Here is a 56090-nt window from a genome sequence, read left to right on the forward strand (position 1 = left end):
GTGCAGCATGGCGTGGACTTCGGCGGCGACCGCCTCTTCGCCGTCATGGGTCGAGGTCGCCGCCCAGGTCGGGCGACCGCCGATCTGGCGTTTCAGCGCCGCCAACGCCCGCTCGTCGGCCGGCGGCGGCGCGGTGTCGACCTTGAGATTGCCGGATACGGTGACCGGCCGGGCGCCGAGCGACAGGAAGCGCTCGCCATCGAGATCCGACTGGGCGACGACATGGGCAAGATTTTCGAACAATGCTTCGGCAATGTTGGCGCGCTTCTTCCAGGACTTGAAGGAGCGGTCGGACAGCCTGCCGTTGACCAGAACCTGCGGCACGCGGCGGGCGCCGAGTTCCAGGATGGTCATCGGCCAGATCTCCGATTCGGCGATGATCGCCAGGTCCGGCTGCCAATGGTCGAGGAAGCGGCTGACCGCCGGCTTGAGGTCGAGCGGCACATATTGGTGGATGATGCGGTCGCCCAGCCGTTCTTCGGCGACCTGCGCCGAGGTGACCGTGCCCGTCGTCAGCACGATGTTGACGCCGTAATCGAGAATGCTCTCGACCAGCGGCACGACGGCGATGGTCTCGCCGACGCTGGCTGCATGGATCCAGATCACCGGGCCTTCGGGACGCTCGCGTCCGGCGACGCCGTAGCGTTCACGCCGGCGAATGCGGTCCTCCTTGCCTCTGGAAGTTCGCCAGGCGACGTAAGGTCCGACCAGCGGGTAAGCGGCGGCCCCGGCGAAGCGGTAGGCCGTCAGGAAGGCGCGGGCCCAGCGCATACTCATTTCGGACCGTCCACAAGGCGATAGGCCTCGGCGGTCGCGGCATTGAGCGAGGCTGTGACCTCCTGGCGCTTGCGTTCCATTTCCGCGGCGTCGGCGTTGGCTGGCACGAAGACAGGCGTGCCGACGACAATCGAGGAGCGGCCGAAGGGCAAGTTGATCGTCGTCTTGTCCCAGCTGCCCTCGATCACCTTGCGGCGGCTGGTGGCTATCGCGGCAGGCAGGATCGGCCGGCCGGACAGCCGCGCCAGAAGGACGACGCCGAGCCCCGCATCGCGCGGCGTGCCGTGGGGAATATCAGCAATCATGGCGACATTCTTGCCGGTGGCGAGCGACTTTTTGAGGGCGATGAGCGCCTTGGCCCCGCCCTTATCGAGATGCCTTGCGCTTTCGCGCCCGCCAGAGCCGCGCACCGCCTCGATGCCGAATTTCTCGACCATCAGCGCGTTGAGCTCGGCATCGGCGCTGCGCGATACCATGGCAACCAGCGGCCGTCCCTTGGGATAGTAGGCCGGGGTCAGCAGGTGCTGGCCGTGCCAGAGCGCGATGATGCCAGGCTCGAGCTGCGCATAGGCACCGCCGGAAAACTTGGCCGATCCGTCAACCATGCGGTTGGTCAAGCGGACAAGGCGGACGAAATACGCAAACAGCGCGGCAAGCGCATTCTTGACGAATCGCGACTGCGCCAGCGGTTCGCGGATCTTGCGCCAGAACGTCTTCGGCTTGCGACGTCTGACCGCCGACCGCGGGGCTGATCGCTTGACCGCTTCATGGTTCATCGATGTCAACCGACAGCCTTGTTTTCGGGGTCGAGCAGGCGGTGCAGGTGAACGACGAAATAGCGCATATGGGCATTGTCGACGCTAGCTTGCGCCTTGGCCTTCCAGACGGCGTGCGCCGATTGATAGTCCGGATAGATGCCGACAATATCGAGCGCGTCGAGATCGCGGAATTCGGTGCCGCCCAGCTTCTTGAGTTCGCCGCCGAACACCAGGTGCAAAAGCTGTTTCTTTCCGTCTTCAGCGGCCATGTCGATCCTTCACATATCGTGAGTTTGGGACAGGTCTAGACCAAAGCCGCCGACTTTGGAACTACTGATAGTGGTCAATCGTCCAGCCCGGCGATGACGCCGGCGAGCACGGCGAGGAGTTCGCCGCTGCCGGCGGCGAGCGGTCCGTGACGGATCACTTCGCCGGCATAGAGCGGCGCGCGGCCATGCCGATCGAGCAAGGCGCCGCCTGCCTCGCGCAGGATGAGATCGGCCGCGGCGATGTCCCAGTCATGCGCGTTGGCCTTGACGAAGGTGGCATCGAGCTGGCCGCCGGCGATCATCGCCAGCCGGTAGGCGAGCGAAGGAATATAGAGCACGCGCTTCAGCCGTTTGTGCCATTTCGCCGGCATCAGGTCGATCATCGCCTTCGGTCCGGCGATTTCGGCCGTTTCCGACGGCGGACGCACGCTGATGCGCCTGCCATTCAGGAACGCGCCCTCGCCGGGCAGCGCCCAATAGATTTCGCCCTTCGCCGGGCAGTCGAGCACGCCGGCAAGCGTTCGGCCGTTCTCGACCACAGCGACGCTGACGCACCATGTGGGCAGCCCTTCGAGGAAGCCGCGCGTGCCGTCGATCGGATCGACGACAAAGGTGCGGCGCGCGACGAGCCTTACCGGGTCGTCGACGGTTTCCTCCGACAGCCAGCCATAATCCGGCCGGGCCGCCAGCAAGGTCTCGCGCAGATATTTGTCGGCGGCGTGATCGGCTTCGCTGACCGGCGAGGTGCCGCCCTTCATCCACACCTGCGGATTGTTGTTGAAGTACTGCATGGCGATGAGCCCCGCCGCGCGGGCGGCATCGCGCAGCAGCTGCAGGTCTTCAGTAGCGCCGGCCGAGACGGCCGGGTCAAGCTCCGGCAAGGGTCATTCCTTCGATCAAAAGCGTGGGCGCGGCAGTGCCGAAATTGCGGTCGAGATCGCTTGCCGGAACCATGTTGAGGAACATCGTCTTCAGATTGGAGGCGATGGTCACCTCGGCGACGGGATAGGCCAGCTCGCCATTTTCGATCCAGAAGCCGGAAGCGCCGCGGCTATATTCGCCCGTCACCATGTCGACGCCCTGGCCGAACACTTCGGTGACGTAGAAGCCGGTCTTGAGCGACTTGATCAGCTCTTCCGGCGTATTTTCCCCGGGCTCGATGGCGAGATTGGTCGACGACGGCGAGACCGACGAGCCGCTGCGCGAGCCGCGCCCATTGGTGACGAGGCCGAGTTCCCGAGCCGCCGAAGTCGACAGGAACCAGTGGTTGAGCACGCCCTTGTCGACCATGAACAGTTTTTCGCCCTCGACGCCTTCGCCGTCGAACGGGCGCGAGGCCTGTCCACGGCGCCGGAGCGGCTCGTCGGTGACGGTGATTGCGGCCGAAGCCACCTTCTTGCCCATCATGTCGCGGAGAAAGCTGGTCTTGCGCGCGACCGCGGCGCCATTGATGGCACCGGCAAGGTGGCCGGCAATGCCGCGCGCCACACGCGGATCGAACACCACGTCGACCGGCCCGGTCGCCGCCTTGCGCGCGCCAATGCGGCGTACAGCGCGCTCACCGGCCTTGCGGCCTATGTCTTCCGGCGCGTCGAGATCGGAAAAATGCTGGCGCGAGGAGAATTCGTAGTCGCGCTCCATGCCGGTGCCCTCGCCGGCGATCACGCTGGTCGAGCGTGAAAAACGCGAGGCGAGGTAATGGCCGACGAAGCCGTGCGAGGTAGCGAGCACCAGGCCGCCGAGCCCGGCACTGGCGCCACTGCCGGCCGAATTGGTGACGCCCTTGACGGCAAGCGCCGCCGCTTCGGCGGCAAGCGCTGCTTCCTTCAATTGATCGGCCGACACCTCGGTGGCGTCGAACAGATCGAGGTCGCGCGGCGTCTTGACCAGCAAGGCCGGGTCAGCGAGGCCTTGATAGGGATCTTCGGGCGACACCTTGGCCATGGCGACGGCACGCTCGGCCAGCATATTGGGGTCGGATGCCGCCGTTGCCGAAACGCTCGCCACGCGTTTGCCGACGAAGACGCGCAGCGAGACGTCCTCGCTCTCGGACGCCTCTGTGCCTTCGACCTTGCCAAGCCGCACCGACACGCCGGTCGAGCGGCCGCGTACCGCAACGGCATCGGCGGCATCGGCGCCGGCCCGTTTGGCAGCCTCGACCAGGGCCGCGACGCGATCGGTCAGTTTCGCTGCGTCGAGCGTATCGGTCATGCGCATGATCCTGTTATTTTCGGCCCGCAATAGGGCAGCCGCTGCTGCACCATCTATTGTCCCGATGCGCCTTCTGCAATGGGAGAAGCGGACAAACCGGGTGCATCAAGCGCCCAAACAGGACCGCAGCCCGCAGGCGGATGAACGGCGAGCGAGATCGACAATCCCTCAGGAAGCGGCCACCGGCGTCCAGATCACGTCGTCGATCCTGAGCGCGCCGGTGGCGAGCATCACCAGCCGGTCGAAGCCGAGCGCGGCGCCGCTCGCCTGCGGCATGATGGCGAGCGCGGCGAGGAAGTCCTCGTCGATCGGGTAGCGTTCACCATAGACGCGCTGCTTCTCATCCATTTCGGCGGCAAAGCGCAGGCGCTGCTCGGCCGGATCGGTCAATTCGCCAAAGGCGTTGGCGAGTTCGACGCCGCAGCAATAGAGCTCGAAGCGCTCGGCGGTGCGCGGATCGTCGGCGCTCGGCCGGGCCAATGCCGCCTCCGAGATCGGATATCCGAAAAGAATGGTGTTGCGCCCCTGCCCCAGCGCCGGCTCGATTTTTTCGACCATCACCCGGCTGAACAGGTCGGCCCAATTGTCGTCGGGCGCGGTCCGCAATCCGGCCTGGACCAGGGCGGCATGCAACTCCGCGCGGTCGGTGCTGCCATCGGCTGCGACCGTCGCCAGCAGATCGATGCCGGCATGGCGCATGAAAGCTTCGGCGACGCTCAACCGTTCCGGCTCGGCGAACGGATCGGCTTCACGGCCGCGGAAGCTAAAACGCTTCGCTCCGGCCCGTTCGGCCGCCAGCGCTACGAGCTCGGCGCAATCGCGCATCAGGCTCTCATAGGTCTCGCCGACGCGGTACCATTCGAGCATGGTGAACTCAGGATGGTGCAAGGGGCCGCGCTCGCGGTTGCGCCAGACAGCCCCGAGGCTGAAGATGCGCTCCTCGCCGGCGGCAAGCAGCTTCTTGCAGGCGAATTCCGGCGACGTGTGGAGGTAGAGCGGCTGGCGCTGCCCGTCCGGCCCGATCGCCTCGGTGGCAAAGGCCGACAGGTGCGCTTCATTGCCGGGCGAGACCTGCAAGGCCGATGTCTCCACCTCGACGAAGTCGCGGCGGGCGAACCAGTCGCGCATCCCGGCGGCAATGGCATTGCGCAGGATCAGCCGCGACCGGCGGTCGGCGTGGACATGCGGCGTCCACCACGGCGAGGCGGCGGTCATCGGCTTCAGGGGAATTGCACAGAGGGCTGGCGATTGCGGCCAAGATGCGCTAGGCCGCACGCAACGGCCTCTCCAGCCGATTTGCGCCAACAAATTTTATCAGGATGGAAACCCGTGAAGGTCATCGCCAGCTCCTTACGCAAAGGCAACGTCGTCGAAAAGGACGGCAAGCTTTATGTGATCCTCTTTGCCGAAAACATTCATCCTGGCAAGGGTACGCCGGTCACCCAGCTCGACATGCGGCGTATCTCCGACGGGGTAAAGGTTTCCGAGCGTTACCGCACCACCGAGCAGGTCGAGCGCGCCTATGTCGAGGAGCGCGAGCACACGTTCCTCTACCGTGACGGCGAAGGCTTTCACTTCATGAACCCGGAGACTTACGACCAGGTCGCGGTGCCGGAAAGCGTGGTCGGCGACATGGCGCCTTATCTGGTGGAAGGCATGCCGGTGCAGATCTCGCAATACAACAGCATCGCCATCTCGCTGGTACTGCCGCAGCGCGCCACTTTCGAGGTGGTCGAGACCGAGCCGGTGACCAAGGGCCAGACGGCGTCCTCGTCCTACAAGCCGGCAACGCTGTCTAACGGCGTGCGTACCCTGGTGCCGCCACACATCAGCGCCGGCACCCGCGTGGTGGTGATGACGGCCGATGGCGCCTATGTCGAGCGCGCGAAGGATTGAGGCGCGAAGCCTGACACGCCTCGCCGAAAGCGTCGCGGCGGCCGGTCATCGTCTACCGCTTTGTGCCAGGGGCTTTCGAGCATTGGGACGCTGCACGCAGACTGAAGCGTCAACGCCCCTGCCGGTTCTTTCCTATTGTACGACGTCAGCGGGCAATCTCTGAGCCTCGAGCAACGCCGACCGTCCCTTTCGCCAAGTGCCAGGTGGAATGCCGACGAACTTTTTGAAGGCGCGATTGAAGGCGGCTTCCGACTCGTAGCCGACCTCGGCACCCGCTTGCGCGATGCTCATTTCGGGCCGTTCGAGCAGACGTCCCGCCAGTTGCAGACGCCAGCGAGCAAGATAGTGCATCGGCGAGACCTCGACATAGTGGGTAAAGCGGCTCGCAAACGCCGTGCGCGAGAGCCCCACTTCGCGGGCGAGCCGGTCCAATGTCCATTCCTCCCTTGGGCGAGCGTGGATGAGCCGAAGCGCCTCGCCGACATGTGGATCCCGTAGGCCTGACAGCCAGCCGCGCGAATCGTCGGGGAGGGTCTCGAGATGGCGGCGGATGATCTCGACAAACATCAGCTCGCTCAGCTTGGCGAGTATCGTTTCACAGCCCGCCCGCCCACTGCCACCTTCGGCCAGCGCCAGCCGAAAAAGGTCGATAACCCAACTGCTTCCATCGGCGGGCTTGCGGGCACACAGGATGGCCGGCAATGCGGCCAGGAGAGGATTGAAGGGACGTGCATCGCAGCCAAGATACCCGCAAATGAACCGGGTCCGCTCGTCTCCGCCGCCACCATGGATCACCGCGAACGGCAGGCTCTCGTCTATCGGCCGATAATACATCGCCATATTGGGTTCGCCCCGCGCCCCCGGCGAGGAGCTCAACACGTTCGGAACACCACCGGGGAAGACAACGACATCACCGGCGTTGACGAGCACCGGCGGCACCGAATCGTCTCCCAGCGCGGCCCAGCACGAGCCCGACATCACGGCATGAAAGGAAATGATGTGCTCTGCCTCCGGCATGACGGCGGCGGCAATGTCGGCCGTGCCCGGCGACTCGCCAACCCAGGGAGAGCTGGCGTCGACGTCGAAATAGATCGCACCGGTGAGGCGAACGGCTCGGAGCACATCGGAAAGGACATCCATGCACTACACCTCCGGAAACGATCGGCTACTCCCTTTGACAACGAGTTTTTCCGCCAGGCATCTCGAACTATCCGGCAATATGGCCGCCCGGGCAACTATCCATCCGGTCTAATCCTACTCTGAACGATCGGGCAACAGAAATGGACGATGTGACATTTGCGGGAACAGCGGACGGGATTAGCGTTTCATCGACCGGCCGACAGGTCCAATAACAGGGAGGAATGTCATGAACGATGAAGAAATCACCAAATTCGCAGCAAGCCTGCGAGGCGAAGTCATCCGCGCCGGCGACGCCCGCTATGACGAGGCCCGCAAGCTCTACAACGGCATGATCGACAAGCGGCCGCTGATCATCGCCCGCTGTGTCGACGTCGCCGACGTAATCACAGCGGTGAATTTCGGCCGCGACAACAATTTGCTGGTTGCGGTACGTGGCGGCGGCCATAACGGACCAGGATTGGGGAGCTGCGACGACGGTCTGGTGATCGACCTGTCGGCGATGAACGGCGTGCGCGTCGATCCGGATGCCCGCACGGCGCGGGTAGGCCCGGGCTGTACTCAGGGCGACCTCGATCATGCCACCCATGCCTTTGGCCTGGCCGTACCGGCGGGCATCATCTCAACCACCGGGGTCGCCGGACTGACGCTGAGCGGCGGCCATGGCTATCTGACGCGCAAATATGGCCTGACCATCGATAATCTGATCGAGGCCGATGTCGTGCTTGCCGATGGAAGCTTCGTCACCGCCAGCAAGGAGCGGAACCCCAACCTGTTCTGGGCGCTTCGCGGCGGCGGCGGCAATTTCGGCATCGTCACCAGCTTTGTGTTCAAGCTCCACCAGGTCAGCATGGTCTTTGCGGGGCCGATCGCATGGGATCAGCGCCACGCCCGCACCATCATGCAGCATTATCGCGAGTTCCTGCCAAACGCGCCCGAAGAACTCGGGATCTTTCTCGGGCTCAAGACCGTCCTCTCGAGCGCACCCTTCCCGGAAGAGTTTTGGGGAAAGCGGATGTGTCTGCTGATGTGCTGCTACAACGGCCCGGAGGAAAAGGGCAGAGAGGCGCTGGCCCCGCTGCTCGATGCGCTGCCCGCGCCCTGGTTCAACTGGATGGGAACGATGCCCTATCCCGCGGTGCAGAGCATGTTCGATGGGCTCTACCCGAAGGGAATGCAGTGGTACTGGCGGGGCGATTTCGTCAAGACGCTGTCCGACGAGGCGATCGACGCCCATCTCAAGCAGGCGGCGAAGACGCCGAGCGAGCTATCGCTCATGCACCTCTACCCGATCGATGGTGCGGTCCATCGCGTCGGCAAAGACGAGACACCCTGGAATTACCGTGATGCGACCTGGTCGATGGTCATCGCCGGGATCGATCCGGACCCACAGAAAGCGGGGCCGGTGACGCGCTGGACCAAGGCCTACTGGGAGGCCGTGCATCCGTTCGATCTGGGTGGCGCCTACCTGAACTTCATGATGGATGACGAGGGCGATGCAAGGCTCAAGGCGGCTTATGGCGACAACTATGAGCGCCTGGCTACGCTGAAGAAGAAATACGACCCAAACAACCTCTTCCGGGTGAACCAAAACATTCGACCGGCTGCTTGACGGCGGCCCTCGTCAGGCCGGCAAGCGTACCGGCCGGCCCAGCTAAGGCTCGGCCGGTACGATAGCTTGCCGGTCAGGACGCTCGCTGGCCGGCAAGCGGGATACTCGGCCGCGCTCGCCGACCGTGTTCCATGAGCGATGTCCGGCATGCGTCAAAAGCGGTCTGCCCGCACCCTTAGGGTGACCCGCAGCCCGCTTCAACCGGCAAGTCCGGGAGTAGGCCTCGCGGTCAACGCGTTATGCCTCAACGACTGTTTCTCGCCAGGCCGATCGCGCCAGCAGCCACCGATAGTTTACGCCTCGATGTGGACGTCCGACCTCACGACGACACCCTCCAGTGCTCATCGAGAACCGGTATTCCCTCCAGAATTAGATAAATTAGCAGTTTCTTAAGTGCCTTTGGAACTTTGTAGCTTGCGTTCCATTTTCAACCGCATGCGAGAGTCTGTGGTCCACGACCCTGGAATGACGGTGAACAGGTCACCGCCTCGCTACTCGCTGGTCCTGCCCATATACAATGAAGAACAGGTGCTGCCTCGGCTGATCGAGCGGATCAGTTGCCTGATCGGCCGGTTGGACGGAGAAACGGAGGCCATCTTCGTCGATGACGGAAGCCTCGATGGAAGTGTCGAATACCTGAGAAAGGTGGTTGCCGCCGAGCCGCGCTTTCGGCTGATCGAATTTTCCCGCAATTTCGGCCACCAGATGGCCATTACCGCCGGTATGGATGCCGCTGCGGGCGATGCCGTCATCGTCATGGATGCCGACTTGCAGGACCCGCCGGAGGTCGTTCTCGATCTGGTGGCAAAGTGGAAGGAAGGCTTCGAGATCGTCTATGCCCGCCGAGTCAAGCGCGACGGCGAATCCTGGTTCAAGCGCTTTACGGCAAGTCTTTTCTATCGCCTGCTGGAGAAAATGACGTCGGTCGATATTCCGCGCGACGTCGGCGACTTTCGCCTGGTCGGCCGCAAGGCGCTGGAAACCTTCAAGCATATGCCCGAACATGACCGCTTCGTCAGGGGCATGTTCGGCTGGATGGGCTTCAAGCAGACGGCAGTGCCATTTGAGCGCCACGCGCGAACCCTGGGCCAGACCAAATACCCATTCTGGAAGATGATGCACCTTGCGGTTCACGGCATCGTCAGTTTCTCCGAGAAGCCGTTGCGCCTGGCGCTCTGGGGCGGATTGGCCATTTCCGCGCTTGCGGTGGTCTTTGGTGCCTACGCCATGTTTGCCTGGTTTTTTGAAGCCGGCATCATTGCCGGGTGGACATCCACGGTGGTGATCGTGTCGCTCCTGTGCGGCATTAATCTCTTCATGACCGGCGTGGTCGGGCTCTACGTTGGCAGCATCCACGCCGAGGTGAAACGCCGCCCGCTGTACGTGATCGATCGGCTCACCGGTTTCGACGAGGCGATGCGTGCCGTCTCTGGTGAGCGCGGCCGATCGTTTCACAAGCCCAGGAGTGGAGTCCCCGCCAATGGGCGAACTCTTCGACAACTATAATTCCAACTACGGCGAGGCGGTCGAAGGGTCCATCCGGTTTTCCGGACTCAGGCACGACTTCTTCCTTGTCGCCAAGGCGGACCTGCTGCGGCGACTGGTGGTCGAGCGAAAGCTTCGGCAGGGTGGGTCGGCTGTAAGGGCGCTGGATGTCGGCTGCGGCGTCGGTTCGCTCCACCGCTATCTCGACGGCGCTTTCGACAGCCTCGATGGCTGCGACGTCTCGCAAGACTCGATTTTGCGCGCCAGCCAACACAATCCGCGTGTGGCCTACAGGACCTGCAGCACGCAGGGGCTGCCTTATGAGGACGGCACGTTCGACCTGGCTTTCGCCAGTTGTGTCGTCCATCACGTTCCGCCCTCCTCCTGGCTCGATTTCTTGCTGGAAATGCGGCGCGTCGTGCGGCCAGGCGGCATCGCCTGCATCATCGAGCACAATCCCTATAATCCGATGACGCGTCTTGCGGTGTTCCGGTGTCCGTTCGATCACGACGCAGTCCTGCTCAACGCCGCCAAAGCAAGGTCCCTTTTTCAGGAAACAGGCTTCAGGGACATCCGCTCCGAGCATTTTCTGCTGCTGCCCTCGGCAAGGCCCTTGGCCAAAAAGGTCGAGCGCCTGCTTTCTGCCCTGCCGCTTGGAGCCCAGTACGTGTGCAGCGCTTATGTCTGAGCGCCGTTCGACCGGCGACGCCGGGCTGAGGCTGCTGGCGCGCTTCGGGTCGGTCGGCATCGCTGCAACGATCCTATATGCAGTGATGGCCACCGCTTTGGTCGAATGGCAACGGTTCGGCCTCTCGCCGGTCGGTGCCTCGCTCGCAGCTTATACCGCTGCCGCCCTGTTTTCTTATCTCGCGCATAAGTTCGTGACCTTCGCGTCGAGCGGATCGCATCGATCGGAGGCTCCGCGTTTTCTCTTGCTGACGGCAACCGGCTTCGCGGTGGCTTACGCGGCGCCGGCGCTTTTGACGGCGAAACTCAGTCTGCCGCCGATCATTGCCATCCTGGTTACATGCTTGCTTGTTCCAGCGGTCAATCTCCTCATGCTCGACCGCTGGGTTTTTGCGCAGCGAAGACGCGGCCAGCAGCGCGATCGCCCGCCCTAATCCGCGTCAATGGGATCGAGCCGGAGCGACAACAATTTGATGGAGCGCTTATAGATGTTGCTGGCGGCAGGAGTTTGCGGAATGCCGTCGAGGTAGTCGAAGGCGATGTCGAGTGTCTTGGCCTCGGCGAGAGCCGCCGGTGGGATGACGAACGAGACGGTGCGTGGCTCTTTGCCGGACAGCGTCACCGCATGCACCCGAACGCCGTTCACTGAGATCACAACCCTTTGCGTGATCTGTGGCGGACGAATGACGGCGGCCATTTGCAGCGTGGCAGTCAGGCCGTCGCGAAGCGGCGGTATGTCCAGGCGAAGCCGCGAGGTCTCGCCCAGCGAATGGGTGCCGTCGGCTACCGGCCCCGACCAGCCACAGACCATCATGCCGGTTGCCTTTTTGGCTCCGTCGGACCGGAACGACACCGTCTGGCCAAGTGTGTAGCTGCCGACCGCATCGCGATTGAGGCAGGTCGTCGTCCGGTCGATGTAATAGGCGCGATAGTCGGCATTGACGTCTGGATTGAGAGCAAGCGCAAGGATGATGATTTCCGCCCCGGCCAGAACCGCCGCCAGCGTGTAGCCGCCAAGCGAGGCCGCGCGCCGATGCGGGCCCGGAGTGCTAGACCAGGGCAAGATAGCCCCCGATCCACGCGACGGTCATGAAATAGCAGGCGCCCAGGAAGAGACCCAGAGCGGCAAGAAAAGTCAGCTTCGACGCCGACAACAACGTGGTCAGCAACATTGTCAGAGGCGCAAGCCCAACGACGTATCTGACCATCGAGGCCAGGTTCGTGATCAGCGGCGAGATGATGCAGCAGGCGCAGAACAGCGCGGCGCCATATTGCCTGCGAACCGCCAGAACCGCCGATAATGCCAGTCCTATGAGTGCGGCGAGCGCGCTCCATTGCGGCGCCGTAGGCAGCCATCCAGTCGTCGGAACGGCCGAGAGTCCATCCCATATGAAGGCGAGCGGATTGCCCGCCACCCGTCCAAACGCGCGCTGGACGTGCAGGAAGGCAAAGCCGTCCCCGACCGTCAGATAGAGGAACAGGATGTAGGCGAACAAGCCGGCAGGCGAGATGAGAATTGCAACGAGCAGATCCGGTCGGCCAAGCACCCAACGTGGGAACGAAAGCGCCGATCCGCCCTTTGCGCGGTAATCCCTGAACATCTGAATGACGGTCGCAAATACAACAAGCACTCCGACGAGCCTGGTTGCCGACAGCAGAGCCGATGACAGCCCCGCGGTCAGATAGCTGGAGCGTTTGAGTGCCAGAAAAACGCACGACGTCAGGAGCACGAAAAGAGGTTCGGTCAGGAAGGTCGTGAAGTGAAAGGAGAACGGGCCGCTGAGCAGAAAGGCGCAATACAGCACATAAGCGCGCATGTTCTTCTCGAGCAACGGCCACGCCACCAGACAGGCCGCGTAGCTGCATGCAAGCGATGCGATCGATGCGAGCAGTATCGTCGAAAAAGGGAAAACAGACCGGATGGCCGCCACCAGCATCGGATAGAGCGGGAAGAAGCCCCACCGTCCGACATTGCTCTGGCCTGGAATGGGAAAGCGCTCATAGCCATGTTCGGAAATGCCGACATACCACGCGCAATCCCAGCGGCAGAGCGCCTGGGCATAGGCCGCGAAGCCGGGTTCTGCCGAAACCGAAGCAAATGCGGCATAGCGGATGGCCAGTCCACTGACGGCGAATAGCAACGGCACCGCCACGACGGCGACCGCAATATAGCGACCGCCGGGACGCGCGACAGCTTCGAGCGCCAAAATCTGCCTCCACCCGTTCAAGTGGCTGGCGCCACTCAAAGCTAGATGACGCGCGCCCGGGCGAATTCAAGGCATGCATTTGGCGGCTCAAATTGGTGATACCGGCGATCCGGCGTCCCTGAGCCAGACCAGCATCTCGCCGCATCACGTTGAAATGGGTTCAGTCGACGCGTTTAATCCGTCGCGTAGGTATTTGTGCAGTCAAGCTGTTGGACACAATAGTTCGAATCCCGATACCGCGCTGGTGTACTCGGCCCTTGAGAATCCTTCAGCCTTCGGCAACATGGCGGCAAGGCTGAGAGCATGAGGATGAGCAAGGTCATTTCCGCCGCATCACGGCGTTCGCCGCGCAAGACACCGATGGCGCTGACCGAGGCGCTGGTCGCCCGCACCTTGCGTGCGGTCGAGGATGCCGGGCCGACGCCGGGCATGGTCTACATGACCGATGCCGATTACGCGCGCATTCGCGACGAGGTGCTGGCCGGCGCGCCGGGCGGGCCGGTGAAGCTGTTCGCCTATGGCTCGCTGCTGTGGAAGCCGGCCGGCGAGGTCAGGGGTGGCGAACGGGCCGTGGCGACGGGCTGGCACCGTTCGTTCTGTTTTACGGTGCAGCGCTTCAGGGGCACGATCGAGCAGCCCGGCCTGATGATGGCGCTCGACCGCGGCGGCCAATGCCAGGGCATGGTGTTCGAGATCGCCGAGCCGGTGGCGGCCAATCTCGAAACGCTGCTGCGCCGCGAGATGACCATCCTGCCGGCCGTCAACGTGCCGCGCTGGCTGCAGGTCAGGACAGGCGACGGCATGTGCCAAGCGCTTGGTTTCGTTGTCGATCCCGCCAATCCACGCTACGCGGGCAAGCTCGAAAAGCGAGCGATAGCGGCGACCCTGGCCACGGCCGTCGGCCATTGGGGTTCGGGCGCCGAATATCTGTTCGAGACCATTCGCCATCTCGACACCTGCGGCATCCGCGACCGCAATCTCTGGCAGTTGCAGGAACTTGTGGCCGAGGAGATCGGTCGGGCGCTGCGATCGGGCTTCATTCGTCCCTGAGCCAGACCAGCATCTCGTCGGGCTCCCAGGCGAAATCGATGTTGTGCAGGTCGACGAGATGTCCCGCGCGCTCGCCGATGGCAGTATCGAGCATCGCGTGTCCTTCCTTCGGTTCTATGCCAGTGTGTTCGCCCATGCGCCGACAAAGGGCGGCAGCATGATGCACGTCTGCTGCTCGACAGCCTCGTTGCGCAGCCGCTCGGCGAGGGTATCGACTTCCACCTCGGCGGCGGTTGCGGTACCGACTGCCTCGGCCATCGGCAACAGGCTGCGCAACGTGCCGGCAATGTAGTCGTAGATCGGCGAGTCGGGTCCGCTGCCGGCGAGGCCGGCGGAGTTCATCCGCGGCGCCGGCAGCCCTGCGCCGGCGAACACCATGGGCAGCCTGCCACCCATGTCGACCTCGAAACCCGCGCGCTCGATCGTGTCGATGATCCAGCCGCGGCATTTGCCGAACAGCGGCGCCTCTGGAAAACTGCGGGTGAGCGGCATCGCCATTTCCTGGACGGCGACGATGCCGCCAGGCCGCAGGAAACCGGCAAGCCTGCGCAGGGTTGCGGCCGGGTCGGGCAGATACATCAGGACAAGCCTGCCGATCACCGCATCGAAGCTCCCCTCGGGCGAGAATGTATCAAGCTCGGCCGTCGTGAAACGTGTCCAGTAACACTGGCCGGATTCAGTGGCGCGCCGCTCGGCAATGTCCACAGCCTCTGCCGAGCGATCGACACCAAGCACGCTTCCCGCCGGTCCGACCAGCCTTCCGGCCAGCAAGGAGACATCGCCTACGCCGCAGCCAATGTCGAGCACGCGCATGCCGGGTCCTATGCCCGCACTGCGCAGGACATGCTCGGTAAGGTCGTGAATGAGCGCTCCCTGCAGCTCCAGGCGCTTGAATTCGCTTTGCGTGTAACCCAACGCATAGGGACGCGGATCCATGGGGCTCTGATCACGGTCGGTCTTCGGCGCATGTTCGGCAAGCAGATTGTACATGTTTGACTCCATGATCGATTTATCCGGGATTTGTGACCGCTGGGCAGCCTGATGACCGCCCAGGGCCCGACCGTCACGATCGGAGATCGGTGCTACAACGTGATTTCCGGAATCGGGAATTGCGTTACGACTGAAACAGGCGCCCGTGCCTGGCATACCACGCAAGCGGAGAACCACCCTGCGCCCGGCATTCGGACGCCACTATGATTTCGGCGCCCGCGGAACGAACACGATATGCGGCGTCTTCGGCGGACGACCGGGCGGCACATAGTCCGGAACCGGCGTATCGTCTGCCGGGAGCGAAAGCACATATCGGTGGATGGCGCGCAGGTCGGGCTCGCTCATGGCACGCAGGTTGAACCATGGCATGGGCGGGCGCGTCTCGATCGTGCGCGCGAACTGTACCCAGTCGTCCTCGTCCATGGTCCGCAAAAATTGGCGAAGATTGGTCGGGTAAGTCGTACCCCAGGGCCCGTTGAAGCCGAGCGAGTCGCCGATCAGCCATCGATCCTGCGGAACGTTGCCGGCCTTCTCCAGGTACCCTGGCGTGTGGCAGTCGTTGCAGCCGCCGATTTTCACCAGGTATCGACCGTGCTCGATCGAAGCGGTCGCGGACGCCGCGCCGACCTCACCCTGGTTGAGCGTTGCGGCGGTGAATGCTGCGGCCAGGCCAAGGGCGGCAATTGCGATGAGAGCTCTTCGTGTCATCAGCTTCTCCGCTGCTATTTGATGCCGACGATCATCGAGTGAGGCCCGGCGAGATGCTCGCAGCGGACCTCCGCAAAGCCCGCCTCCCGCATCCAGCCCATGCCGTCGGCGCGCGTGTAGTCGAACCCGCCATTGGTGTTGACCAGCATGTTGAGGCTCATCAGCAGACCCGCAGCGTTGTCCCGTCGCTCGTCATCGATGATCTGGTCGTAGACGATGAGCACGCCTTGCTTCGGCAGCGCGGAATGGGCCTTTGCCAGCAGCGCGCGCTTCACCTCCAGGTTCCAGTCGTGCAGGATATGACCCATCACCAGCACGTCGGCAGAAGGCAGCGGCTCGGCAAGGAAGTCGCCGGGATAAAACCGAAGCCGGTCTGCAAGTGCGTGCCGCTCCACATAGGCCTCGAACACCGGCCGCATCGGCGGCAGGTCGAAACCGCCGCCGGTGAGATGCGGATGGGCGCGGCCGACCTCGACCGGAAGCCTGCCTTCGGCTGTGCCGATATCGATGAAGGTACAATAGTCCGCCCAGGGAAAATGCCGGGCGAGCGCCTCCGCCACCTGGAGGCTGCCGCCGGTCATCGCCTGCGCAAACATCTTTACCTTGTCCGGGTCCGAAAACAGCATGTCGAACAGATCTTCGCCGTCCTGGGTGCCGTTTTGCGGTTTGCCCGTCCTGAGCGCGTCGGTGAGCGAGCCCCAGTTCGCGTAAAGCAGCTGACCGGCCCTGGCGAGCATCCCGCCAACATAGGTCGACTTGTTGCGGTCAAGGTAGCGGTCAGTCACGGGCGTGTTGCAGTAGACGTTGCCCTCGCGCTCAAGCATGCGCAGCGCAACCAGCGCGTCGAAGAAATCCTGCGCTCCCCGCTGATGCAGTCCGAGCCGGTTTCTCAGCGTTTCCCCTTCGAGGGGTCCGGCCGCCAACTCCGTGAAAAGGTCGAGTTCGACGGCGCTCAGCAACGTCTTCGATGCCCAGAAGCCGAGGCCGAGTTGCATAAGGCTTTCGGGCGACAGTTCTGCGACGTCCTTCGCCTGTTTCGTTACCTCGGTGATGTTTGCGTCCATAAGATTTCTCCTTCCTCAAGAGACCATGACCTTTCCAAAAAACCGGTTCCCGGTTTTTCGGGATCATGGTCTGGGCGCGGGAGGATCATCGACTGGCCCGGCTACGGGTCGATTTCAGCCAGGTGGGATTTTGGTTACGGTTGTAACGAAGAAATCCGGCCGGCCGTGATCAGCCTGAATGCAGATGGCGGGCAAGGCATTGTGCGACGGCGGCCGACAGCAGCGGCTTCTTGATGACTTCGCTTATGCCGACCGCCGTCAGTTGGCGCGACCGCAGCTGACGGCAGTAACCGGTCATCAGCACGACCGGAAGGTCGGGCCGGATCTTGTGCAACCGGCCGGAGAATTCGATCCCTGTCATGTCGGGCATGACCTCGTCCGTCAGCACCAGGTCGAAGCGTTCCGGATCGGTGCGGAATGCGCTGAGAGCCGCGGGGCTGCGGTCGAACCCGACCGGCTCGTAGCCGAGCGCGGCGAGCATTTCCTCCGCAAGTTGCATCAGCGGCGTGTCGTCGTCGACGACGAGGATCGTCTCGCCGTTGCCATGCTTGACCGGCACCTCGGCGGCGTCGCTCTCGTCCTCGTTCTGGGTTGCTTCGGCGGCCTCGATCTGCGGAAAATAGATCTCGAAGGTCGTGCCTTCGCCGGGCTTGCTGTTCACGTCGACCGCGCCTCTGTGCGCTATGACGATGCCGTGCACCGTCGACAGGCCGAGCCCGGTGCCTTGCCCTGCCGGCTTGGTCGTGAAGAACGGCTCGAAGATGCGCTCGAGCGTCGCCTGATCCATGCCGCTGCCGGTGTCCCTGACGGCAAGGCGGAGATAGCGGCCGGCAGGCAGGTTGCCGTGCGACAGCATCCGCGCCTCGACGAATTCCGTCGTATCGAGACCGATTTCCAATGCGCCGCGGTTGTTCATCGCCTGCGCCGCGTTGGTGCCGAGGTTCATCACCACCTGCTGAAGCTCGGTCGGATCGCCCATCATCGCCGCATCCGCGGCTGCAAGACGCGTCTGCACCGAAAGCGTGGCGGGGAACGAGGCGCGCAGCAGGTCGACCGCTTCGGCAACCATGGCTTCCGCCCGCAGCGCGTGATGCTGCCGCTCGTGACGACGGCCGAAGGCGAGGATCTGCTCGGTGACGTCCTGCGCCCGCCTGCCGGCCTGCATGATCTGCTGGACGTAGCGCCGCGCGCGCGACTCCTTCAGCAGCACCGCCAGCGCCATCTCGCTGTAGCCGAGGACGGCACCGAGGATGTTGTTGAACTCGTGCGCTATGCCGCCGGCGAGCGTCCCGATCGCTTCCAGCCGTTGCGACTGATTGAGCCGCGCCTGCAGTGCCTCACGCTCGCGTTCGTTGTGCTCGCGCACGATGGCATTGGCGAAAATCTCGGCCGCGGTGCGCAGCAGTGCAATGTCGTCGTCGGCCCAATGCTTTTCGTGCGTGACGGTATCGAGAGCCAGAAAACCCAACCGCTCGCCGGCATGCCACATCGGTATGCACAGCCACGATCGAAACTGGTGCGCCTGCAGGGATGCCTTCTCCCGGCCCTCGGGAAGCTCGCCGACGCGGGGAACGTCGATGCAGCCCTGCCGCTCGTGGTCGGCCAGCGTCCAGCGTGAAGCCAGCTCGATCATGTCCTTCGACAGGCGGGCCGGCCTGCTCCCGCCCGGACGGCGATAGAAGTAGCCGCCGGAAGGACCGGCGATGTGGCTGACGAAAATCTGGGCGCCGTCGAGCCCGGCATGTTCGACCAGGCGCGCGAGGCCCTTGCTGATGCCGGCGCGGATGCGGTCACGCGGCAGATTGATGAACTGCGTGGAGATCGAGGCGATCAGGCCCTCGAATTCCAGCCGCTCGCGCAGGATCCGCGCGTTGCGGCGCAGGCGGGCGAACAGGTAGGCGACATAGCCGACGAGGCCCAACGCGGCGACATAAAGCAGCGTCTGGAACAGTTCGGCCCGCGCCGCGGCCCGCCCATGCGCACCGAGATAGACGTCCTGCAGCGCGCGAGCCCGCTCGCTCGTCGGCGCGGTCTGCAGGCGGGCGACGAGATCGTCGACCGCCGGAAGCCTGGTGACGATAAGCCGGCCGTGGGAGACGAGCGAGAGCACATCTCTTGCAGGCACGGCATCGACGGAGGGCCTTGCCAGCCGGTCGAGTGCGGCGGTTACTGCTTTTGCCGCATCCGGCTGGGGATCGCTGATAAACCGCGACATTGCGACCATCAGGGCTCCTATCTCGACCGCTCGAAGGCCGTCACCCTCGCTCGTGAGACGACCGCTCATATAGTTGAAAAAGTTCAGCGAGTTCTGCAGCAGCGCGTTATCGGACTTGAACCTCTCGACGAGCGCTTCCTCGTCGCGGATCGCGGCGATGACTTCGGCGATCCGCTTGTCGATGTCCGCCCGTGTTTCGCCGCTTGCTGCGTCGCGGGCAGCCGGCAGCGTCTGCGTCGCCTCATCCAGGTTCTCGATCGACCGCACAAGCGGATCGTAGCTGCGCAGCAGTCCCGCGCGTGCCCTTAAAACATCGCGTTGGAGTGCGGCGTTATAGAGGATGACGGTCCTGAGCGCATCGAGCGTGCGTTCGTGACGGGCCGCATCGGGAGCCGTGCCCTGCACCAGGAGGTAGGTCAGGGCGATGAGCAGGCAGGCAACGATCGGCGCCAGGATGCGTAGCGACTTCATTGCTGCAGACGATCGGCTGCGCTGGTCAACGGCCGGCCGCGATACTCGCCCGTCAGTGTCCCGAGGAATTCGACGATGAGATCGGCATCGCGCTGGTCGAGCTCCCGGCCGAGTTGGTTGCGCGCCATGATCTTCACCGCGTCTGCGAGCGATGCGGTGCGGCCATCGTGAAAATACGGCGCTGTCACCGCGACGTTGCGCAGGCTGGGAACACGGAACACATGGCGGTCGCTCTCGGCGCCGGTAACGGCGAAGCGGCCGAGATCCGCCTTGGTCAGGGTCTTCTGGCGAGCGAAGGGATCCTGGAAGATGCCGAATTTCTGAAACAGATTGCCGCCTACGTTGGCGCCCTGGTGGCAGGCGACGCAGCCATAGGCTTTGAACAGTTGATAGCCGTGCTCTTCGTCGGTCGTGATGGCGTCGCGTTCGCCCTTGAGATAGCGGTCGAAACGGGCATCGGGCGTGATCAGCGACCGTTGAAAGACAACAAGCGCATCGAGCACGCTTGTCCGGTCGGGAATGGCGCCGTAGACCCTCGCGAACCGCTGCGAATACTCGGCATTCGAGCGCAGCTTGGTCAGCAATTCCTCCCAGCTCGTATTCATCAGCCTGTCATCGAGCAGGGCTGCCTCGTTCTGCTCCTCGAAAGTGCGGAAATTGCCGCGCCAGTTCAGCCGAAAATCGAGCGCCGCGTTGAAGACGGTCGGCGTGTTGAAATCGAGCGGCTTGCCATCCGCCGCCACGGAACGGGCCAGACCGTCGTCGCCGCTGAAATCGAGCCTGTGACAGGAACTGCAAGCGACGACATCGCCATGCGACAGGCGGGCATCGTTGAAGCAGGCTCTCGCCAAGCGCGATCTTCGCCCGGTCGGAGGGGCCGCTGGCCGTGATCGGTGCAATCGGCTCGCCCATCGGCGGGCCCGGCTGATTGCTCTGGGCCAACGCAAAAGGTGCCGCCATTGCCAGGCAAAGCGGAACAAAAAGCCCCGCCCGAACCTTACCAATCTGCTGATGTGCCATCGAGCGAGCCTGTGGCAGGGTGTGCGATCACGTAGATCATCGGCGTTCACCAATAAATCGCCGAAAATCGACGTTTAATAAAGCAACGGCTCGGTCATGAGTTCCATGCTTGCGGACGGTGCGAGATGTCAGCCGAACAAAACATTCGCCACGAACAGCAGTCGAAAGGCAGTATCGAGCAGGCAGCGGCGCCGAAGCATATCCTTGTCGTCGACGACGACCCCGAAATTCGTGATATGCTCACCAATTACCTGGAGAGCCAAAACTTCAGGGTTAGCGCGGTCGCCGACAGCCGGGCCATGTCGCGCGTCCTCAATGAAAAGCCCGTAGACCTGACGATCCTCGACATGCGGCTTGCCGATGAGGACGGGTTCGACATCATGCGGCAACTCGGCAGTCCGCCGGAAGCGCCCATCATCATCATCACCGGCCACAGGTGCGACGAGGTGGATCGCGTCGTCGGCCTGGAACTCGGCGCCGACGACTACATCACCAAGCCCTTCGGCCTCAGGGAGCTGCTGGCGCGCATTCGCGCCGTGCTGCGGCGATCGCGGTCGACGCAGCCGCAGCCGCGCAGTAAGAAACCCATACGCTATCGTTTTGCCGGCTGGGAGCTCGACATGCGGATGCGGCGCCTGAGGTCGGCGGCGGGCGAGACGACGCCGCTGACCGCCGGCGAGTTCAACCTGCTGACGGCGTTCCTGAAATCGCCGCAACAGATCCTGAGCCGCGAGCAGCTTCTCGCTGCCAGCCGCGTGCACGACGAAGAGGTGTTCGACCGCAGCATCGACGTGCAGATATTGCGGCTGCGCCGCAAGCTCGAGGTCAATCCGAGCGAGCCGAAGCTCATTGTTACGGAGCGTGGCGCCGGCTACATATTCGCGACTGCGGTCGAGGTACTTTGAGCCGCTGCCGCGCCCAGCCTACCCCGCGCTTCTGAGCCAGACCAGCATCTCGCCGGGGTTGCGGTTGTCCCAGGCGAAATACGGCACGGCGGTGATTTTCGCGTCCTCGACCGCCGGCGGTTCGGTGCGGTAGAGCCCCTCTTCCCATTTTTCGAAAGCCTCCTTTTTGGCAATCGCCGAAAGTGTCACGACGCCGCCCAGAAGGTTCGGCTGCTGATGCGCCTTGATGTCTGCCGTTCGCGGCAAGGCGATGCGGTGCAACTGGCTGGAATTGTCGGTCTCCTCGACGCAATAGATCAGCGGTCCGCGCGCCAGCGCGACGCGGCCGATATCCTGTCGCACCTGCGGGTTGGCGTAGAGGCGGTCGACGGCCATTTCGAGGTCGAGCTCGACGCGGTCGCCCTTGCGCCATTCGCGGCGGATCGCGGCATAGCCGTCGCTGCTGATGGCAGCCAGATCGACATCGGCGCCGTTGACCTTGAGCGCTGCCTTGCGGCACCAGGCCGGCAAGCGCAGGTGCAAAGTGAACTCGGTCGGAGCTTCCGGTTCGACAGAGATCGAGACCGCGCCGTCCCATGGATAGTTACTGCTCTGGGTGAGCTCTATTTGCCGGCCCGCGATATCGAAACGAGCCGTGCCGTTTCCATAGAGATGGACGGCGAGTGCGTCGTCCGACAGGCCGTAGAAATAGCTGCCGATCGAGGCGACCATGCGCCCGACATTGGGCGGGCAGCACGGGCAGCGGTGCCATTTCCAGCGGTGGTGGGCGCCGCGGCTTTCGAGCGGATTTTCGTAGAAGAACAGCGAGCCGTCGAGCGACAGGCCGGAGATCGAGCCGTTGTAGAGCGCCCGCTCCATGATGTCGGCGTAGCGCGCATTGGGACCCATGCCGAGCATGCGGCTTGCCCAGAACACCAGGCCGACCGAAGCACAGGTCTCGGCATAGGCGGTGTCGTTGGGCAGGTCGTAGTCGGCGGTGAAACCCTCATTGTGCGACGACGGCCCGAGGCCGCCGGTGACGTAGAGGTTCTTGGTCATGAGGTCGTCCCACAGCCGGTCGAGCGCCACCCGCAGCGTGTCGTCGCCATATTCGGTGGCGATGTCGGCCATGCCCGAATAGAGATACATCGCCCGCACCGCATGGCCGACGACCTTGTCCTGCTCGCGCACCGGTTTGTGCGACTGGTTGTATTCGTAAGTCTTGAAATGATAGGCCTTGGGGTCGGCGCCGCGGGCGCGCGCCTCCTCGTCGAAATAATGCGGCTCAAGGCCGCGCTGGTCGATGAAGTATCTGGCTAGCTCCATGTATTTGCGCTCGCCCGTCACCCGCGCCAGCTTGACCAGCGCCAGCTCGATCTCCTCATGGCCGCAATAGCCCTTCTTCTTGCCGGGCTCGGGACCGAACGTCTCGGCGATATGATCGACGTAGCGGCACATGATGTCGAGCAGCTTGCGTTTCCCCGTGGCCTGGTAGTAGGCGACGGCGCCTTCGATCAGGTGGCCGGCGCAATAGAGCTCGTGGCAATCGCGCAGATTGGTCCAGCGCAGGCCGGGCTGGATGCGCTGGTACCAGCTCGACAGATAGCCGTCGGGCTGCTGCAGCTTTCCATACATGTCGATGACGGCATCGATCTTCTTCTCGAGCTCGTCGTTGCGGCGGCGATAGAGCGAATAGGCGGCGGTCTCGATGGTCTTGCCCCAATCGGAGTCCCAGAACATCTGCGTCGTCACCGTCGATCCGGTGAACTCGTTGCCGGCGGTGGCCGCCTCGTCCGGTGAAGGTGAGTGGAACGGGATGACGACGCCGGGCGACGGCCGGTCCGGGTCGATCTGCTCGAGCATGCGCGCCTCGACGCAGCGGTCATAGAGGATGCCGGCGGTCTTCGAGGCGACGGCATCGACGCGGTCGCCCCAGAAGCCGCGCACATCGACCTGCGGCACCGGCAGCGGGCGGAAGGCGAGTTTCGGCTTGGCGCCCTGACTGGCGGAATGCGATGCGGTCATCAATTTACTCCGGTTCGGTTCGGTTGGTCACTTCACGGCCCCTGCCATCAGGCCGCGGATGTAGAAGCGCTGCAGCAGCAGGAAGAGCACCAGGCACGGCACCATCATGACGGTGACGCCGGCCTGCACGGCGCCCCAGTCGATGGCGCCGAAGCGGCCGGACTGCAGCGCGGTCATCATGATCGGCAGCGTGAATTTCGACTGGTCTGTCATCAGCACCAGCGCCGCCAGAAACTCGTTCCAGGCGCCAAGGAAGGCGAACAGCGCGATGGTGACGATGCCCGGCCAGACCAGCGGCAGCATCACCCTGAGCAGCATGGTGACATTGTTGGCGCCGTCCATGCGCGCGGCCTCCTCGATCTCGCGCGGCACCGCGTCGAAGGCGTTGCGCATCATGAAGATCGAGAACGGCAACTGCAGCGTGACGTAGACGCAGACCAGCCCGGTCAGCGTGTTGTGCAGGCCGATCTTGGTCAGCACCAGGAAGATCGGCGTCAGGATCGACTGGAACGGGATCATGATTGTCGACAGGATGACGACGAACAGCAGGTTCTTCAGCGGAAAGCGGAAGCGCGAGAAACCGTAGCCGGCGAGCACGCTGACGATCACTGACAGCACCACCGTCATCACCGAGACGTAGATGCTGTTTTGCGCCGGCAGCCACAGGCCATCGCCGAAGGTGTTGAGCGTGGCGTAGTTCTCGAGCGAGATGCCGCTGGTCGGCCACGGCGGCAGCGGCGGCTGGCGCGCCTCCTGCGCCGGCTTGAAGGCCGAAAGCACCGTCCAGGCGATCGGCGCCAGGAACAGTATGGATGCGATGATGCCGGTCGAGTGCTCGGCGATCTGCATGCCGATGCGGCGTTTGCGGGTGCGAGCCTGCGCCATCAGTCGACCCCCTCGGGATTGCGCAGCAACCGCAGCTGGATCAAGCTGAGCGCCACCAGGATGACCAGCAGGACCATCGACAGTGCCGCGCCATAGCCGAGCTTGAACGACACGAAGGACTGGTTGAAGATCCAGTAGACGGCGGTCAGCGTCTTATTGCGCGGGCCGCCGCGCAGGATGATGTAGAACTGGTCGAAGGCGAGGATCGAGCCGGCAACCGACAGGATCAGCGCCAGCGCCAGCGTGCGGCGCATCAAGGGCAAGGTAATCGCCCGGAACCGCGCGAATGGCCCTGCCCCGTCGATCATCGCCGCCTCCTGCAGATCCGGCGGGATCGATTGCAGGCCGGTCATCAGGATGATCATGGTGAAGCCCGCCACCTTCCATACCACCATGGCGATGATCGACCAGAAGGCCGGCTGGAAGGTCGCCAGCAGGTTGAATTTCTTCTCGGTCAGGCCAAGCTCGAAGGCGGCCGGGCTGAACAGGCCGGAATCGACATTGAGCAGCCACGACCACAAAAGGCTCGCCGAGGCGAAGCCGATGACCGCCGGCATGAAGAAGGACGTGCGGTAGAAGCCGGTCAGCTGCCGCGGCCTTTCGATGAACAGCGCCAGCGGAAAGGCGACGGCGAAGATCGCGATCGTGACCACCACCGTGTAGTAGCCGGTGAACTTCAGCGCGTTCCAGAAACGGGTGTCGCGCAGGATCGCCCAGTAATTGTCGAGGCCGATAAAGCTATGCGCGCCCATCAGCGGCCAGTTGTGCAGCGACATCCAGGCGGTCATGCAAAGCGGCACGATGAAGAAGACGACGACCAGGGCGACGGCCGGCGCGACATAGAGCAGGCCGATCCACTGCCGGCGGCCGGCGCCGACCAGTTTGTATGCGCGCGCTGGCGCGGCGGTGGTTGCTGTGATGGTGGTCATCGCTGGCCTTCTCCTTCTCCCCTTGTGGGAGAAGGTGGATCGGCGCGAAGCGCCGAGACGGATGAGGGGTGTTGGAAGGAATGCCGTCCGAGCCAAGCTGGAGCACCCCTCATCCGTCGCCTTCGGCGACACCTTCTCCCACAAGGGGAGAAGGGGGAGCCAACGTTGCGACGGCGTACTGTGATGGTGCTCATGCCTGTTGTTCCATTGGCGGGACGTCCCCTCCCCCTTGAGGGGAGGGTCCGGTCGAAGGCCGGGGGTGGGGTCCTCCGCGAAGCGCGCCGACATCAAAAGAGCGTCGAGCACTGCCGCGATGACCCCACCCGGACCTTTGGTCCGACCTCCCCTCGAGGGGGAGGTTAAGGGGCTGCGGGGGTGGGGTCCTCTGCGACGTGCGCCGACAGAAACGTCGAGCACTGCCGCGATGACCCCACCCGGACCTGCGGTCCGACCTCCCCTCGAGGGGGAGGTGGAGCCGGCGCCTTACTTCTGCGGCGCCGAATCGATGATCGACTGCATCGTTTCCTGCGCGTTGGCGATGGCGCCGTCGACGTCTTCGCCGAAGAAGACCTCGTTCATCATCTGGTTCCACGGACCGTTGGCCGAGTTGATCAGGTCGTTGAACACCACCGAATAGGGCGTGCGGCCCTTGGCCATGGCTTCAGCGGCAACCTTGTAGCGCGGGTCGAGGTCTTTCAGCGCCTCATTGGCGATGTCGCCGCGCACCGGCAGGCTGCCGTATTTCGCCAGGATGGTCTGGCCTTCGAGCGAATAGGCGAAATCGAGGAACTCCTTCACCACCGCGACCTTGGTGGTGCCCTTGGTGACGACGAAATTATCGCCGCCGGCAAACGACGACCAGCCACCATCCTTGCCGGGCAGGAAGGTGATGCCGTAGTCGATGTCGGGATATTGCGTGTTCAACGCGCCGATGGCGAAGGCGCCGGACGGCGAGATGCCGATATTGCCGGTGGCGAAGGCGGCAAAGAAGTTGGAGCCGGTGTCGGTCTGCGCGCCTGAAGGCACCAGGTCCTTTTTGACCATCGAACGGTAGAGGTCGATGGCGCCGCGCATCTGCGGCGTATCCAGCGTCGCCTTGGAGCCGTCCTCCGTCAGGATGTCACCGCCCGAGGCCCAGATCAGCGGCGTGAAGGTGAAGATGTTGCAGCCGCCGCAATTGCCGGAGAAGTAGAAGCCCTTGATGTCGCCGCCGAGCGCATTGACCTTTTCGGCGTCGGCTTCGATCTCGGCCCAGTTGGTCGGGCCCTTTTCCGGGTCGAGGCCGGCCTGCTTGAACAGCTTCTTGTTCCAGATCAGCACCGAGGAATCCGCCGAGAACGGCAGCCCGTAGATGCGGCCCTTATAGGTGCCGGTCTTGACATGCGCCGGCGACAGGCTGGCGAAATAGGGCAGCGATTTCGCCCAGTCGGTGATGTCTTCGAGCTGGCCGGCGGCGGCGAAGGACGGCGTGTAGATCAGGTCGAGCGACAGCGCATCGGGCGCCGTGCCGCCAGCGGCGGCAGCGCCGTATTTCGGGATGATTTCGGCGTTGGGGATGATGTCGAGCTTGATCTGGTTCTGATGCCCCTTGTTGAAGGCATCGACGATGCGCGGCATGAAGTTCGAGCCGTCGGCGCGAACCCAGATGTTGGCGGTGTCGGCGGCGGCCGGGCCGACTGTTGCCAGCGTGCCCAAAATGCTCGCGGCGATGGCGAGCCCGGTAATGGTGGTTCTCATGCTTCTCCTCCACATGGTTTTAATTTAGCGTCTTAATTTAGCCGCGCCCCAAGCGGGTGACTATCGACACGGCCCGTTTCGTTCAGCCGTCCGGCGGACGGCCGCATGACTGACGCACCACCAGCCGGCACGGCAGTTTTCTGATGCCCGGCTCGGCGGGTTCGCCGCCGACGAGCGAAAGCAGGGCAAGGCCGGCCTCGCGCCCGAGCGCGGCCAGGTTCATGTCGACGGAGGTCAGCGGCGGGCGGGTTGCCTCGGCGACGATCTGCCAGTTGTCGAAGCCGATGACGCCGACCTCGTCCGGCACGCCGATACCGCGCTCGCGCAAGGCGTCGATGACGCCGCGCGCGATCTGGTCGTTGCCGCAAAACACCGCATCGGGCTTTTCGCGCGTACCGTCGAAACCCTCGCCGTCGAACAGCTTCTTGACCGCCTCGTGGCCCCAGGCCTCCGACCACGGGCCGAGCAGCGGCTCCATGACCGGCAGGCCGTTCTCGGCCAGCACCGCGCGATAAGCCTCGGCGCGGGCATGCACCACGGCAAAGCTCGCCGGCCCGCTGACATGGGCGATGCGCCGCCGCCCGAGCCGGCAAAAATGCTCGACCGCCAGCCGCGCACCGCCGGCATCGTCGGAGACGAACGCGATGGCGCCGGGATCGGGCTCGGTGAATGCGAAGATCGCCGGAATGCCGAGATTGGCGAGGTCGACCGGCAGGTGGCGGTCGATGCGCTTGCCGGTGGCGATGATGCCGTCGACGCGCTTGTCGAGCATGGCATCGACATGCAGCTGGGCAAGGCGCGGGTCGTCCTCGACATTGCACAGGAACACCGAGACGCCGGCATCGACCAGCGCATCGGAAACGCCGGCCATCAGCGGCAGCGAAAAGCGGCCATAGGTGTCGTTGGTCAAAAGCCCGACGGTAAAGGAGCGCCGCCTGAGCAGGCTCTGCGCCAGGCTGTTCGGGCGAAAGCCAAGCCGCTGCGCCGTCTCGCGAATACGGGTCCGCGTCTCGGCCGTCATCCGCCCCTGCCCGTTCAGCGCCTTTGAGGCCGTGGCCACGCTGACGCCGGCGAGCGCCGCCACCTCACGCAGGGTGACGGGCTGCTTGGCAGAAACAGGCGTTGGCTGCGCGTCGGACGCCATGATTTGGATATCGATCCTCCCATTTGAGAAAAGCTTTTCTCTTACCGGCCTGCGAGGCGCTGAATGGTGAAGTCAGCGGATGCCGGCAGAGTTGGGAAAAGGTTTTCTCAAAAGGAAGATTAGGGGAAGGATGCAAGGATGGCAAGAGGGAATGGCCTGGTTACAGGCATGTTCGGCAGTCAACTACGACTCGCTGCCCTGGGTCCAGGATCTGCCATGGCGGCCCGAAGGAAAGAGGGCGAGCAGCTTTGGCGTGCATTGCCGTTCAGCGGGCACCGCGATGGAATAATCGCGGTGCCGCAGTCTACCCGCAGAGCTAGCAGTTCTCAGTCTGTGGATCGCACGCCTTGTTTTTCTGTTTCTGTGGCTTGGGCTTGACCGCCTGCTCGGGCTCGGCCTGCTGCTGCTCGGCCGCTGGCTGCTCCTTGGCCTTCCGCTTCTCAGGCTTGGCAGCCTGCTCCGGCTCAGCCTGCTGCTGCTCGGCAGCGGGCTGCTTCTTGGCCTTCCGCTTCTCAGGCTTGGCCGTCTGTTCGGGCTCGGCCTGCTGCTGCTCGGCGGCGGGCTGCTTCTTGATCTTCGGTTTCTTAGGCTTGGCCGTCTGTTCGGGCTCGGCCTGCTGCTGCTCGGCGGCGGGCTGCTTCTTGGTCTTCGGCTTCTCAGGCTTGGCCGTCTGTTCGGGCTCAGCCTGCTGCTGCTCGGCGGCGGGTTGCTCCTTGGCCTTCGACTTCTCAGGCTTGGCCGCCTTGCCGGGCTCGGCCTGCTGCTGCTCGGTGGCCGGCTGCTCCTTGGCCTTCGGCTTCTCAGGCTTGGCGGCTTCTTCGGGCTTGGCCTGCTCGGTCGTTGCAGCGCCTTCGGTCGGCTTCGATTTCCGGCCAGCCTGAACCTGCTTCACCTCCTCGATGTCCTTGAGCTTAGCTGGTTTGGCCTTAGGGTCGGCTTTCACCTCGCCCTCAAAGACAGCGACCGTATCGTTTTCCAGTTTGCCGGACTGCTCGGGCGCCTCGGTCTTGCTGACCTTGACGGCAGTCACCTTCTGGTTCGTCTCCTTTTCGATCACATCGACATCAATGACTTTGTTGATCACCACGTTGTTCTGGATCGTCACGTCGCCGGCCGGTTCGGCCGCCTCGACAATGCGCACAAACTCCGGCTCATCACGAATAACGACTACAGAAATGTCCGCGGCAAGGAATTCGCGGGTGGGGACCACAACCCAGTAATAATCCGGCGTCGTGTCGAAGGTCACCTCGATTGAAATCAAATCCGGATCGCGGCGGGGCGGCAGCGGCGCCCAAATGATGTGCTCTCTGTCACGACGCCAACTCACCCATGCTGGCGCCCAGCGAGTGCCCGGAACCCAGTACCAGCCGATATCGTCGGCATAGCCCCACCGGCCGTAATGGTACGTCGCCCAGCCGAATGGCTCGTCGGACACCCAGAGCCAGCCATACTGCTCGGTATAGACCCAGTGTCCAAGCGTATACGGACGCCAATCGTCAGGCACATCAACCGGCACGAAAACGGTCGCTCCGTGATACGAGACCCAATCACCATAGGAAGACAGGTCTTCGTAGAACGTGCTGATCGAAACGGTGGTGGCAGCCCTTGCCTCGGACACAAGCGACAATGGCGCAATTGAGTTGGGAATCTCGACGACCGTGAGCAGGCAGGCGGTTACACCGCCGAGCATCAGTCGCACCGCATGTTGGGCAAGGACGCGTTTCATCGTAATCTTCCTCCGAAACAGATCGCCCTTCATCGTACAAACCCGCCGGCTGCCGGATTGTTCCACTTTGCTGACGTTACCGATCCCCTCCCGCAACGGCTTGGCATCGCACGATGATGTCAGAGATCAGAGTTGCTTCATTAGGGCGGTGACCGTCACAAATGCGCGCCGAAGGCGCGGCGATAAGTGGTTGGTCAGCGGGCCCGACAGTAAAGGAGCCGCCGCAACAGGCTCTGCGCCAAGCTGTTCGGGCTAATGGCTTCGATGCAGAACGCGCAGTGGCCTATCAGATGCAACGACGCGATGTCGAAGAAGCGGCATGGCTCATTTTCCTGATGACGCAATAGCTCGCGCCCTGAAACATAATGTCCTAGCGTTGGCGCTTGGGAATAGGGAATGCTTGGATTTGCTGGATGATGCCCTGCCCGAAGCGGTTCCGCAGCGTCGTGATAAACTCAGGTTCGACGCTATTCACGAAACCTAGCATGCCCTTCAAGTTTGCTAGCTCATCTCCGTCCAGCCTACCCTTGCTAGCTCTGTACACGGCGGTATGAAGCTCGCGTTTTCGCGTGTGCCCTACTGACACGGCTCCGTCATTTGTCAACGTGAGCCCCGTCACGCGCCGCCCGTATTTCGTTGTCACGCGGGTTGTCTTGCCCTCATTGATGACAAGCTTCGGCAGCTCAATCAGCTTGATCACCTTTCGGACGGCCTTCTCGACATTGACGAGATACCCGGTTCGTGGAGCGGAGAAGGTGAGGTCGTCGGCGTAACGGGTGTATGTCACCTTATCTTTCGCAACCTCGTGGCTAATAGCCTCGTCGAATTCCCACAGCAGGGCATTGGAGACAGTCGGCGAGGAGGGAGCCCCAATAGCCAATCGCAAGACCGAGCTTCCCTTTAGCCTTTGGAAAATCAGCTGCGAGGTCAGGTGGATATCTGTGAATGAGGTAAGGGCGCCCGTCAGCTCGCAATAGCGGGACCAGTCAGCGGCCTTAATCGACGGGAAAAAGTCAGCGAAATCCATCTTCAGGATTGGTCGATGTCCAGCATGGCGCTGCGCGTTCTCCTTTATGGATATACCTTCACGATAGGCAGTCGCCGCGTCATGAATTGGAAGCTTGCTGACAAGCACATCGACCAACGCCCTCTGCAATATCTTCACTTCCTTGGCGGGCTGGGAGATAATTCGAAAACCTCCAGAGCGCTTCGGTATTTGATAGGTCTTATACCTAACAGGGGCGGTGCGCATGATGCGCTCCACCAGGTTGGTATCCATACCAGTCTCAACGGCTAATATGTCGACGATGCCACTCATCCCAGAGCGCTTTTTAAAGCAGCTTGGATGCTGCTAAACCTAACGGGTTCCTTACTCTTCCAATACTCGATTACCCTTGCGCGCCAACGATCCCGATCTTTCTCCTCCGGCGGCAAATCTTTTCGAAGCCGGTAAGTGACCGCCTCTTCCATGTCAGGCAACGCGCAGTAGTACTCATTAATTCCGCGCTTATCTCTGACGATCCAGCCGGCATTGATCGCACAGCTTAGGTATTCAGCAATCTTATAAAATGGAACCGTCAAATCCATAACGTATAGGAGGGTATCAATCTCCTCTTCGGTCAGCGCCCCGTAATGTTGTATTAAGCCGACTACCAGTTTGATGACATGACCGGCTCGCCCAGGATTGAATGTCGTGTGTTCTTTGTACTCAGCTTTCCGCTTTTCAATCGCGGGAATCAGCGCTTCCGCCAAACGGTCGAGATTCACCTCCGAAACGCTGTTTACGCTACTAATATTTAAGTCGTTGCGATTTAGCACGCACACAGCAGACTTCCCGTGATTTTCCTGTAGGAAGAGAAGTGGACCCAGCTTGATGAAAGACGAATCGCCGTAGTTCTTGTCGTCAATGACAACGAGCAGGCGGGTGGCGATCTCCTCAACCACAGAAAACGCGCCTAGTTCAGCAACACTTCCATAGCTTTCTGAAAACAGAACGACCAAGTCGACTATCTGTGCGAATTCTCTCTCGAAACTCAGCCAGTCTTTGTAGGGCCCATCGGGCGCGAAGATTCTAAAATCCTCAGGCGTCACCGTCGAATATGATTTCAGGCCGGGCCGCCCGTAAATTTGGGTGTAAGCATCCCGCAACGAGTTTGGCTTAGCCGTTTTGACGTCGATCTGCCCGCCACACAGCAGGATGATTGGGGTGGGTGCGCGCACATGCAAAGTCGAGGCGTCGATGCGCTCGACTAAATCGGCTATGTCACCTCCGACTATCACTTACCCTTGGAGGTGTGGAAGAACATGGGGTTTACCGAGCGGAGCGGCCACTTGTGGCGGTATAACCACAGGTTGTTCCACACCGGATAAAACCTAACAATCGAATGAGGTCTGACGGAACGCCGGACCAAGCACGCAAGGTGCTTCTCGCGTAAGCTAAGCACTATCTCCCACCCCCACAGTCAGCTGTCAAGCAGTGTGACCGTGTCTGCTGTGGCAATCAATAGGCGCGCTTGGCCCCGACGCTGTAATCGACAGTTATTGGCGTTTTCCTAGCAATATTTTCATAATTATTTTTCGCGGCTTTTGAGCCCGAAAAGTCTAGAAGCTTCTGCCAGGAACGCTTCGCCGCCTGCAGCGCGGTGACGCCTGGCCGAACGTCCCGCACAGCAGCCAGGTGACAAGGCCGCGCTCATTGTGGACGCGCAGGCCGACCTGCGTTTCTTAATGTCTGCTTTAGCGCAAGCAGACCTACTCTCCTGAGATTTTCGATGTCTGCAACGGGTCAGAAGTAGCCGTTCCAACTCACCTACCAACACGCTCCCACGCCGGCGGTGCTTCACTGCTTGAAGCAGTGCGCACGGTGCCATTGCAAGAAACGAGGATGAGGGCGTTCAATCTGTCGGGCCGGCGCAAGCGCTCGACTGGTCTTGTTTATGAATGCCTGCACACTTTCCAAGTCGTTAACCTGTCGCGAGATCAGGATTTCGAGGTCATCGGATAGGCTGATCAACCCGCGATCGAACATCCAGTGCGCGGTGCCGGACAGTGCAATCCCGTTGTTGATGACATCCGGGCCGTTCGCTTCGACCGATCGAATATGGGCGGCTGAAACTTCTGCTCGGCCGCCGCCATTTATCAGCTTCAGTCCGGTGATCGCGCAGCGCTCGTCATAGGCGCGCAAGACGATGCGACGGAAAATGCGGTCTCGCACAATTCGCGATCCGATGTAGTTTACGCGATCGCGGCTCTGCTCGAATTCGAATGGCGCCTGCTCCTCCTGAAAGCCGGAAGATGTGCCGACCTCATCTACGCGCGGTAGCAACGACCCGTTCGTGTCCAGGCCCAAATCGATGATGCGGTTGAAATCGGCCGGGCTAATTGGGCGGACGGCCGATTGGGCGCGACCGGAAATTCGTCCCTGATCGTTGAGCAAGCCTCGCTCAACGAGACCATCGGTTCCATTAAATGGAACAGGGTTGACGAAATCGAGATAGGTTCCAGGCTCAATCAGAGCGAGGTACATATCAGGCGTCACAGGATCGGGAATGATTTGTTGGACTTTGGCTACGGCGTAATAGCCGCGGGTATCGTCTACCTTGCTGGGCTCGTAATAGATGATCCAGTCGCCAACGCATGCTTCGACGCGGCGCAGATATGGGCGAGGAAACTGGTATTGCTCGGCGGGGCGGTCATTGTAGATCGAATCTGAGCGATGAATGAAAACCCCGAATCCCATGATCTTCCTGCAATGCGTTCTTTGGGATATCTGCCTCAGAACACCAAAATCCGATCTTGGGAGGTTAGTCCAGGTCGGAGAAGCTTTTCCCCGTGGTATCGGTCTTCTTTTGGAACCGTCTAGGGAAAGCTCCTCCCCTAACAAAGCGCCGCGCTCTTTTCCACGGCGCGTATCGCAGAAGGCCCGCGCCATCCGTCCTCTGACACAAGGAAAAGCGCCAGGAGAAAACTCATCGTCACCGAATTCATCAGCGTCGATGGCATCGCCGAGGTCGAGAAGCTGCCAGGCGTGACCTGGAACGATGAGATGCAAAAATTCAAGGACGACGAGCTTGCCGACAGCGGCGCCATGCTTTTGGGGCGTACGACCTATCAGATTTTTGCCGGCTCCTGGCCCAAGGAGACCGGAGAGTTCGCCGACCGATTCAACGCACTGCCGAAATATGTCGCCTCGACGAGCTTGACGCTGCGCGGATCCCTCCCGCGATTGATGCGATCGAGTTCGCAGCCACCAGGCGGAAGGTTCTGATCCGCCCTTTCTTGCTGCTGCGGTAGGAAGACCTCTTGATTCCAACCACAAGCCCAAATTGCTGGATTTGGCAGCTCTGGAAGGATAAGCTTGGTTTTTGGTTCAAGCGATGGAACAGAGACTAGCCGCAATTCTGGCTGCCGATATGGCGGGCTACAGTCGGCTAATGGAGGCCGACGAATCCGGCACGCTCGCACGCCTTCGGACCCATCGCATAGAACTGGTCGATCCCGCCATCGCGAAGAACAAGGGCCGGATCATCAAGACCACCGGAGACGGCATGCTCGTGGAGTTCCAGAGCGTGACCGATGCCGTGAAATGCGCCGTGGAAATCCAACAGCGCATGAAACGGCGCAATTCGGATGTGCCGCAAGAACGGCGTATCGAATTCAGGATCGGCATAAATCTCGGCGACATCATTTTCGACGATGAGGACATTTTCGGCGACGGCGTCAATATTGCCTCGCGCATCGAGCAACTCGCCGACGTCGGCGGTATCTGCGTGACCGCAGCGGTGGCGACCCAAATTGCCGACCGTCTCGAAATTGCCATGGAGGACCTGGGCGAGAAGACGTTGAAGAACATCAGCCGCCCGGTTCGCCTCTATCGCGTTGGGTTTGATAGTTCTGTCCTGCCGGAAGTCGAGGCAAAGCGATCTATCTCGAAACCTTCGATAGTGGTGCTGCCATTCACCAACATGAGCGGCGACCCCGAGCAGGAATTTTTCGCGGACGGACTGACCGAGGACATCATCACCGAACTGTCCCGCCACCATGAGCTGTTCGTCATCTCGCGCAATTCCAGCTTCGTCTACAAGAACCGCGCCGTGAATGTGCGCGAGGTGGCCGAGAAACTCACCGTCCAATACCTGGTGGAGGGAAGCGTCCGCAAGATCGGCGACAGGGTGCGCGTGACGGTTCAGCTCATCGACACGGCGAATGACGCTCATATTTGGGCAGACAAGTATGACCGGAAGCTGGACGACATATTCGCGATTCAGGATGAGGTGACCGCGGCGATCGCAGCCACGCTGCCCGGTCGCGTCGAGGCGGCTCAGCGGGACCAGCTCGCGCGGGCGAAACCTGCAAACATGGCCGCGTATGAATGTGTGCTTGCTGCCAAGGTGCTGCATCACCGAAGCACGATTGCAGATAATGAACGCGCGCAAACCTTGATAGAAAGGGCGGTCACGCTCGACCCCGATTATGCCCATGCCCATGCCTGGCGGGCCTGCATTCTTGGCCAGGCCTGGGTCCATAACTGGTGCGAAGACAGGGATGCCATCTGGAACAACATCATGGCGGCGCTGGACAGGGCGCTGGCGCTGGACAACAACGATGCCGATGTCCATCGCATCCTCGCCGCAGTGAACGTGAACAACAATGAGCTGACCACAGCGCGCTACCATCAAGAGCGGGCGCTGGCCCTCAATCCCAATTACGACCTCGTGGTGGTGCAGCAAGGCGAGTTATTGACGTGGCTGGGCAGGCCGGAAGAGGGAATTGAATGGATCCGCAAGGCAATGCAGTTGAACCCGCACCACCCGGAGAGGTTCTGGAGCCATCTGGGAAAGGCGCATTTCGCCGCGCGCCAGTATGGCGAGGCGATCGAAGCTTTCATGCATCTGTCAACCATGGACTCGGCTCAGCACGCTTTCGCCGCTGCCTGCTACGGCTGGCTCGGCGACGAAATCGCGGCCGCGGCGCATCTAGGCAAGATCAGAACGCTCGATCCCCAATTCGACCTCGATTCATTCATCGCCACCCTGCACTATGCCCAGGAGCCTGACGTGCAGCACGTCCGCGAAGGACTGCTGAAAGCCGGTATTGCCAACCTATAGGCAGCAGGTAGCTACGACCCAGATCCAATCGGCAAAAACGATGCGGACCTTGTGGCATGACCGAACGACGGGCAGGTCGGAGAAGCTTTTCCCACGGTATCGGTCTTTGGAAGCGAACAGGGAAAACCCTCCCCCTGAAAAAGCGCCGCGCTAGTTGACGGCGCATGTCGCATAAGCCCGCGCCATTCGGCCCTGCCAGAAAGGAACTCGCTATGAGAAAACTCATTGTTACCGAATTCATCAGCGTCGATGGCATTGCCGAGGTTGAAAAGCTGCCGAGCGTGGCCTGGAACGATGAGATGCAAAAGTTCAAGGACGACGAGCTTGCCGACAGTGGCGCCATGCTGTTGGGGCGCACGACCTATGAGATTTTTGCCGGCTCGTGGCCCAAGGAGACCGGAGACTTCGCCGACCGCTTCAACGCGCTGCCGAAATACATCGCCTCGACCAGCCTGCAGGCGCTCGACTGGCAACCGGCCGAGCTGCTGCAGGGCGCGTTGCCGGAAGCGGTCAGAGGACTGAAGCAAGGCAGCGGCGGCAACATCTATGTGCATGGCAGCCTCAGCGTCGCGCAGGAATTGCTGCGCCATGGCCTTGTCGACCGCATCAGGCTGCTCAGCTACCCCGGTGCCGTCGGCCAGGGCAAGCTGCTGTTCCCGCCCGGCGCGCAATTGCCGCTCGAGCTGATCTCGGCCACGCAATTCAGCAACGGCGTGGTGGCGCTGGAGTATGCGGCTGGGAAGTCGTGATGAGCCAATCTCCCCCCTTGAGGGGGAGATGCCCGGCAGGGCAGAGGGGGGCGTCTCGCGTAATGCGCCAACCCTACCGACTCAAGAGGGAGGCCGCGCCCGGTCGAACCGACCCCCTCTGGCCTGCCGGCCATCTCCCCCTCAAGGGGGGAGATCGCAGCTTCGGCCATCAGCGCCTCACCCAAGCTACCGCCCCCGCCCGCCTGCCTCTACCTTCTGCACGGCCGCGATCAGCATCTCGACAAACCTCGTCACCTTGGGCGGGCGGAAGCGGGCGGCGGGGTAGACTGTGTAGATGCCGCCGGAGGGCAGCCGCCACTCGGGCAGGATCTGCACCAGCCGCCCGGCGGCCAGTTCGTCCCGCACCAAAAAGTCCGGCAGCACCGACAGGCCGGCGCCGGCGCGGACCGCTGCCAGCCCTGCCGGCGTTGCGTCGATCGAAATTGTTGCCTGCATGCGCACGGCCTGCTGCTCGTTGTCGCCGCGCGAAAATTGCCATAGCAGCGGTTCGCGCAGCGCCATGTTGGCGACGAAGGGCAGCCCGGCGAGGTCTTGCGGTTCGCCGGCGGTGAACCGGCCTGCAAAGCCGGCGCCGCATACCATGAATTGTTGGAAGGTGCCGATGCGCCGGGCCTGCAGGCTGGAATCGGCCAGCCAGCCGACGCGGATGGCCACGTCGATGTGGCCGGAAACCAGGTCGATCGTCTCGTCGCCCAGCGTCAGCTCCACCCGGCAGGCGGGATAGCGCGCGCTGAAGGCGGCGACCACCGGCACCACCGCCGATGTGCCGTAGTCGTTGGACGCGGCGATGCGCAGCGTGCCGGTCGGCTCGGCGGCGGCCTGCGCGAGCTCGTCGAATGCATCCTCGGCCTGCTGCAGGACCTGCAGGCAGCGGGCATGGAACGTTCGGCCAGCCTCGGTCGGATGGACGCGCCGCGTCGTGCGGATCAGCAGCGTCGTTCCGACATCGCGCTCCAGCCGCGCCACCTGCTGGCTGACCACCGCCTTGGTGATGCCCAGCCGCTCGGCGGCCCGCGTGAACGAGCCGGCATCGACCACCGCCGCGAAATAGGCCAGCCGGTTCAGGTTCATGCTTCGCTCATGGCAGAGGCAGTCTCATTGTCAGGCAATGGCATACATTACGTCTATTTTGTCGGCCTTCAATACGCATTCCGCTTTTGCCATCTTGCGGGCATCGAGGCTGCGCGCCGCCGAGTTCCGCATTCCCAGGAGACATCCATGTTCACACGGAGAGCCATCATGAAAACCACCCTCGCCGCCGGCGCTGCGGCGGTCTTTGCTCCCGCCGGGCTTGGCCATGCGGCCGGCGGGCTTTCCTGGAAACATTTCCCCGCCGGGCAAAACGGCTTCTTCCGCGCCCCGGTGCTGGTCTCCGGCGCCACCGAAACCGTGCTGATCGATGGCGGTTTCACTTACCCCGACGGCCGGGCCGTGGCCGAGGCGATCAAGGCGACCGGCAAGACGCTCACCACCATCTATGTCAGCCAGTCCGACCCGGACTATTATTTCGGCCTCAAGCCGATCAAGCAGGCGTTCCCGCAGGCACGGGTGATCGCTGCAGCCGAGACGGTGGCCGCCATCAACGGCAATGTCGAAAAGAAGCTCGCCGTCTGGGGGCCGCAACTCAAGGAGAATGGCCCGCAGGCGCTGGCCGACGTCGTCATCCCCGAAGCATTCGACAGCCAGACGCTCAGCGTCGATGGCGAGACCATCGAGATCGTCGCCGCGGAAGGCCTCGCCAACCGGCGCTATCTCTTCGTGCCGTCGCTGAATGCGGTGTTCGGCGGGGTGATGATCTTTGCCGGCGTGCATGTCTGGACCGCCGACACGCCGACCAGAGAACTGCGCGCCGCCTGGCTCGCCAATCTCGAAAAGATCGCGGCGCGCAAGCCGGCAATCGTCGTGCCCGGGCACATGACGCCTGAGGCCGCTACGGACCTTTCAGGCGTCGAGCACACCAAGACCTATCTCATCGCCTTCGAGGAAGAACTGGCCAAGGCCAAGGACGCGGCCGCACTGAAGAGCGCCATGGAAGCCCGCTTCCCCGGCCTCGGCATGGGCGTTGCGCTCGACATCGGCTCCAAGGTTGCCACCGGCGAGATGAAGTGGGGCTGAGATGGCCGCCAATCGCGAGCTGATCCGCGCCACTTACGAAGGATACGCTCATGGTCCAGCGAGCGTTGACGCCGGACGCTTGATTACGGTCATCCGCCGAGACGGTTCGTGCGCTTGCTGGCTTCGGCCTTGGCGCGGGCCTCGACCGCCTTCTCGATCTCGCGCTTCAGCTCGTCCTTGATCGCCACCGTCTCGGCCATCAGCGCCTCGACCTTCATGAAATCGAGCACCCGGTATTTCGAGACGGCCGGCCGGATCAGAATGTCGGGCCGGCTCTGGTTCAGCTTGCTGGCGATGATCGACTGCATCATCAGCTGCGTGGCGCCGAACATCAGGTCGACGGAGGTCGGGAATTTGCGGCCCGCCTCGGTCGGCGCGCCGACCACGTCGACGGCGATGATGATGTCGGCGTCGAGCTCGATCAGGTCGAACGGCACGGGATTGTAGATGCCGCCGTCGATCAGCAGCCTGCCGTCGCGCATCACCGGACGGAACACCGCCGGGATCGCCGCCGAAGCGGCCAGCGCCGAATGCAGCTCGCCTTCGTCGAACACGGCGAGCTTGTGGCCATAAAAGTCCGTTGCCGTCACCTTCAGCGGTATCTTCAATTCGGCGAAGGTTTCGGGAATGGCGTCGGGCAGGAACGCCTTGAGGATGCGCTCGACATTGAACTGGCTGACCCGCAAGCCGCCCTGCAACGCTTCGGCAAAAGTGCCGGGCCGCGCCCGCCACATGCGCGTCGCCACTTCGGCGCGGCGGCCGAGGATCGAGCGCGTATAGTCGTGGATGTCCTTGCCGGTCATGCCCGAGGCCATGCCGGCGCCCATGATGGCGCCGATCGACGAGCCGGCGATTGCCGCCGGCCTGATGCCCAGCTCGTCCAGCACCTCGATGACATGGATATGCGCCAGCCCACGCGCCCCGCCGCCGCCAAAGGCGATGCCGAAGCTAGGGCTCATCCCTTGTTGGCCGCGCCGAGCTTCGGCCCGACCACCATGACGGCCGGCTCGGCGGAGAGCAGCTTTTTCGCCACCTCTTTCACCTGGTCCAGCGTCACCGCGTTTATCAGGGCGGCGCGGCGCTGCATGTAGTCGATGCCGAGCTTGCCGAGCTGGATCTCGAGCAGCGTTGAGGCGATCGCGCCCGAGGAATTCAGATTGTTGATGGCATAGGCACCGATCATGTATTTCTTGGTCGCCGCCAGCTCGGCTTCGGTCGGCCCCTCCTCGGCCATGCGCTTGACCACGTCGCGCACCACGGCCAGCGTCTCGGCCGCCCTGTCGGCGCGGGTCGAGGTGGTGATGGACAGCGCCTCGGAATGCTGGTGGTCGACGAGGTCGGAGCTGACGCTGTAGGCCAGGCCGCGCTTCTCGCGCACCTCGTCGAACAGCCGCGAGGTGAAGGTGCCGCCGCCGAGGATCTCGTTCATCAGCACCGCGGCGAAGAAATCCGGCGCATTCCGCTTCACGCCGGGATAGGCGAGTTGCAGCGAGGCCTGCGGCTGGTCGTAAACGACCTCGAGCTGCTGGCCGAGCTTCAGGTCGATGTCGGGAACGGGCGTAAGCGCCTGCTTTTCCGGCAGGCTGCCGAACACCAGGTCGAGCTTCTGCTTCAGCGTCTCGGCGTCGATGGCGCCGACCACCGCGATATGCAAGCCGTCGCGGCCGAAATTCGCCTTGTGGAAGGCGCTGAGATCGGACGGCGTAATCGTCGCGATGCTTTGCCTGGTGCCCTGGTCGGGCCGCGCATAGGGATGCCTGCCGTAGATCGCGTCCAGCCATTTGCGTTGGGCGAGCGTATCGGGATCGCGCTCGTTGGCGATGATGCCGGACAGGATTTGCGAGCGGATGCGGTCGATCGGCACCTGGTCGAAGCGCGGCTGGTTGACCGCCACCCGCAACAGGTCGAAGGCGCCGTCGCGCTGCTCGGCCAGCATGCGCATCGAGCCGTAGATGCCGTCGCGCTGCGCATCGAAGCTCATCTCGGCGCCCACATCGTCAAGCTTGATCTGGAAGGCCTCGCTGTCGAGTTTGCCGGCACCTTCGTCGAACAGGCCGCTCATCAGATTGGCAAGCCCTTCCTTGCCGGGCGGATCCTGCGTCGCGCCGCCATCGAAGACGAAGCGGATGGCGACGATCGGCACCGAATAGTCCTCCACCAGCCAGGCGGTGATGCCCTTCGACGAGGTCACCTTCTGGATGTTCACGGCGGCGCGAGCGGAAAGCGCCGGCAGGAGGAGAAAGAGAAGGGAGAGGAACAGGGTTGCTAGAAGAGCGCCGGCGTGCCAATTGCCAAGGTCGGCGCCGCCCCTCATCGCCCTGCCGGGCACTTCTCCCCGTATAGTGACGGGGAGAAGGGGCTGGCCGCTATCCCGGCGCTCGCTCTGCAAACGCTGAAGATTGGCGAAACCGTCGATGACGGCGCCCCTCTCCCCGTCCCTATACGGGGAGAGGATGCCGGCAGGCAGGTGAGGGGCAGCGCCAACTCTCAAGCTCATCATCAAATCAATTCCCAGCCTGGGTTTCGGGAAGCAAATAACCGGTCGTTGCGTGGTCGAGATTGAGATAGCGGGCAGCGACTTCCTTGACCTGGTCGGCGGTGACCTTGCGGATGCGGTCCGGCCATTGCTGGACGTCCTGGACGTTACCGCCTGTGGCGAGCGTCGAGCCGTAGATGTTGGCCATGTCTTCCTGCTTGTCGCGGGCAAAGATCATCGAGCGTACGAAACGGTCCTTGGATTTTTCCAGCTCGTCGCTGGTGACGCCGTCTTTCGCGATGCGGGCGATCTCGGCGTCGACCGCGGCCTCGATGTCGGCAAGCTTGGCATCGCCGCGCGGCGCGCCGTAGACGGTGAAATTGGTGTCGTCGAGCATGGTGCCCTGGAAGAAGGCGCCGGCCTCGGCGGCGATGCCTTGCCTGACGACAAGCTCCTGGTAGAGCCGGCTGCGGTTGCCGCCGCCGAGGATTTCGGACAGCACGTCGAGCGCTTCGCCTTCGCCGGGCTTTGCCGTGTGATAGGACGGAACCACCCATTGCGTGGTAAAGCTCGGCACGCTGACGCGCCCGTCGGTCAGCGTCACCGTGCGCCTGGTGTTCTGCTCGGGCTCGACGGGTCGGATGCGCGGCGGCAGGTCCGGGCCGCGCGCGATCTTGCCATAGGTCTTTTCGGCCAGCGCCTTGACCGTTTCCGGTTCGACATCGCCGGCCACCACCAGCACGGCGTTATTGGGTGTATAGTATTTGTTGTAGAAGGCCATCGCGTCGGTGCGGTTCAGCTTCTCCATCTCCTGCATCCAGCCGATGACCGGAATGCGATATGGCTGGTTCTGCCACAGCGTGGCGTCGATCTCCTCGTCGAGCACTGCCTGCGGATTGCTATCGATGCGCGAGCGGCGCTCCTCGAGGATGACGTCGCGCTCGGTTTTGATGACGTCGTCGTTGAGGATGAGATTGCGCATGCGGTCGGCCTCGAAGCCCATCATCTCACCGAGCGCCTGCGGCACCACCGTCTCGTGAAAGGCGGTGTAGTCGTAGGAGGTGAAGGCGTTGTCCGAGCCGCCGATGGCGGCGACGGCACGGTCGAGCTCGCCCGCCGCATGGTTGGTGGTCGCCTTGAACATCAGATGCTCGAAGAAATGGGCAATGCCGGACTTGCCCGGCGGCTCGTCGGCGCTGCCGATCTTGTACCAGACCATATGGGTGACGATGGGGGCGCGGTGATCGGGGATGACGACGACCTCCATGCCGTTGTCGAGCAGGAAATCGGTCACGACGCCATCGTCAGGATTGTTATCCGCCAGAGCCGGCGCGGCCATCACCAGAGCCAGTCCCAAGAGCGTTCCGCGCAGCCATTCAGCCTGAAATGTCATAGATGGCTCCGGTTTGTAGTGGGACGATAGGCGGGGTTGCTGGTCGAGGCAAAACGAATTGTTCGTCATTTTGAAGGCGCCATCGTGGAAGCCGAACTCAGGCGGCCTCGATGAACCGGATGACCGTCTCGCCATAGTTGCGCTCGTCGACAACCGAAAAGCCCGGCCCTGCCTCGAACGGCGCCGCCGCCGCTTCCTCGACGACGCAGAGCGCGCCGGGGGCGAGCCAGCCACCGGCCTTGGCCGAGCGCAACGCGCGTTCGCCAAGGCCTTTGCCATAGGGCGGATCGGCGAAGACCAGGCCGAATGCGGCGATGGTGCCCGCCTCGCCCAAGCCCGTCGCGTCGCGGCGGAAAATCTTGGTGCAGCCGGTGAGGCCGAAGGCCTCGACATTGGTGCGGATCAGGCCGCGCCCTTCGGCGGATTCCTCGATGAAGACAGCGTAGGAGGCGCCGCGCGACAGCGCTTCGAGGCCGAGCGCGCCGGTGCCGGCGAACAGGTCGAGCACGCGCGCGCCGTCCAGTCTTTCGGGAAAGCGATGCGCCAGCACGTTGAAGACCGCCTCACGCGTGCGGTCGGTGGTCGGGCGGATGGCAAAGGTGCGGGGCGTCGCCAGCGGACGCCCGCGAAACTCACCGCCGACGATCCGCATTGCTTCCTTTCGGGCCGCCGCGCGGCCGGTCGCCACCGCCATCCGGGCGCTCGCCGCGCGGTTTGCCGAACGGCTTTGCACCGCCGCCTTGCGGCTTGCCGCCGGGCTTGCCGTAAGACGGCTTGAACGATGCCTTGCGCGCCTTGATTTCTGCCGCCTTGGCGGCGTCTGCCTCCGCCCTGCCCTTGCCGATCGGCCGTGCGCCTGGCGCCATCCAGACATTGGCCTTGCGCTGGCCCGGCGGCTCGATCGGCCGCTGCTCGCGTTCGGATTTTTTCCCACCGAAGCCGCCACGAGGCTTGTCGCCACGGGGTTTGTCCCCGAAGTCGCTGCGTTCAGGTCTGGGGCCACGCTCGCCAAAGCTCTTTTTTGGCCCAAAGCTCCTGTCAGGGCTTGTCGACAGCTTGCCGAGCGCTTCGTCGCGGCTGCCCTCGCGCCGCTTGCGGTTCTTGATCAGGCCGCCCTCGCCGATCGGCCGGCGTTCGCCGTCGCGGGTGAATTTCGGCCGCTCGGGCTCCTCCTCGCGCTCACGCCTGACCGGCTTGTTGGAAAACGGCTTGGCGATATCGGCGTCGAAATTGGCGCCGGATTCTTCGACCAGACGCTCGCCGAGTTGGTCGCGCAGCACGCGGCCCTTGATCTCCAGTACATGGCCTTCCGGTAAATCGTCGAGCTGGAACGGCCCGTAGGAAATACGGATCAGCCGCGTCACGTCGAGACCGAGCGCGCCCAGGATGTTCCTGACCTCGCGGTTCTTGCCTTCGCGCAGGCCGAGTGTCAGCCAGGCGTTCGAGCCCTGCTCGCGGTCGAGCGTCGCTTCGATGGCGCCGTAAAAGACACCGTCGACGGCAATGCCTTCGCGCAGGCCGGCAAGCGCGCTTTCCTCGACCTTGCCGTGGACGCGCACGCGGTAGCGTCGCAGCCAGCCGGTCGCCGGCAGTTCGAGCACGCGCGACAGGCCGCCATCATTGGTGAGCAGCAGCAGGCCTTCGGTGTTGATGTCGAGCCGGCCGATGGTCATCAGCCGCGGCAGCCCAGGCGGCAGCACGTCGAAGACGGTCTTGCGGCCTTCGGGATCGCGGTTTGTCGTGACCACGCCGGCCGGCTTGTGGAACAGGAACAGCCTGGTGCGCTCGATCGGCGGGATCTCCATGCCGTCGAGATGGATGATGTCGCCGGGCATGACGTTGAAGGCCGGCGAGGACAACACCTTGCCATTGACCTTGACGCGGCCGGCCGCAATCAGTTCCTCGGCGTCGCGGCGCGAGGCCAGGCCGGCACGCGCCAGCCGCTTGGCAATGCGTTCGCCGGCTTCTTCCGTTGCCTCGACGCGACGCGGGCGCGGCTTGAAGCCGCCTTCCGATGCCGCCTGTGCCCTTTGTGCCCCTTGCGGACGATCGCCAAAATCACGCTTGGGACGGTCGAAACGCCTCTCGCCGCGCTCGCTTTCGGCAGCTGCTGGCCGGTCGCCGCGCGGTGCGTAAGGCTTGCGCGGACCTTCGCGCTTTTCATAAGGCGTGCCCTCCGGACGCGGCCCTTTGCTGAACGGCCTGTCGCCGCCTTTGAAGTCGCGCTTCGGCCGCTCGCCTTCGGCAGCTGACGGCCGGTCGCCGCGCGGCGCATAAGGCTTGCGTGGACCCTCGCGCTGTTCATAAGGCTTGCCTTCCGGACGCGGCCCTTTGCTGAACGGCCTGTCGCCGCCTTTGAAGTCGCGCTTCGGCCGTTCGCCTTCGGCCGCCGCCGGCCGGTCGCCGCGCGGAGCGTAAGGTTTTTTGGCGCCGAAGGGCGGCTTGCCGCCCTTGTCGGGAGCGCCATCGCGACCACGCGGCCCCGCCGGCTTCGGGCCGGCCTTGCGCGGGAATTTCTTGTTTTTGTCGTCCATGTGGCCTTTGCTCGTTTGCGCGGGTAGTAACAGGATCGCGCTCTAGTGGCGAGGAGATAATCGGAATGGGAACCGCGTGAAGCGGCAGGATTTCATGGCGCTGGCGCTGAAAGAAGCCGAAGCCGCCGCCCAGCGTGGCGAAGTGCCGGTTGGCGCGGTCGTCGTCGGCGGCGATACGGTCGTTGCGAGTGCCGGCAACCGCACCCGCGAGTTCGCCGATCCGACCGCCCATGCCGAGATGCTGGCGATCCGCGAGGCCTGCCGCAAGCTTTCCAGCGAGCGGCTCAGCGGCCACGATCTCTATGTGACGCTGGAGCCGTGCGCCATGTGTGCCGGCGCCATCTCCTTCGCCAGGCTGCGCCGGCTTTATTTCGGCGCTGCCGACGAGAAGGGCGGCGCAGTGGTCAACGGAGTTCGCTTCTTCACGTCACCGACCTGCCACCATGTGCCCGACATCTATCCGGGCATGGCCGAGAACGCAGCAGCAGCATTGCTGAAGGACTTTTTTCGCGAGCGACGCGGACCCTGATTTTCTGGTCCGGCAGACGGTCCAAATCCAAGTCAGCCAATCCAGCCAGCCAATCCAGGGCAAGAACGTCTCTGGCGCCGTCAGCCTACCAGGGCAGCCAGTCGAACATGCCGCCGCTCTTACTCTTGGCGGCCGCCTCCCTCTTGAGGCGGCGTTCCTTCTTGTACTCGTCCTCGCCGAGGTCACCCTGCGGCGCGGTGGCGGCGGCAGCGCGGTATTGCACCGGCGGCTCGCTCAGATATCTGCGGGTGGTCGGGTCGCCCTGTTTGCCTTCAGCCCGGCGGCGCATGATTTCCGCGGCGCGGCTCTTGTCCGAATCGGCCGGAGTCCAGGCTGGCGGGTGGCTCGAGCCCGACTGCTTCAGCGCGGCCTTGACCGACGCCGGATCCGTCTGCACGTCATCGATGACCTGCGCCTGGTAGGCCGGGTCGTCCTGATGCAGAGTGGCATCGGCGCGCAGGCGGGCACGGCGCTGCTCCGGCGATTCGGGCCATTCGGCGCTTGCCGTCTCGATGCTTTCCTGCGGCGGCGGCAAGACTTCCTTCTGCCCCGGCCCTGGCTTCACCAGCGTGGGGCGCGGCTTGTAGTCGATACTATCCTTGCGCTTGGGTGCGAAGGAAAAAGCCCCGGTGAGGTCGCCGGCAAGCTGCGCGCCCGCGGTCTTGTCTGTCCCGTAAGTGGGCGAGCCCATGCAGCCGGACAAAGCGAGGCCCGATACGACAAGCGGCGCCAGCAGCGCAACGCGCGCGTAAGTTCTCTCGGTCATGCCAAAAAGTCCCACTGTAGACAGCCTCTCGATTGCCGCCGGCCAAAGAAAGGTCCGGTCCCCATCGCCTATGCTCTTCCGACGGAATTCCGGCGACAATTTGTCGTCCGGAGTTTCACGTGTTTACCTCAACCACTCGTTAAGGGCAACGCGCGGGGGCCGATCGGCCGCCCGCCGTGGCATTTGTGCACCGCCTTAAAGACGGCTCAAAGCCTTCAGCTCATGCAGAACAGCGGCGTCACGGGCCGAAACATCCGGGAATTCCGGATCTGAGCCGACATCGGCGGTGTAGCGCCAGGAGCGCGCGCACTTCACCAGGCCACGGTCCTCCGCCTTCTCGACGACCACGGCGACGCCCTTGACGTCGTCGAGGGTAAAGCTGCCCGCCGACGCCTTGCCGTGCACGATTACCAGATCGCTGGTGATCGCCATCTCGGCCATATCGACATCGGCGATCGCCGCTTCGAGCACGGCATCGTCGAGGGTAACGACCGGCACCGCTTCCAGCGAAGAGCCGATGACCTTCTGCGCGCGGGCAATTTCCAGCGCCCCGGTGACGACACGGCGAACCTGCCGAACCTTGCGCCACTTCTCCGCCAGCGCTTCGTTCCTCCAGTCCGCCGGGATTTCCGGGAACTGGTCGAGATGCACGGAGACCGCATCCGGATGACGGTCGAGCCAAGCCTCTTCCATGGTGAAGGGCAGCATCGGCGCCAGCCATTTCACCAGGCAGTCGAAGAGATGGCGCACCACCTGCACGGAAGCCTTGCGCTTCACGCTGGAAGGCGCTTCGCAGTAAAGCGCGTCTTTGCGGATGTCGAAATAGAAGGCCGACAGCTCTACCACCATGAAGTCGAGCAGCGCGCGGGTGATGCGCTTGAATTCGAACGCGTCGTAGCCCGAGCGTACGACCTCATCGAGTTCAGCGAGCCGGTGCAGCATCAGCCGCTCCAGTTCAGGCATCCTATCCAGCGGCACCTCCTCGCCATCGTCGTGGGCGAGCGTGCCCAGCATCCAGCGGATGGTGTTGCGCAGCTTGCGGTAGGCGTCGATATTGGTCTGCAGCACGTTCTTGCCGAGCCGCTGGTCCTCCCAATAATCGGTCGTCACCACCCACAGCCGCAAGATGTCGGCGCCGGACTGCCTGATGACGTCCTGCGGCACGACGGTGTTGCCGAGCGACTTCGACATTTTCCGCCCCTCCTCATCCATGGTGAAGCCATGGGTGACGACGGTGTCGTAGGGCGCCCTGCCCCTGGTGCCGCAGCTTTCGAGCAGCGAGGAGTGGAACCAGCCGCGATGCTGATCGGAGCCTTCGAGATAGACGTCGGCCGGCCATTTCAGGTCGGGCCGGTCCTCAAGCGTGAAGGCATGCGTCGAGCCTGAATCGAACCAGACATCGAGGATGTCCATAACCTGCTGCCATTTCGAGGCATCGGGATTGCCGAGGAACCGCTCCTTGGCGCCGGCGGCGAACCAGGCGTCGGCGCCTTCTTTCTCGAAGGCGTCCATGATGCGCCGGTTGACTGCCTCGTCGCGCAGCACATTGCCGTCGGCATCGGCAAAGACGGCGATCGGCACGCCCCAGGCGCGCTGGCGCGACAGCACCCAGTCGGGGCGCTCCTCGATCATGGCGCGGATGCGGTTCTGGCCGGCGGCGGGCACGAAGCGGGTATCGTCGATGGCTTTCAGGGCGCGGCTGCGCAGCGTCGTGCCGTCGCCAAGCTCCTTGTCCATATAGACGAACCATTGCGGCGTGTTGCGGAAGATGATCGGCTTCTTCGAGCGCCAGGAATGCGGATAGGAGTGCTTCAGGCGGCCGCGCGCGAACAGCGCGTTGCGCTTGATCAGCTCGTCGATGACAGCCTGGTTGGCGTTGCCCTTCTTGCCATTGTCGTCGATGACGCGCGCCGCTCCACCCTCGCGGTCCTGGCCGAAGCCCGGCGCGTCCTTGGTGAAGAAGCCGGCATCGTCGACGGTGAAGGGGATCGCGGTGTCGATGCCACGCTGGCGAAGATCAGAGGCAGCATCCATCCAGGCGTCGAAGTCTTCGCGGCCATGTCCCGGCGCGGTGTGGACGAAACCGGTGCCGGCATCGTCGGTGACGTGATCGCCGGCGAGCATCGGCACGGGGAAATCGTAGCCGCCACCCAGAGCTTTGAGGGGATGCGAAAGCGTAAGGTTTTCAATCTCTTCGGCGCCAACGCTGCGAAGCCGATTCAGAGTGACCTTGGCCTTCGCGGCAGCGTCGTCCGCAAGCTTCTCGGCAAAGATCAGCTTTTCGCCGGGCTGAGGACCAAAGGCGTTCTCGGCCGCCGTAACCTCGTAGAGACCATAGTTGATGCGCGGCGAGTAGTTGACGGCGCGGTTGCCGGGGATCGTCCACGGCGTCGTCGTCCAGATGACGACGTTGGCATCAAGCAGATCGAGCGACGTCTGCGTCAGCTTGGGATCAAGGGCTGGCTGCCCATCCTTGATGTTGATGACCTGGCGAGCGAGGCTGACGACCGGAAACTTCGCCCAGATCGTGTCCGACTCATAGTCCTGGTATTCGACCTCCGCCTCGGCCAGCGCGGTGCGCTCGACCACACTCCACATCACCGGCTTGGAGCCGCGATAGAGCTGGCCGGACATGGCGAATTTCAGCAGCTCGCCGGCGATGCGCGCCTCGGCATGGAAAGCCATCGTCGTATAGGGATTGTCGAAGTCGCCGACGACGCCGAGCCGCTGGAATTCGGAACCCTGCACCTTGATCCAGTGCGCCGCAAACTCACGGCATTCCTGCCGGAACTCGTTGACCGGCACCTCGTCCTTGTTCTTGCCCTTGGCGCGGTACTGCTCCTCGATCTTCCATTCGATCGGCAGGCCGTGGCAATCCCAGCCTGGTACATAGTTCGAGTCATAGCCGCGCATCTGGAACGAGCGGGTGATGACGTCCTTGAGGATCTTGTTCAGTGCGTGGCCGATATGGATGTTGCCATTGGCGTAGGGCGGGCCGTCGTGCAGCACGTATTTTTCGCGGCCGACTGCGTCTTCGCGCAACTTGCGGTAAAGGTCCATGTCCTGCCAGCGCTTGACCAGCAGCGGTTCCTTTTCCGGCAACCCGGCGCGCATCGGGAAATCCGTCTGCGGCAGGTAGAGCGTTTTGGAATAATCGATCGTCTCGGCGGTCTCAGTATCAGTCATTCGTCTGCCATATGCGTTGCCGGCGGCAAAAGAGCCCGGGCGTTGAACTATCATGATCTGGAAAAAGCGCGAGAGGCCGCGCGCAAGATTCCCGGCGGCTCCGGCGGCGGTCAGACCGCCCGGAACACCGGGCCTGTAATTCGTATCGCAGTCGCGAATGCGCTGATAAAGTGCGTCATGACCGGGCTTTTAAACGAGGCCGGCCCTATTGAAAAGCCCGAACTCTGATGCTTCCTCCTAAGAGCATGTACCAACTGCGGTTTACATTTCACAGTTAGCGCGCCGGAAAGAACGAAATGTGACTCTGACGATTACTGAGTCCGAACGCGCCCTGCGACTTCGTATTTCAACGATGGCGGATCGTGTTTTCGGCAACTATGAAAGGGCGCAGCGCTGGCTGCGCAAGCGAAGTCGGGTGCTCAACGAGGCGCCCATCAATCTCCTACAATCCGAAACAGGTGCGATGCTTGTGGAAGAGGAACCCAACCGCATCGCCTACGGCATAGTCGCCTGAGCCATGCGGCTGCGCGCAGTATGTAACCTGCGACATCACATCGAGAAATCGAAGCGATAGGTCGTAGACACGCCGATCATGAACTGATCCCTGGAGCCGCGCTCCTTGACCAGGCTGGAATCGGCGGCCGGGCCTATCAGGCGGGAATATTCGCCGAACAGACTGGCCGTCATCGGCTCGGTCACCTTCCAGGTCACCGCGCCGCCCAGGCCCGCCGACTTCACCCCGCCGCCGGGATGATATTCGCTAAGTCCCGAGGCCAGGGACTCCTTGGCATCAACGCCGTAATAGGCGTCGAAATAGTCCGATGAGGCGAACGAAACGCGCGGTCCGGCCGAAATCCTGACGTCGGGCGTCACATCGTAAAAGGCGTCGGCGGCGATGTCGGCGACAAAACCGTTATGGGCGCGAATGCCGTGCCGCAATTCGGCGCGGGCACGCAGCCAATCCAAAGGATAGAATTCGAAGAAGCCGCCAGCCTCGCCGCCCCAGCGCACCGGGTCGAGACCCTTCAATTCGTCGGCGTCACCACCGTCGCGGGAAAACAGGAACTTGCCTGTCAGGCCGGCGCGGACGCCGCCATCGTCGATCAATGCCAATGAAATATTGTCGTTGCGCGAGGTGAAGCGCGCCGCGGGACCAGCCTTGCCGAGCGAGATGATCGGCGAGGCACTGAGCAGGTACTTCTTGCCGCCCTCGAAATTCGGAGCAACCATGCCGGTGGCGCCGACCGTCAGGTACCAGTCTCCGGACAGCCAGCCGAAGGTGCCCTCGCCGGCCTTGGCAACGCCGCAGGTGCCGAGCATGAATGCGGCCAAGATCGTCGGGACAGACCGCATCGTTACTCCATACGTCGAACGCATTGGCCGATACAACCAGCCTTGACTGAAGCCATGGCGCCAGTTCGGTAAAATTTGACTTAATATCCGCAACATCGGCAGCGTTGGCCGGCCTGTTCCGCGTTGCAGTCGATTGTTTGGCGCACCAAGATTCCAGATCAAGTGTTTGGAATACGATAGCAGTTGCCTCGGCAGGGGTTACAAACATTCGCGGACAAACATGCCTGCGTCGTGAAGAGCGCGGCGACCGGCGCTCAACCCCGCATTCCAAACCGGCCAAGCGTGAATCATATGCGGCCAAATTTCGAGACGTACTTTGACGTCCGCCGCGCCGGCGGCTTCGGCGAGCCGAGTTGCGTCAGACATCAGCGTCTCGGCCGAACCGGCTTGTATCAGCATTGGGGGAAATCCGCTCAGATCGGCGAACAAAGGCGAGATCAGCGGATCGCGCCGACCAACGCCATTGGGAACATAGGCCGTTGCCAGTTCCTCCAAATACGCCCGGTGGATGATAGGGTCGATTGCGTCCTTGGTTGATAGTGTCGCGCCGGACATCGAAAGGTCCGTCCAGGGCGAAACCAGCCAAAGACATCGCGGCAACGGCTCGCCTGCCGCACGCAATATACTGACCAGGCACATGGTAAGGTTGCCGCCCGCACTGTCTCCGCCAATCACGATGCGGTCCGGCGCGATGCCTTGCCGCCTCAGAAAGCGCCATGCGGTGAGTGCGTCTTCATGTTGCGCAGGGAAAGGATGTTCCGGTGCGCGGCGATAGTCGATCGCGAGGGTGCGCATTCCCATTCCCCGACCTGCCTCGGTCACCATTCGACGATGACTTTTAAGAGAGCCGGAGCAGTAGCCACCACCGTGGAAAAACAGCAGAATCTTGTCCCTGTCGCTCTCAGGCGCCAGCGACCACTCTCCCTCGAGGCCATCGAAAACCACATGCTCGCATCGGATGTCCTCCGCGACTGGCCACACCGAACCGACTTCGTCGAGCCGTGCCCGGCGTTCGTCCCAGCGGACCGTTCGAGGCTTTGAGGTCAACAACCTGCGGACGGCGTTGATCTCCGTCAGATCGAGGTGTTCGTCCGCATCGCTCATTTTGCTTCCCTAGCCTCATCAAGCGTAGAAAACGGCATATAGCAGCAGCACACGTCATCGTATAAAGGGCCAATGCCAGCACTGGGAATTTTCGTTACACTTGCGCCGCGGCGAATACACGGGACGACGGGTCGCCCGTAAACCCGCTTGTTATCTTTTAGCACTGGCTCACCCCCCCATGATCGAATTATTCCATCTGGTATTTGGCCGCTTCGGGTCAAAAACGGAGGTCTAGCGGATCGCTCGGGAGTGTGGCGCTCACAGCCTGCTCGCTGGACGGGCAAGGCGATCGGCGCTACCGTCCGGAACAAAGAAGCTAGGCAACCTTGAGGGAGAAGGGCAATGACCGTGCACAGCGATGCCATGAAAGACGCCATTGGCCAGACGCGGGCGAAATGGGGATGGTTCGTCGCGCTCGGGGTGCTGCTGCTTGTCTTCGGCGGCATCGCCTTCGGCAATCTGTTCATCGCAACCGTCGCCTCGGTCTTTGTCGTGGGCTGGCTGATGCTGATGGCCGGCATTGTCGAAATCATCCATGCCTTCGGCGTGAAGACATGGGGCCGTTTCTTCTATTGGCTGCTCAGCGGCCTCCTCTACGCCGTCGCCGGCTTCTTCGCCTTCGACAATCCGGTCCTCGCCTCGACGGTGCTGACCTTCCTCCTGGCGGTCGCGCTGCTTGCCTCAGGCGTGCTCAGGGCCTGGGTAGGCTACAGCCACCGGCCGCAGCCGGGCTGGGGCTGGGTGGTCGCGGCCGGCATCATCAGCGCACTGGCGGGACTGGTCATCGCCATGGGCTGGCCGGTCAACAGCGTGTGGGTGCTGGGCCTGTTCCTGGCCGTCGACCTGATCTTCCAGGGCTGGAGCTTCATCGCCCTTGGCTTGGCGCTGAAGAGATAAATTCTGGTTGAGCATGATCTTAATCGGAAAACCGGTTCCCACTTTTTGCTTCGCTGACCTTCGGTTCGGGACCATGCTCTAAAAAGCTATGGCCGCGTCCAGCCCGGAAAGCGGCCTGACGCCGGCGAGCAGTGCCTTCGCCTCGGCCTCGTCACGCTTCATCTGGGCGACCAGCGCGTCAAGCCCGTCGAACCTCACCTCCGAGCGCAGGTAGCCGAAGAAGGACACGGCACAAATCTCGCCGTAGAGGTCGCCGGAAAAGTCGAAGACGAAGGTCTCCAGCAATGGCGCGCCATTGTCGTCGACCGTCGGCCGGCGGCCGAAGCTGGCGACGCCATCATGAAGCGAACCGTCGGCGCGGCGGAAGCGGACGGCATAAATCCCTTCCTTGAGGGTGGCTTCCGGCGAAAGCCTCATGTTTGCGGTGGGAAAGCCGAGTGTCCGGCCGAGCTGCTGGCCGCCGATCACCTCCGCCTCGACGGTGAAACGGTAGCCGAGCAAACCGGCGGCCTCGGCCACATTGCCCTCGCACAGCAGCGTGCGTATGCGGCTCGACGACACCACCTCGGCGCTTTCGTCGCGAAACGCATCCACCAGCGTGACGCCGAAGCCGTGGCGCTCGCCGGCAGCCATCAGATAGGCCGGACCGCCCTGGCGGTCCTTGCCGAAATGGAAATCGAAGCCGGTGACGGCGTGGCTTATGCCGAGGTTGCGCTCGAGCACGCCGGTGACGAAAGCCTCCGCCGACAAGGAGGCGAACTCGCGTGTGAACGGCTGCTCGACCAGCGCCGCAAGGCCCAGATGCGACAACAGCCGCGCCTTCATCGGCGGCGGCGTCAGCACGAACAACGGCATGTCCGGCCTAAACACCTTTCGCGGATGCGGTACGAAGGTCAGCACCAGGGCGGGTACGCCGCGACGCTCCGCTTCGGCGCGCGCGCGTTCGAGCACCGCCTGGTGGCCGCGGTGGACGCCGTCGAAATTGCCGATAGCCACCACGCCGCCGCGCAGATGGGCCGGCAGCGGTGCGGTTGCGGAAATGCGTTCGAATATGGCCGTCATGGCTTGAACCTATTGCAGCCTGGGAATCACCGCGACCGGCCTGTAGCCATATTTTTCCAGGAAGGCCGCGAGCCTGGCCGGATCCGGCTGCAGCGTCTCACCGTAATCGCGGGCATGGATACCGCCCGATACGTAGAGCACGTCGAAGCCATTGTCGGCCGCGCCCTTGATGTCGGTCATCATGCCGTCGCCGATGGCCAGAACTTGCGAACGCTCGACCGGGCGGCCGAGAATGACGGCGATCTCCTTCATGGCGACGTCATAGACCGGCGCGTAGGGTTTGCCGGCGATCAGCGTGCGTCCGCCAAGCTGTGCGTATTCGCGGGCCAAAGCGCCTGCGCACCAGATCATGCGTTCGCCGCGCTCGACGACGATGTCGGGATTGGCGCAAATGAAGGGCAGGTTCCTGGCACGCAGCCTCTGCAGAAGATCGGCATAATCCTCCGGCTTCTCCACTTCGTCGTCGAACAGGCCAGTGCAGACCACGCCGGATGCTTCGAACTCCTCGACGAGTTCGATGTCGAGGCCCTCATAGAGCGTGAAATCCCGATCGGCGCCTATATGGAAGATCTTTCGCGGCCCTTCGGCGATCAGGTCGCGGGTAACGTCGCCGGACGTCACGACACGGTCGTAGGCGGCGGGCGGAACGCCGATGGCGCTCATCTGTGCCACCACGTCGGCGCTGCGACGCGGCGAATTGGTGATCAGCACGACAGGTATTTTCGCCGCGCGAGCAGCGATCAGCGCGGCAGCCGCCGCCGGGAAATGCCATTCGCCATTGTGCACCACGCCCCAGACGTCGCACAGGATGGCTGAATAGGCTCCCGACAGGTCTGCGAGCGAACCGATGATGTCGGGCGAATCCGCCATGCCGTTGTCCCTGTACCATGATGCTTGCAAGCGCCGCGACCGACGGTCCGTAGCGGCCGGCCCGGATTAACCGAAGCGCTTCGCTCTGTCACCAGCTTTCGTTGTGCCCGCAAGATTGCCGCCCGGGGACGCCGGCGAGGACGTGATGGCGAAAGCCTTCTTTTTCAGAGCCTTATCGGGCTTTGCCGCGGAGCAGCATTGCCGATTGCGGACGTGTGGTTAACGGGCATTGAAAAACCGTGCCGACCTTGAACGTATTTTAGCAATCGGAAATTTAAAAATGCGTGGCATCGTCCGGAAAAAAAAACGGGGCGGGCGGGAATGCTGAAGGCAATGATCGGAAATTTCCGACGCGACAGACGTGGCAATTACTCCTTAATGACCGCAATCACCATTGTACCGCTGATGGGCGGGTTGGCGCTCAGCGTCGATTACGGGGAGTTGTTGCGCCAGAAGCACGAAACGCTGAATGCCCTTGATGCGGCCGGCCTCGCCGCCGCCCAGCAGATCGTTGCCGGCGCCAGCGACGACGACGTCAAGGCCTACGCCAAGACATTTTTCGAAACCAATCTCGCACGTATCGACCCGGCGAACACAGCGCTGACCGTCACGCTGCCCAACAACAATGCCGGCGGCGGCACCTTGAAGCTCTGCGCCGGCCTCACGGCGACAAGAAGGCAATCGATGCGCTGAAGGCGTGTTCGTCGGATTCGCGCTTCCGCAAGGATGCGGCGGACCCGAGCAAGCCGGCCAAGCTGTTCTGGAATGCGACGGGCGCGACGCTGTCGGACAATTTCAAGGAAATCGCCAACGAATTGTCGAACCTGCGCATCGTCGGCTGAAGGCGATGGGATTGGCGACTAAGGCAGGGGCCCCGGCGCACTGGCGCAAAGGCTCCTGCCCTCATGCCCTTGCGGGTGATGGAAGCATGTGGTGAGTGTCCTCATCCGGAGATGCGCTCTTGCCTGAACCCGCCAACCACCTTGCCTTTGCGCTGGTCTGCCTCGGCATGGTGCTGACGCCCGGCCCGAACATGATCTA

53 protein-coding genes (2 of these 53 cut by a window edge) are annotated in these 56090 nt (G+C 63.0%); 18 read left to right on the forward strand and 35 right to left on the reverse strand.

The window, feature by feature from the left end; genetic code table 11:
• From waaA to epmA, 6 genes are all read right to left on the reverse strand, one after another.
• Positions 1-777, reverse strand: partial view of a lipid IV(A) 3-deoxy-D-manno-octulosonic acid transferase gene (waaA, locus tag NKH16_RS17775; RefSeq protein WP_352747005.1) — the 5' portion only. It extends 540 nt beyond the left edge of the window; the window shows 777 of its 1317 coding nt (coding positions 1-777); its start codon is at positions 775-777; the stop codon falls past the left edge of the window.
• A complete protein-coding gene (locus tag NKH16_RS17780) occupies positions 774-1553 on the reverse strand; it encodes a lysophospholipid acyltransferase family protein (RefSeq protein WP_352465435.1) in 780 nt (259 codons plus the stop codon). The genes waaA and NKH16_RS17780 overlap by 4 nt, the downstream gene beginning before the upstream one ends.
• A 5-nt stretch (positions 1554-1558) precedes the next feature.
• The gene (locus NKH16_RS17785) at positions 1559-1804 is read right to left on the reverse strand and encodes a DUF4170 domain-containing protein (protein ID WP_023674378.1); all 246 of its coding nucleotides are present in this window, start codon (positions 1802-1804) and stop codon (positions 1559-1561) included.
• A 74-nt stretch (positions 1805-1878) separates the two neighbouring features.
• Positions 1879-2685 (reverse strand): 3'(2'),5'-bisphosphate nucleotidase CysQ, encoded by an 807-nt coding sequence (locus NKH16_RS17790; RefSeq protein WP_352747002.1) that lies wholly within the window; start codon positions 2683-2685, stop codon positions 1879-1881.
• Positions 2672-4015, reverse strand: coding sequence for a TldD/PmbA family protein (locus NKH16_RS17795; protein ID WP_352747000.1), 1344 nt, complete (start codon positions 4013-4015; stop codon positions 2672-2674). The genes NKH16_RS17790 and NKH16_RS17795 overlap by 14 nt, the downstream gene beginning before the upstream one ends.
• 168 nt (positions 4016-4183) lie before the next feature.
• Positions 4184-5230 carry an EF-P lysine aminoacylase EpmA gene (epmA, locus tag NKH16_RS17800; protein ID WP_352746998.1) on the reverse strand — a complete coding sequence of 349 codons (1047 nt, stop codon included), beginning with the start codon at positions 5228-5230 and terminating at the stop codon, positions 4184-4186.
• A gap of 114 nt (positions 5231-5344) precedes the next feature.
• On the opposite strand from epmA, the gene efp reads away from it, so the two are divergent.
• Positions 5345-5911, forward strand: coding sequence for an elongation factor P (gene efp, locus NKH16_RS17805; RefSeq protein WP_352457103.1), 567 nt, complete (start codon positions 5345-5347; stop codon positions 5909-5911).
• Positions 5912-6043: 132 nt separating this feature from the next.
• Here the strand turns inward: efp and NKH16_RS17810 are convergent, their stop codons facing one another.
• Positions 6044-7051: an AraC family transcriptional regulator gene (locus NKH16_RS17810; RefSeq protein ID WP_352746995.1), complete on the reverse strand. Its 1008-nt coding sequence runs from the start codon at positions 7049-7051 to the stop codon at positions 6044-6046.
• Between the two features lie 226 nt (positions 7052-7277).
• Here NKH16_RS17810 and NKH16_RS17815 point away from each other — a divergent pair, with 226 nt between their 5' ends.
• The 4 genes from NKH16_RS17815 (at position 7278) to NKH16_RS17830 (ending at position 11266) form a co-directional block, all read left to right on the forward strand.
• The gene (locus NKH16_RS17815) at positions 7278-8660 is read left to right on the forward strand and encodes an FAD-binding oxidoreductase (protein WP_352746993.1); all 1383 of its coding nucleotides are present in this window, start codon (positions 7278-7280) and stop codon (positions 8658-8660) included.
• A 465-nt stretch (positions 8661-9125) separates the two neighbouring features.
• On the forward strand, positions 9126-10166 hold the full coding sequence (locus NKH16_RS17820; protein ID WP_352452316.1) for a glycosyltransferase family 2 protein: 1041 nt from the start codon (positions 9126-9128) through the stop codon (positions 10164-10166).
• Positions 10141-10833, forward strand: a complete 693-nt coding sequence (locus tag NKH16_RS17825) for a class I SAM-dependent methyltransferase (protein WP_352746992.1) — start codon at positions 10141-10143, stop codon at positions 10831-10833. Before NKH16_RS17820 ends, NKH16_RS17825 begins: the two co-directional genes overlap by 26 nt.
• Positions 10826-11266, forward strand: coding sequence for a GtrA family protein (locus NKH16_RS17830; RefSeq protein WP_352707211.1), 441 nt, complete (start codon positions 10826-10828; stop codon positions 11264-11266). Before NKH16_RS17825 ends, NKH16_RS17830 begins: the two co-directional genes overlap by 8 nt.
• Here the strand turns inward: NKH16_RS17830 and NKH16_RS17835 are convergent.
• On the reverse strand, positions 11263-11895 hold the full coding sequence (locus tag NKH16_RS17835) for a hypothetical protein (protein ID WP_352746989.1): 633 nt from the start codon (positions 11893-11895) through the stop codon (positions 11263-11265). The two genes, NKH16_RS17830 and NKH16_RS17835, sit on opposite strands and share 4 nt — an antisense overlap.
• Positions 11882-13039 (reverse strand): putative hexosyltransferase, encoded by a 1158-nt coding sequence (locus tag NKH16_RS17840; RefSeq protein ID WP_352746988.1) that lies wholly within the window; start codon positions 13037-13039, stop codon positions 11882-11884. Before NKH16_RS17840 ends, NKH16_RS17835 begins: the two co-directional genes overlap by 14 nt.
• A gap of 309 nt (positions 13040-13348) precedes the next feature.
• On the opposite strand from NKH16_RS17840, the gene NKH16_RS17845 reads away from it, so the two are divergent.
• On the forward strand, positions 13349-14089 hold the full coding sequence (locus NKH16_RS17845) for a gamma-glutamylcyclotransferase (RefSeq protein ID WP_352746985.1): 741 nt from the start codon (positions 13349-13351) through the stop codon (positions 14087-14089).
• Positions 14090-14203: 114 nt separating this feature from the next.
• Here NKH16_RS17845 and NKH16_RS17850 read toward each other — a convergent pair whose 3' ends face one another.
• The 5 genes from NKH16_RS17850 to NKH16_RS17870 all read right to left on the reverse strand — a co-directional run bounded on the left by NKH16_RS17850 (position 14204) and on the right by NKH16_RS17870 (position 20388).
• A complete protein-coding gene (locus tag NKH16_RS17850; RefSeq protein WP_352746983.1) occupies positions 14204-15091 on the reverse strand; it encodes a class I SAM-dependent methyltransferase in 888 nt (295 codons plus the stop codon).
• A gap of 189 nt (positions 15092-15280) precedes the next feature.
• The gene (locus NKH16_RS17855) at positions 15281-15787 is read right to left on the reverse strand and encodes a hypothetical protein (protein ID WP_352474406.1); all 507 of its coding nucleotides are present in this window, start codon (positions 15785-15787) and stop codon (positions 15281-15283) included.
• A gap of 14 nt (positions 15788-15801) precedes the next feature.
• On the reverse strand, positions 15802-16851 hold the full coding sequence (locus NKH16_RS17860; RefSeq protein WP_352746980.1) for a methyltransferase: 1050 nt from the start codon (positions 16849-16851) through the stop codon (positions 15802-15804).
• A 169-nt stretch (positions 16852-17020) separates the two neighbouring features.
• Positions 17021-19537, reverse strand: coding sequence for a two-component system VirA-like sensor kinase (locus tag NKH16_RS17865; RefSeq protein ID WP_352746978.1), 2517 nt, complete (start codon positions 19535-19537; stop codon positions 17021-17023).
• Positions 19534-20388, reverse strand: coding sequence for a cytochrome-c peroxidase (locus tag NKH16_RS17870; protein ID WP_352900805.1), 855 nt, complete (start codon positions 20386-20388; stop codon positions 19534-19536). Before NKH16_RS17870 ends, NKH16_RS17865 begins: the two co-directional genes overlap by 4 nt.
• Before the next feature lie 294 nt (positions 20389-20682).
• On the opposite strand from NKH16_RS17870, the gene NKH16_RS17875 reads away from it, so the two are divergent.
• Positions 20683-21462, forward strand: coding sequence for a response regulator (locus NKH16_RS17875; RefSeq protein ID WP_352746976.1), 780 nt, complete (start codon positions 20683-20685; stop codon positions 21460-21462).
• Positions 21463-21480: 18 nt separating this feature from the next.
• On the opposite strand, the gene NKH16_RS17880 is transcribed toward NKH16_RS17875, so the two are convergent.
• The 6 genes from NKH16_RS17880 to NKH16_RS17905 all read right to left on the reverse strand — a co-directional run bounded on the left by NKH16_RS17880 (position 21481) and on the right by NKH16_RS17905 (position 29887).
• Positions 21481-23466: a glycoside hydrolase family 127 protein gene (locus NKH16_RS17880; protein ID WP_352746974.1), complete on the reverse strand. Its 1986-nt coding sequence runs from the start codon at positions 23464-23466 to the stop codon at positions 21481-21483.
• 27 nt (positions 23467-23493) lie between these two features.
• The gene (locus NKH16_RS17885; RefSeq protein ID WP_023674366.1) at positions 23494-24351 is read right to left on the reverse strand and encodes a carbohydrate ABC transporter permease; all 858 of its coding nucleotides are present in this window, start codon (positions 24349-24351) and stop codon (positions 23494-23496) included.
• The gene (locus NKH16_RS17890; RefSeq protein WP_352900809.1) at positions 24351-25280 is read right to left on the reverse strand and encodes a carbohydrate ABC transporter permease; all 930 of its coding nucleotides are present in this window, start codon (positions 25278-25280) and stop codon (positions 24351-24353) included. The genes NKH16_RS17885 and NKH16_RS17890 overlap by 1 nt, the downstream gene beginning before the upstream one ends.
• 483 nt (positions 25281-25763) lie before the next feature.
• Complete coding sequence (locus NKH16_RS17895) at positions 25764-27017, reverse strand: ABC transporter substrate-binding protein (protein WP_352746971.1); 1254 nt, start codon at positions 27015-27017, stop codon at positions 25764-25766.
• 82 nt (positions 27018-27099) lie between these two features.
• Positions 27100-28161 (reverse strand): LacI family DNA-binding transcriptional regulator, encoded by a 1062-nt coding sequence (locus NKH16_RS17900; RefSeq protein ID WP_352900812.1) that lies wholly within the window; start codon positions 28159-28161, stop codon positions 27100-27102.
• A 316-nt stretch (positions 28162-28477) separates the two neighbouring features.
• A complete protein-coding gene (locus NKH16_RS17905) occupies positions 28478-29887 on the reverse strand; it encodes a DUF6600 domain-containing protein (protein ID WP_352822274.1) in 1410 nt (469 codons plus the stop codon).
• A gap of 161 nt (positions 29888-30048) precedes the next feature.
• Between NKH16_RS17905 and NKH16_RS17910 the strand changes: the two genes are divergently transcribed.
• Positions 30049-30234, forward strand: a complete 186-nt coding sequence (locus tag NKH16_RS17910; RefSeq protein ID WP_352746964.1) for an alpha-glutamyl/putrescinyl thymine pyrophosphorylase clade 3 protein — start codon at positions 30049-30051, stop codon at positions 30232-30234.
• Positions 30235-30257: 23 nt separating this feature from the next.
• Here the strand turns inward: NKH16_RS17910 and NKH16_RS17915 are convergent, their stop codons facing one another.
• The 3 genes from NKH16_RS17915 to NKH16_RS17925 all read right to left on the reverse strand — a co-directional run bounded on the left by NKH16_RS17915 (position 30258) and on the right by NKH16_RS17925 (position 33626).
• Positions 30258-31205 (reverse strand): retron St85 family RNA-directed DNA polymerase, encoded by a 948-nt coding sequence (locus NKH16_RS17915; RefSeq protein ID WP_352746962.1) that lies wholly within the window; start codon positions 31203-31205, stop codon positions 30258-30260.
• Positions 31202-32107, reverse strand: coding sequence for a retron St85 family effector protein (locus NKH16_RS17920; RefSeq protein ID WP_352746960.1), 906 nt, complete (start codon positions 32105-32107; stop codon positions 31202-31204). Before NKH16_RS17920 ends, NKH16_RS17915 begins: the two co-directional genes overlap by 4 nt.
• A gap of 619 nt (positions 32108-32726) precedes the next feature.
• Positions 32727-33626: an HNH endonuclease gene (locus NKH16_RS17925; protein WP_352746957.1), complete on the reverse strand. Its 900-nt coding sequence runs from the start codon at positions 33624-33626 to the stop codon at positions 32727-32729.
• A gap of 279 nt (positions 33627-33905) precedes the next feature.
• Between NKH16_RS17925 and NKH16_RS17930 the strand changes: the two genes are divergently transcribed.
• The 3 genes from NKH16_RS17930 to NKH16_RS17940 all read left to right on the forward strand — a co-directional run bounded on the left by NKH16_RS17930 (position 33906) and on the right by NKH16_RS17940 (position 36743).
• Positions 33906-34154: a dihydrofolate reductase family protein gene (locus NKH16_RS17930; protein WP_352875433.1), complete on the forward strand. Its 249-nt coding sequence runs from the start codon at positions 33906-33908 to the stop codon at positions 34152-34154.
• A 109-nt stretch (positions 34155-34263) separates the two neighbouring features.
• Positions 34264-35994, forward strand: coding sequence for an adenylate/guanylate cyclase domain-containing protein (locus NKH16_RS17935; protein ID WP_352747074.1), 1731 nt, complete (start codon positions 34264-34266; stop codon positions 35992-35994).
• A 212-nt stretch (positions 35995-36206) separates the two neighbouring features.
• Entirely contained in the window at positions 36207-36743 is a 537-nt protein-coding gene (locus NKH16_RS17940; RefSeq protein WP_352746954.1) for a dihydrofolate reductase family protein, read from the forward strand.
• Positions 36744-36929: 186 nt separating this feature from the next.
• Here the strand turns inward: NKH16_RS17940 and NKH16_RS17945 are convergent, their stop codons facing one another.
• Positions 36930-37835, reverse strand: a complete 906-nt coding sequence (locus NKH16_RS17945; protein ID WP_352749203.1) for a LysR family transcriptional regulator — start codon at positions 37833-37835, stop codon at positions 36930-36932.
• 147 nt (positions 37836-37982) lie between these two features.
• Between NKH16_RS17945 and NKH16_RS17950 the strand changes: the two genes are divergently transcribed.
• Entirely contained in the window at positions 37983-38879 is an 897-nt protein-coding gene (locus NKH16_RS17950) for an MBL fold metallo-hydrolase (protein WP_352749206.1), read from the forward strand.
• Positions 38880-38968: 89 nt separating this feature from the next.
• Here NKH16_RS17950 and NKH16_RS17955 read toward each other — a convergent pair whose 3' ends face one another.
• The 5 genes from NKH16_RS17955 to NKH16_RS17975 form a co-directional block, all read right to left on the reverse strand.
• The gene (locus NKH16_RS17955; RefSeq protein WP_352749208.1) at positions 38969-39838 is read right to left on the reverse strand and encodes a patatin-like phospholipase family protein; all 870 of its coding nucleotides are present in this window, start codon (positions 39836-39838) and stop codon (positions 38969-38971) included.
• Positions 39835-41193, reverse strand: coding sequence for a M16 family metallopeptidase (locus NKH16_RS17960; RefSeq protein WP_352749245.1), 1359 nt, complete (start codon positions 41191-41193; stop codon positions 39835-39837). Before NKH16_RS17960 ends, NKH16_RS17955 begins: the two co-directional genes overlap by 4 nt.
• Before the next feature lie 190 nt (positions 41194-41383).
• Positions 41384-42748, reverse strand: a complete 1365-nt coding sequence (locus NKH16_RS17965; protein WP_352749210.1) for a M16 family metallopeptidase — start codon at positions 42746-42748, stop codon at positions 41384-41386.
• Between the two features lie 97 nt (positions 42749-42845).
• The gene (gene rsmD, locus NKH16_RS17970) at positions 42846-43400 is read right to left on the reverse strand and encodes a 16S rRNA (guanine(966)-N(2))-methyltransferase RsmD (RefSeq protein ID WP_352749213.1); all 555 of its coding nucleotides are present in this window, start codon (positions 43398-43400) and stop codon (positions 42846-42848) included.
• Entirely contained in the window at positions 43381-45282 is a 1902-nt protein-coding gene (locus tag NKH16_RS17975) for a pseudouridine synthase (protein WP_352453463.1), read from the reverse strand. The genes rsmD and NKH16_RS17975 overlap by 20 nt, the downstream gene beginning before the upstream one ends.
• Before the next feature lie 76 nt (positions 45283-45358).
• Here NKH16_RS17975 and NKH16_RS17980 point away from each other — a divergent pair, with 76 nt between their 5' ends.
• Positions 45359-45811, forward strand: a complete 453-nt coding sequence (locus tag NKH16_RS17980) for a nucleoside deaminase (RefSeq protein ID WP_352479909.1) — start codon at positions 45359-45361, stop codon at positions 45809-45811.
• Positions 45812-45896: 85 nt separating this feature from the next.
• Here the strand turns inward: NKH16_RS17980 and NKH16_RS17985 are convergent, their stop codons facing one another.
• Positions 45897-46577, reverse strand: coding sequence for a hypothetical protein (locus tag NKH16_RS17985; RefSeq protein ID WP_352458053.1), 681 nt, complete (start codon positions 46575-46577; stop codon positions 45897-45899).
• A gap of 195 nt (positions 46578-46772) precedes the next feature.
• Positions 46773-49763: an isoleucine--tRNA ligase gene (ileS, locus tag NKH16_RS17990; protein WP_352749216.1), complete on the reverse strand. Its 2991-nt coding sequence runs from the start codon at positions 49761-49763 to the stop codon at positions 46773-46775.
• Positions 49764-49805: 42 nt separating this feature from the next.
• On the opposite strand from ileS, the gene NKH16_RS17995 reads away from it, so the two are divergent.
• Together NKH16_RS17995 and NKH16_RS18000 are read left to right on the forward strand one after the other, a co-directional pair.
• Entirely contained in the window at positions 49806-49991 is a 186-nt protein-coding gene (locus tag NKH16_RS17995) for a hypothetical protein (protein ID WP_352749219.1), read from the forward strand.
• A gap of 70 nt (positions 49992-50061) precedes the next feature.
• Positions 50062-50277 carry an antitoxin Xre/MbcA/ParS toxin-binding domain-containing protein gene (locus NKH16_RS18000; protein WP_352749222.1) on the forward strand — a complete coding sequence of 72 codons (216 nt, stop codon included), beginning with the start codon at positions 50062-50064 and terminating at the stop codon, positions 50275-50277.
• A gap of 35 nt (positions 50278-50312) precedes the next feature.
• Here NKH16_RS18000 and NKH16_RS18005 read toward each other — a convergent pair whose 3' ends face one another.
• Both NKH16_RS18005 and NKH16_RS18010 read right to left on the reverse strand, forming a co-directional pair.
• Positions 50313-51116 carry a MipA/OmpV family protein gene (locus NKH16_RS18005; RefSeq protein WP_352749225.1) on the reverse strand — a complete coding sequence of 268 codons (804 nt, stop codon included), beginning with the start codon at positions 51114-51116 and terminating at the stop codon, positions 50313-50315.
• A gap of 198 nt (positions 51117-51314) precedes the next feature.
• Positions 51315-52220, reverse strand: coding sequence for an alpha/beta hydrolase (locus tag NKH16_RS18010; RefSeq protein WP_352823423.1), 906 nt, complete (start codon positions 52218-52220; stop codon positions 51315-51317).
• A 342-nt stretch (positions 52221-52562) separates the two neighbouring features.
• Between NKH16_RS18010 and NKH16_RS18015 the strand changes: the two genes are divergently transcribed.
• The gene (locus NKH16_RS18015) at positions 52563-53117 is read left to right on the forward strand and encodes an HdeD family acid-resistance protein (protein ID WP_352453471.1); all 555 of its coding nucleotides are present in this window, start codon (positions 52563-52565) and stop codon (positions 53115-53117) included.
• Positions 53118-53195: 78 nt separating this feature from the next.
• Here the strand turns inward: NKH16_RS18015 and NKH16_RS18020 are convergent, their stop codons facing one another.
• Positions 53196-54179, reverse strand: coding sequence for a bifunctional riboflavin kinase/FAD synthetase (locus NKH16_RS18020; RefSeq protein WP_352900825.1), 984 nt, complete (start codon positions 54177-54179; stop codon positions 53196-53198).
• Positions 54180-54188: 9 nt separating this feature from the next.
• A complete protein-coding gene (locus tag NKH16_RS18025) occupies positions 54189-55049 on the reverse strand; it encodes a TIGR01459 family HAD-type hydrolase (protein ID WP_352900828.1) in 861 nt (286 codons plus the stop codon).
• A 333-nt stretch (positions 55050-55382) separates the two neighbouring features.
• Between NKH16_RS18025 and NKH16_RS18030 the strand changes: the two genes are divergently transcribed.
• Both NKH16_RS18030 and NKH16_RS18035 read left to right on the forward strand, forming a co-directional pair.
• The gene (locus tag NKH16_RS18030; protein WP_352453474.1) at positions 55383-55742 is read left to right on the forward strand and encodes a pilus assembly protein TadG-related protein; all 360 of its coding nucleotides are present in this window, start codon (positions 55383-55385) and stop codon (positions 55740-55742) included.
• 268 nt (positions 55743-56010) lie between these two features.
• Positions 56011-56090, forward strand: the start of a protein-coding gene (locus NKH16_RS18035) for a LysE family translocator (RefSeq protein ID WP_352900831.1). Its footprint extends 553 nt past the window's final position; the window shows 80 of its 633 coding nt (coding positions 1-80); it begins with the start codon at positions 56011-56013; the stop codon falls past the right edge of the window.

Origin of the sequence: Mesorhizobium sp. M1307 (genome assembly GCF_040318155.1) — a bacterium.
GTDB lineage: Bacteria > Pseudomonadota > Alphaproteobacteria > Rhizobiales > Rhizobiaceae > Mesorhizobium.

What these genes read in the sequence shown, in the direction of transcription:
- NKH16_RS17935 (WP_352747074.1), top strand. Translation starts at nt 34,264, where the DNA reads ATGGAACAGAGACTAGCCGCAATTCTGGCTGCCGATATGGCGGGCTAC.
- NKH16_RS17950 (WP_352749206.1), top strand. Translation starts at nt 37,983, where the DNA reads ATGTTCACACGGAGAGCCATCATGAAAACCACCCTCGCCGCCGGCGCT.
- NKH16_RS17845 (WP_352746985.1), top strand. Translation starts at nt 13,349, where the DNA reads ATGAGCAAGGTCATTTCCGCCGCATCACGGCGTTCGCCGCGCAAGACA.
- NKH16_RS17985 (WP_352458053.1), bottom strand. Translation starts at nt 46,577, where the DNA reads ATGACCGAGAGAACTTACGCGCGCGTTGCGCTGCTGGCGCCGCTTGTC.
- NKH16_RS17815 (WP_352746993.1), top strand. Translation starts at nt 7,278, where the DNA reads ATGAACGATGAAGAAATCACCAAATTCGCAGCAAGCCTGCGAGGCGAA.
- NKH16_RS17900 (WP_352900812.1), bottom strand. Translation starts at nt 28,161, where the DNA reads ATGGCGTCCGACGCGCAGCCAACGCCTGTTTCTGCCAAGCAGCCCGTC.
- NKH16_RS17955 (WP_352749208.1), bottom strand. Translation starts at nt 39,838, where the DNA reads ATGAGCCCTAGCTTCGGCATCGCCTTTGGCGGCGGCGGGGCGCGTGGG.
- NKH16_RS17915 (WP_352746962.1), bottom strand. Translation starts at nt 31,205, where the DNA reads ATGAGTGGCATCGTCGACATATTAGCCGTTGAGACTGGTATGGATACC.
- NKH16_RS17975 (WP_352453463.1), bottom strand. Translation starts at nt 45,282, where the DNA reads ATGGACGACAAAAACAAGAAATTCCCGCGCAAGGCCGGCCCGAAGCCG.
- NKH16_RS17945 (WP_352749203.1), bottom strand. Translation starts at nt 37,835, where the DNA reads ATGAACCTGAACCGGCTGGCCTATTTCGCGGCGGTGGTCGATGCCGGC.
- NKH16_RS18025 (WP_352900828.1), bottom strand. Translation starts at nt 55,049, where the DNA reads ATGGCGGATTCGCCCGACATCATCGGTTCGCTCGCAGACCTGTCGGGA.
- NKH16_RS17810 (WP_352746995.1), bottom strand. Translation starts at nt 7,051, where the DNA reads ATGGATGTCCTTTCCGATGTGCTCCGAGCCGTTCGCCTCACCGGTGCG.
- NKH16_RS17780 (WP_352465435.1), bottom strand. Translation starts at nt 1,553, where the DNA reads ATGAACCATGAAGCGGTCAAGCGATCAGCCCCGCGGTCGGCGGTCAGA.
- NKH16_RS18015 (WP_352453471.1), top strand. Translation starts at nt 52,563, where the DNA reads ATGACCGTGCACAGCGATGCCATGAAAGACGCCATTGGCCAGACGCGG.
- NKH16_RS18020 (WP_352900825.1), bottom strand. Translation starts at nt 54,179, where the DNA reads ATGACGGCCATATTCGAACGCATTTCCGCAACCGCACCGCTGCCGGCC.
- NKH16_RS18030 (WP_352453474.1), top strand. Translation starts at nt 55,383, where the DNA reads ATGATCGGAAATTTCCGACGCGACAGACGTGGCAATTACTCCTTAATG.
- NKH16_RS17820 (WP_352452316.1), top strand. Translation starts at nt 9,126, where the DNA reads ATGACGGTGAACAGGTCACCGCCTCGCTACTCGCTGGTCCTGCCCATA.
- NKH16_RS18010 (WP_352823423.1), bottom strand. Translation starts at nt 52,220, where the DNA reads ATGAGCGATGCGGACGAACACCTCGATCTGACGGAGATCAACGCCGTC.
- NKH16_RS18005 (WP_352749225.1), bottom strand. Translation starts at nt 51,116, where the DNA reads ATGCGGTCTGTCCCGACGATCTTGGCCGCATTCATGCTCGGCACCTGC.
- NKH16_RS17865 (WP_352746978.1), bottom strand. Translation starts at nt 19,537, where the DNA reads ATGAAGTCGCTACGCATCCTGGCGCCGATCGTTGCCTGCCTGCTCATC.
- NKH16_RS17925 (WP_352746957.1), bottom strand. Translation starts at nt 33,626, where the DNA reads ATGGGATTCGGGGTTTTCATTCATCGCTCAGATTCGATCTACAATGAC.
- NKH16_RS17785 (WP_023674378.1), bottom strand. Translation starts at nt 1,804, where the DNA reads ATGGCCGCTGAAGACGGAAAGAAACAGCTTTTGCACCTGGTGTTCGGC.
- NKH16_RS17885 (WP_023674366.1), bottom strand. Translation starts at nt 24,351, where the DNA reads ATGGCGCAGGCTCGCACCCGCAAACGCCGCATCGGCATGCAGATCGCC.
- NKH16_RS17825 (WP_352746992.1), top strand. Translation starts at nt 10,141, where the DNA reads ATGGGCGAACTCTTCGACAACTATAATTCCAACTACGGCGAGGCGGTC.
- epmA (WP_352746998.1), bottom strand. Translation starts at nt 5,230, where the DNA reads ATGACCGCCGCCTCGCCGTGGTGGACGCCGCATGTCCACGCCGACCGC.
- NKH16_RS17910 (WP_352746964.1), top strand. Translation starts at nt 30,049, where the DNA reads ATGCGCGCCGAAGGCGCGGCGATAAGTGGTTGGTCAGCGGGCCCGACA.
- NKH16_RS17895 (WP_352746971.1), bottom strand. Translation starts at nt 27,017, where the DNA reads ATGAGAACCACCATTACCGGGCTCGCCATCGCCGCGAGCATTTTGGGC.
- NKH16_RS17960 (WP_352749245.1), bottom strand. Translation starts at nt 41,193, where the DNA reads ATGAGGGGCGGCGCCGACCTTGGCAATTGGCACGCCGGCGCTCTTCTA.
- NKH16_RS17875 (WP_352746976.1), top strand. Translation starts at nt 20,683, where the DNA reads ATGTCAGCCGAACAAAACATTCGCCACGAACAGCAGTCGAAAGGCAGT.
- NKH16_RS17855 (WP_352474406.1), bottom strand. Translation starts at nt 15,787, where the DNA reads ATGACACGAAGAGCTCTCATCGCAATTGCCGCCCTTGGCCTGGCCGCA.
- NKH16_RS17905 (WP_352822274.1), bottom strand. Translation starts at nt 29,887, where the DNA reads ATGAAACGCGTCCTTGCCCAACATGCGGTGCGACTGATGCTCGGCGGT.
- NKH16_RS17965 (WP_352749210.1), bottom strand. Translation starts at nt 42,748, where the DNA reads ATGACATTTCAGGCTGAATGGCTGCGCGGAACGCTCTTGGGACTGGCT.
- NKH16_RS17795 (WP_352747000.1), bottom strand. Translation starts at nt 4,015, where the DNA reads ATGACCGATACGCTCGACGCAGCGAAACTGACCGATCGCGTCGCGGCC.
- NKH16_RS17940 (WP_352746954.1), top strand. Translation starts at nt 36,207, where the DNA reads ATGAGAAAACTCATTGTTACCGAATTCATCAGCGTCGATGGCATTGCC.
- NKH16_RS17830 (WP_352707211.1), top strand. Translation starts at nt 10,826, where the DNA reads ATGTCTGAGCGCCGTTCGACCGGCGACGCCGGGCTGAGGCTGCTGGCG.
- NKH16_RS17880 (WP_352746974.1), bottom strand. Translation starts at nt 23,466, where the DNA reads ATGACCGCATCGCATTCCGCCAGTCAGGGCGCCAAGCCGAAACTCGCC.
- NKH16_RS17860 (WP_352746980.1), bottom strand. Translation starts at nt 16,851, where the DNA reads ATGGACGCAAACATCACCGAGGTAACGAAACAGGCGAAGGACGTCGCA.
- NKH16_RS17890 (WP_352900809.1), bottom strand. Translation starts at nt 25,280, where the DNA reads ATGACCACCATCACAGCAACCACCGCCGCGCCAGCGCGCGCATACAAA.
- rsmD (WP_352749213.1), bottom strand. Translation starts at nt 43,400, where the DNA reads ATGCGGATCGTCGGCGGTGAGTTTCGCGGGCGTCCGCTGGCGACGCCC.
- ileS (WP_352749216.1), bottom strand. Translation starts at nt 49,763, where the DNA reads ATGACTGATACTGAGACCGCCGAGACGATCGATTATTCCAAAACGCTC.
- NKH16_RS17850 (WP_352746983.1), bottom strand. Translation starts at nt 15,091, where the DNA reads ATGGAGTCAAACATGTACAATCTGCTTGCCGAACATGCGCCGAAGACC.